Source organism: bacterium (genome assembly GCA_037143175.1).
Classification (GTDB): domain Bacteria; phylum Verrucomicrobiota; class Kiritimatiellia; order CAIKKV01; family CAITUY01; genus JAABPW01.
On sequence record JBAWZF010000013.1, the window covers coordinates 1 to 57,243 of the forward strand.

The window sequence follows — 57,243 nt, forward strand, 5'->3', positions numbered from 1 at the left end:
GCTTGACTGCGTATCAGTCCTGGTAGATAATTAATAAAAATTTTGAAAGTAGTAATAGGGTCAAAATGGAGGTCTAAATATGAAGAAGTTAATGGCGAGCATTTTGGTGGCGGGAATGGCTTTGGTTCCAATTCTTGGGAAGGCTGCGGAGGCGCCTGTGCCGACATCTGTCGACCGCGCAACTAAAGCTGCAGCAAACGTTGAGATGATTTATCAGCAGGCCAAGGATCTTCTGGCCAAGGCTCTGAAGGAAGTCGATCTGACCGCTGCGAATGAGGCCAAGGCAAGCGCGGATTTGAAAATTGCAACGGAGAGCGGTGATAAGGCAAAGATCAAGGCGGCGGGTGAGGCTCTTGAAAAGGCCAAACGTGCGGCTCAGCAAGCGGTGCGTATTGCCCGTGAACTTGCCAATCAGGTTGAGCGCCTGAAAGTGCTCTCCGATAAGGTTAAGCTTGCAGTCATTGCTGCCGGTTCGACTGATCTGAAGGTAGCGGCAAAGGGTGCGGAGGACGCGGAGAGTTTGTCGGCAAGAGCGGTTCGGATTGAAAAGACCATCGAACAGATCTTGAAGCCTCGTCCCCATCAGGAGATCATCGGGGTCACAATTCCGAGCACAACCACCAGCACAACGCAACCTTCCCCGACTCCTGTTGGGAAACGCGGCTAACTATGATGTAAATATTGGATTCAAGAAGGCCCCTCCATGAAGGACGGGGCTTTCTTTTTTCAGGACTATGAAGGTTTACGACCGTATACGTGTGGATCAGTTGTTTTTGGCGACTATGGGCGTGCTGTTATTCGGCCTTTCGTTAGCAGGCCTCTTTCATGGTATGAACGCTTCGTTGGCGGCGCATTGGGCCTGGAAAGCTGAATACGGGACTTCTGCGCCAGAGGTGGAGCAAGTGACGGATAGCTGTCGACGTGCCTTTGGGCTTTATCCTTGGAACTATTATTTCAGTATTTTTGCTTCAGAGTTAGCATATTACAATGCGGATGAGGTGACGGGGGCGCAGCGGGAGGAACGGCTGCACCAGTCCAAGCTATGGTGTGAGCGCGGCTTGATGCAAAATCGATACCGGAGCCAGTTGCGGCGGCTGAAGACCAGGTTCCTGTGGGATGACTCCCCCTCCGAGGCCATTGCGTATTGGGAGGGGCATACGAATTGGCAATACTGGGAACCCTATAATCACGAAACCCTTGCCGGGTTATATACGAAATATGGCGAATTTGACAAAGCCGCCCGTGAGCTTAAATTACTTGTCAACTTTCCCGCTTATGAAACAACGCGGGCGTTAATTGAAAGTGAGAAAAAAATCTGGGCTGAATAAAACTTGGAATAACAGGAATGGGGCGAATGACGGGGCTCGAACCCGCGACATTCAGAATCACAATCTGACGCTCTAACCAACTGAGCTACATTCGCCATAACGTTTGCAAGTGCGAATCATCCACACACACGGCCATGGAATCAAGCAAAAACATAATGAAAATATTGGCACTCGAACTTTCAACCCAAACAGGATCCCTGGCCATGCTGGATGGGGAGACTGTAATTTTCGAAAAAGAATGGGTGGCTGAAGGCCGTCAACTTCGCCCGATATTTCCGGATATCCATGCGCTGGCCTCGGTCGGGAGTTGGTGTTGGGCGGATATCGATAGGTTCGCCGTGGGGGTCGGTCCCGGTGCATTTTCAGGACTTCGGATGGCGGTGTCCGGGATACGGGGTTTAGCAATTCCGGATCACAAGCCGGTGATGGCCGTTTCGAGTGCGAGTGCTTTGGCTTGGGCAATCCTGAATGAGACGGGCGTGGAACAAGTGGTCGTCCTGGGAGATGCCCGACGGAACGAATTGTGGGCGGGTTGTTTTGGGTGGGATCATGGCATCGTGTCGCGCCATGGCGATTGGATTGTGGCAGGCGCAGATCAAATGCCGGAGTATTTGAAAAAGAGCGGCTCTGTTTGGGTTAGTTCCGATTGGGAGCGGATTCAGGCGTCCTTAAAGGCCATCTGCCCTGCCGGGGTTGTGATGGTCGAGGAGGCTCGTATTCCAAGAGCGGAGATGGTGGCCAGGGTCGTGGCGCAAAGAGTTGTTGCAGGCCTTGAAGGGGAGGCTTTGTCTCCAATTTATGTTCATCCCGCTGTGTCGGTGGCACCGCGATTTTAGAGAGAGGAAAAACCATGAAAATTAGAGTAAATGGACAGACCATTTCCGAAAAAGCAGTTTTGGCAGAATTAAAACGGCTGATGGATTTTTATAGTCAGCACATGCCTCGTGAGGAACTCGGGCGCCATACGGAAGAGTTGCTGAAGCGGGCGCGTGAACATGCCGTTGGCACACAGTTGCTCATTGAAGAGGTCAAGCGTCGCAAGATTGAGATCCCGGAATCCGAAGTCGATGTCGCCATGGCCGGAATGGCTGCGAAAGTTGGGGGCGTGCCGAAATTGAAGGAGTTACTCGCCCAGCAGGGGCTCTCCCTGGAGCAATTCCAGGCGAGTATTCGTGTGGGAAAACAACTGGACTCTTTGGTGGCAAGAGTGACATCAGGCGTCCCGGAGTGTGAGGAGTCTGAACTACGAAAATATTATGAAGAACATGCAGAGCGTTATGTGGCGCCCGACCAGGCTCAAGTCCGTCATATCCTGATCCGTCCCGATTCTGAAAGCGAGGCGGATCGAGCAACGACCCGCTCCAAGCTGATGGGGCTGAAGCAGAAGATCCTTGAAGGGGATGACTTTGCGGAGCTTGCTGCCGTGCATTCCGAATGTCCTAGCGGGAAGGAGTCCGGCGGGAGTCTCGGGATGCTGGTCCGCGGGACTATTGTTCCGGAACTAAATCAGGCGATATTTGACGATATGGAACTGGGTGAGATCAGTGATGTGGTAGCGACCCCGCTGGGTTTTCATATCCTTGAGTTGCAGGACAAAGAGCTGGGCGAACCGCTATCGTTTGAAGAGGCGAAGGCGAGTATCCAGGAACTCCTGCATCATGAGCGGAAAGGGAAAGCCCTGACCAAGTTTGTTGATCAACTTCGCGAGAAGGCTGTGATTGAAGATGATGGGGTAGATGATGCCCATTGGGAAAAGTTATTTGATTCGTTTCTTGACGGCCAAAAGGGTAGCTGATAACTTCCCCAACTGTTTCATTTATCGGGCCGTAGCGCAGACTGGTAGCGCGTTTGCTTGGGGTGCAAAAGGTCAGGGGTTCAAATCCCCTCGGCCCGACCATTTTTAACCAGAAAAACACGCGTATTTCCTAGGAAATATGCGGGTTTTATTGTTCCTTAATGAAAACAGATCAATGTCGCATGATCCTCGTCCCATACCTTGAGGCCGATGGCTTTCAGGCTCTGGCGGTAGGCCAATCGACGTTTCATGGGTTCTCTTGTCCCAAAATGGAGCGAAGTTGAGTTAATGTGGAGTTGTAGGGATGCGGCATGCGGGTTGACAGGTATTGAAGTTTTTTATAATATTTTCGCCGTTTTGTAACACTAAATAGGAGAAGACCCATGTCGTATGTTATATCAGACAAATGCACAAAGTGTGGCAGTTGCGCCCCGGTGTGCCCTCAGGAAGCGATTGCGGAAGGCCCCAAGCAGTTCGTGATTGATGCCGACAAGTGCGTGGATTGTGGCCTCTGCGCAGGCGAATGCCCGGTTGAGGCGATTTCCCCTGCATGATGACTGGTGGATATCGTTTTCTGTTCGGCCCAGTACGCTCACGGCGACTGGGCCGTTCTCTTGGTGTTGATCTTGTTCCGTTGAAGGTGTGCACCTACGATTGCCCGTATTGTCAGGTCGGGAAGACTACTGATAAAACCATCGTGCGTCGGGAATATGTGCCGGTGGAAGGGGTTTTGGCGGAGTTTGACGATTGGATGGCCCATGACGGACAGGCCGACTGTGTGACCTTGGCAGGGGGAGGGGAGCCTACCCTGCATTCCCGCTTTGGTGAAATCATTGATGCCATCGGAACGCGTTGCAAGTTACGTCGTATCCTGCTGAGCAATGGATCTCTGTTTTCACAGCCCGACGCGAGATCGGCGGCAACCAAAGCCGAAGTTGTGAAGGCGACCCTCAGTGCGTGGGATCAGACTTCATTTGAGGCGGTTCATCATCCCCATGCCTCGTTAAAGTTTGATGTGTTTCTGGATGGTTTGAAAGCCTTTCGCCGGGAGTTTTCCAGAGAGTATTGGCTGGAAGTTTTTGTTGTCCCCGGTGTAAATGATGAGACGGCGCAAATGCTGCGCATTGCTGATTTGGCAGAACAAATCAAGCCGGATCGAATTCATCTCAATACGGCAGTACGGCCCGCTCAGGACAGCACCGTGAAACCCGTTGCGAGTTCCCGGATGGATGAATTGGCCCGCCTGTTTAGACCGGTCGCTGAAGTGATTGGCGTCGTGGTGGCGAACGCGTCTGCTGCGTCGCCTGCCATGACAGCTGACGAGTTGGCCGAACGTACCTTAAGCCTGATTCAACGGCATCCCGTGACAACAACCGATCTATGTGCGACTCTAGGGGTGGGGTTGTCCGAGGTGGAATCGGCGATAACCATTTTGATGGTGCGTGGTGTGATAAGGATTGAAGGCGGTTATTATGTCAGAGCGATTGATATCTGATGGATTGAATAAGCCGGATAAAGACCTGGACGTACGGTTAAGGCCGACTCGTTTCAAGGATTTTGTTGGCCAGCCGAAAGCCGGTGAGCGACTTGAGTTGTTTACCCAGGCAGCGAAAAAACGTGGCGATGTGATGGAGCATATCCTCTTATCGGGGCCCCCGGGGTTGGGGAAGACAACTTTGGCCTACATTCTCGCGGCGGAAATGGGTGTGAATGTCAAGTCCACCTCCGGTCCGGTGATTGATAAGCCTGGAGATCTTGCCGGTCTACTGACAGGGTTGGAACGTGGCGATGTATTGTTCATCGACGAAATTCACCGGATGCAACGCTCAGTGGAAGAGTATCTCTATTCGGCTATGGAAGATTTCGTTATTGATATCATGATTGATCAGGGCGCGAATGCTCGGTCAGTGCGGCTGAATCTCCAGCAATTCACCCTGATCGGGGCGACCACGCGGAGTGGGCTGTTGACCGCCCCGTTTCGCGCACGGTTCGGATTGCCGATCCGGTTGGATTACTACAAGGCGTCGGATCTGGAACATATCGTCAAGCGCTCTGCGCTAATTCTTGATGTGGACGTGGATGACGGTGGAGCACGTGAAATTGCGCGTCGGTCCCGGGGAACTCCGCGTATTTGTAATAATCTACTGCGGCGGGTGCGTGATTTTGCCCAGGTGAAAGCTGATGGTAAAATCACCGAGGTGGTTGCGGCCGCAGCTTTGACCATGTTGGATATCGATGAAGATGGCCTTGATGAGATGGATAAACGAATTCTGGAGACCATCATGCACCGGTTTTCCGGTGGCCCCGTCGGGTTGAGCTCGCTGGCCGTATCCGTTGGGGAAGAAGCCGATACCATTGAGGAAGTTTATGAGCCGTTTCTGATTCAGGAAGGGTTCCTAAAGCGCACGCCTCAAGGCCGTGTGGCGACAGATCTCTGCTATCGGCGCTTCGGGGTTAAGCCTAGTGAAGGCCAGGGGCGGTTGCTCTGAACGCTCAACTGTCCCCCAAATCCTCGCCTAAGGATGATTGACCGCACCGATTTGGCGGCGTAGTAATCCGGAGGCGTGGGGGGAGGGCGTGAAATCGTGTGTTTACTTACAATTAATGACGTTCTATTATTGTTTTACATGGTAATGAGACATTCCATATGGCCAGTGAGATTGAGCCGTGCATTCAGGTTCCGGTCTGGTCAGGCGATGGTGGAGTATGTTGTGATTACGGGAACATTACTTGCCTGTTTGACGATTCTTTATCTTTTTCTGGGAACTTTTAAAGAGTTTGGGTCGAGGGTGTTAAATCTGATTGGGTCTGAATATCCGTAGGAGAGTGCAATGAAGAAAAACAGCAAAAGTGGTCAGGGAATGGTTGAGTACATCATCATTGTAGCGGTCATCGCTTTGGCGGCTATCGTCATTTTTGGTATTTTCGGAGACACAATACGGGAAAAAATGGGTGGGGCCGTGTCGGCATTGGGTGGAACTGAAAAAGACTCTTCGACCAAGTCTGCCGATTATCTTAAAGGTTTAAAATAGACCTTTCGATGGAGGTCTCATGTGAACGCACTCCCTAGGAGGCGGGTAGGGTGGCGCCATAAGCGCGGGCAGGCTCTTATTGAGTCCTGCTTGGTTATTGCCATTGTCTGCCTGATCTTCTTCGGAGTGTTTCAGATTTCCCAACTGTTTGCCGCCCAGGAGGTGCTAGATTACGCGTCCGGACGGGGGGCGCGCGCCATTACGGTGGGGTTTAACAGGTTCATGGTGGACAAGACTGTTCGGGTTGGGGTGATTGCCAACGCCGGGCGTATGACCAATCCCTCTTACCAGGGTGGGCCTGCTGCGGAAAATGCCATTGAATCTGCCCGGATCCCTTTGTATCTCGGGGCGGAGTATCAGGGGCAGTTACATGCCATATTGGATTATGCCAATTGGGACAATATTCAATATGGGTCAGCGGCATCCATGGGGGATGGGACATTCCGATATGCTGTAGGACAAGAGATCTCCCTGACCAATAATCCTTTCGCAAAAGCCTTCTCCACGTCAGACTCTGTGAAACTGAACGGTGAAACCTATCTGGATGAACATTACACTCTTTATTTGGATGACGCTGGATGGTGATATCTCTGAATAGATCGCGTGAGTCGCGCTCAGGGCAGGCAATGATTTTCATTGTCATGATTGTGATTATTCTTGCCGCATTCGCCTTATGGAATTTCGATCTTCATAAAGTCATCTACATCAAGAATATCAGTCAGAATGCCGGAGATTCTGCCGCGCTGGCAGGGGCGCGCTGGCAGGCGATTTCCCTAAATTTGATCGGTGATCTCAATGTCATGCAGGCGGTGGCCCTGACCCGGGGTGAGACAAATGAGGTGGCGGCAATCAATGATCTGCAGGCTCGATTATGTTATGTCGGGCCTATGATAGGCCTTGTGGCCGCTCAGCAGGCGGCAAAAAATAACGGGATATTCAACAATGAGCGATTTGCCGACCGGCTTCGGGAGCATGCGGTCGAGGTCCTTCAATACAGTGATTTGGGTGGGGACGGCCAGATGGTTTTCGCGGAGCCTTATTCCAATGCCTGGGCAGAATACTCAACGATGATTCAGTCGGTCGCAGACGGTGGCGTCGCGGTGGGGCCGGACAATGCCCGGTTGTATTCAGATTACAGCGGTGGCCATATGTTACTCATGCCTGAGTTTTATGATGCTGTGGCCGGGGCTGACTGGTGCTGGTTTTTCTACAACGCCAACGACCTGTTGAATAGTTATCAAAGCTATCAATCCTGGTCTCCGTTGCCCGAAATCATTCTTAACCCGAATCCAATCAACTCGGAGTATTTTGGTCTGGGCTTAAGGCTCCAGGCGATGGTTACCGGTGATCGTGTGGTAGCCAAAATGAATGAGGTGCGTGTAGAGCGAAATTTATCCGATGGGACTATTGATACGAACATTAACCGGATGGTTTCTCAATGGTATTGCTATGACCCCGACGTGTGGGGAACGTGGGATGCCATCTCACCATCGGGCGAGAACCAATTTCCAGCTACGGGGCCTGTAAAATCGCAATATGATTATGCGGGCGCAGATGCCGTAACACGGGTGCTAGCCAGTTCGCCACGGTTGACGCCCCATGCGGGAACGAATCAGATTACCTGGTCGGCAGCTGCGAAACCTTTTGGTTATTTGATGGCCAACGGAAAGGAGATACGTCCCAATGAGTACGGGCTTGTACTTCCTGCTTTTCATGATGTGCGTTTGATTCCCATTGATGCCTCGTCGGCCCCTGCTGGAGGGGCTTTTAATCTCGACTGGCGTGATCATATTGAACGGCATCTACCGGGCTATAAGGATGCTTCCGGAGCTTATCACCCAGGGTATATGGCGGCAGGCGAAACTTTTCCTGGCTGCTGGTATTGTATGCAGCTGGTGGTGTGGGAAAATGCGATATTCCGGCAGACGGGAATCGACTGGTTGAAAGATAACAGTGACTCCTGTAACACCTATGGTGGGACACATCACGGTGGTGGCAGCAGGAGGGGTCATTAATGAATAATGGGCCAGAAAGTAGAGCAGGACAAGCCATTGTAGAACTTGTGGTGGCGCTGGTGGTGATTCTCGTGCTAGTTGCCGGGACGATCCAAATTTGTTCGATGGGAGTGAGTCATTCGCAACTTATGATGACCGCCCGCAGGGAAGCTGGCCAGAAGGCCATGCAGGAGGCCTCGTCCTTTTCCGGGCCCAAATTCATTGCAGCTTGTACGACGGGGAATGATGGGATTCCCTTTTCCCGTGATGACAGTACGACGGCGGGTGATTCAGCCCTATTGCAGATCGGCATCGCCAGCTATGCTCATCCCGCCGAACTTAATCTGCGGCGTTTGGATAATCCTGTCTCTGTCCTTGCCAAGAGCCCGTTTCCTCAAGATCTTTTTGGATTGGTGGAGGGGGAAGCTACGGCGAGTGTTGAGCTTATGCCTGTTGTTCGTGAACTGCTCTATCAGAGTGATTCGGTTGAACTTCAGGGCAAGGCCTGGATGACTTGGACAAAAGGGATCTACTGAATATGCGGCGGAACCTGCTATGGCTTTTGATTATTGCCGGGGGATGTTTATTCGCTTCTCTCCTTCACGCCCGTGTATTTTCTACCGGGAGCATCGATCTGTTCAATCCCTCCTCATTCGGCAAACTCATTTATAAAACCCTGATGGAAATCAACGGGGAAAAGGCCGATGTTAGTGTGGTGGCCTGTGAAAATGGGCTGACTTCACTTAAGGCGGTCTTGAAGGTTCACCATGATCCGACGCTTCGCGTGGTGGCACTGAGTACTGGCGAAGAAAAGCCGGTTTTATTGGTTACCGTGGCTCAGGCACTTGCGGAGAAAGAGGCTTCACAAGCCCGGCATCGTCTGGCGGATGTGCCAGTTCCATCGGATGGGGTTGTGCTTGGCACGATGAGAAGTGCGGACACCCGGACAACATTCGAACGGCTTGCCTACCGGATGGGAAAAGAAGAAGCGATCCGATTTTATGAACAGTCCATGGAACGGACAGGTTGGTCGAAGTTGATGGGAGCGGGTGAGGGCGGCGGCTTCCTGTTCTATGTCAAAGGGGCTGATATTTGTGTGGTTTTGGTTGCCATTCAAGAATCCAATGGCGAAACAGGTATAACCCTGTTACATAAGCAGGGTGCCGTCAATTGAGGGACAGGAGAAGAAACGCATGAAGCAACGCATGGTGTTGATAATATCGGTGGTGGTGGGCTTGTTGGCGTTCGGAATGACGCAAAGTTATTTCCATAAACGGATGGCAGACCTGGATAAAGAGCGGGCACAGCTGATTTCCAGTGAAAAACGGGTTGAAGTCATTGCCGCAGGGCGAGATCTGCCCGCAGGCACTGTCTTGATCAAGAAGGATTTATTGTCCAAAAGTATTGCCGGGCGCGATGTGACAAAGAACACTGTTCTGGTAGCGGATCAGGATCGTATCTTTGGAAAAAAACTCAAATACAGCATGGATAAAGAGGAAACACTGATGTGGTCCTATGTTGACGTGCCATTCCGTCCGGGCTCCGGGTTGGCGCCCGTGATTTCCAAGGGGATGCGAGCTATATCCATTTCGATCAGTGGAGCGGCCGGGGTGAGCGGCCTGGTTCAGCCAAACGACCGTGTGGATGTGATGGGCTCCTTTACACTGCCCTCCCGCAAAGATCCCGAAAAAACAGAATGGGTTACCTTGACGGTCCTGCAGGATGTGTCGGTGCTGGCGACAGGCCAGACGCTGGGGAAATCGGAGTTGGGGGATCGAACACGCGCAAGTGCCGGCTATAGCTCGGTTACGGTGGAGGTTACCCCGCGTGAAGCCGAGTTGCTGGTGTTTGTTGAGAATATGAGAGGCCACTTGACGCTGTCTCTGCGCAATCCCGAGGATGTCAGCTACGAGAAGAACCTTCCCGAAATCAATTTCAGCATGCTCGAAGAGGAAATGCCCGTTTTGAACACCTATCGTCAGCAGATTATCCGGCATAAAAGTGGCCAGTAAGTGAATGGCCGGTCATCGGACGGGAAACATCTCAATGTATCTTGAAATTCAAAAACCTGATGGAACTAAAAAGCTCATTGAGCTTTCCCCAGGGTTCTATTCGATCGGGTCGGATGAAGAAAATAAAATCGCACTCAATGGAACAGGGGTATCGGGACGGCATATGATCGTCAGCCTCCGTGATGGGGCCTGCTGGGTTGAAGATCTGACTTTCGGGGATACGTTGATTGATGGGGCTGTAGTCCATGGTCGTGCGGAAGTGATGGATGGGCAGGTATTACAGGTGGGGGTGTTCAAGCTGAAGTTTTTTTCTTCGCGACCGGTCCCCATACGGGTTGAAGCACCAGCGTTAACCCCGCCACCCGTATCGACCGTTCCTACTCCTGCCGTGACGCCGGTGGCGAGCGTTCCGGCTCCTGGTGTACCCGGTGAAGAACGTGACGAACAACTGGTCGCCAGGCGCCAGGCCGTGAAACAACAAATCCACAAAGAACTTCTGGAGCGGATGGACATCAAGCGTCTTACCGCCACCCACATCAACGAGGGGGATCTCAATCGGCGTGTCCTGGCGACGGTTGAAGGGATTGTCAAGGACGTGGCGCAGCGTTTACCCGCGGATATTTCTGCCTCATCATTGATCAAAGAGGTTTACGATGAAGCGGTCGGGTTGGGAGCGATTGAAGATCTTCTGGCGGATCCTGATGTGACCGAAATCATGGTGAATGGTCCTCACCATATATACGTGGAACGGCGTGGACGCATAGAGCTTACGGATCGCACGTTTCTCGATGAAAAGTCTGTCTTGGCGGTTATCGAGCGTATTGTTGCCCCCCTGGGCCGGCGTATTGATGAAAGCCAGCCCTATGTGGATGCCCGATTGCGGGATGGCTCCCGGGTTAATGCCATCATTCACCCTCTTTCGCTGATTGGGCCTTGCCTCACCATCCGGAAGTTTTCCAAGATTCCCATGACGGACGATGATCTGATCCGGTATGGAACGTGGACGTCTGAAGTAAGGGACTTTTTAAAAGCCTGCATTGAGGCCCGTAAGAACATTATCGTTGCGGGCGGAACCGGTTCTGGGAAAACGACCCTGTTAAATGTTCTGAGTAGTTTTCTACCTGCCCATGAGCGCATTCTGACGATTGAGGATGCGGCGGAACTTCAACTGAAGCAGACTCATGTGGTATCACTGGAGTCGAGGCCGCCCAATATCGAAGGGAAAGGGGCAGTAACGATTCGTGACCTTGTAAGGAATGCGTTGCGTATGCGTCCGGATCGAATTGTGGTCGGGGAATGCCGGGGCGGTGAAGCATTGGACATGTTACAGGCAATGAACACCGGGCACGATGGGTCCTTGACGACGATTCATGCCAATACCCCGCGGGACGTGATTTCACGTATGGAGACACTGGTCTTGATGTCAGGGATGGATCTGCCTATCCGCGCCATTCGGGAACAGATTACCTCTGCGGTAGATCTGATTGTTCATGAATCGCGCATGAGTGATGGATCGCGGAAGGTGGTCAATGTGACGGAGGTCGTCGGGAGCGAGGGTGAACGGACCACGATGCAGGATATCTTTGTGTTTGAACAGACAGGGCTCGGTGCCGAAGGTAAGGTCCTTGGACGAATCGTACCCACGGGTGCTATTCCCACTTTTCTGGACGATCTTAAGGCCCGCGGGGTGATGGTAGATCTGGCCATATTTAATCCCCATAGGAATGGCTAGTTTCGAAAGGGTAGTGAATGGATTCGATTTTAATATTATGGCTGGTTCCAGGCTTATACCTGCTTTGTCTTGCCGGACTCACCTACTTTATACTCGATTCCTTCCACTCGGCCGCGGCTGAGTACGCCGCGGCTTATTCCGAGAATGCATCACGCCAGATGGAGGATATGTTTTTGTTCATTCCGCCCCGGCGGATTCTGGAGTTGGCCGCCGTCTCTGCAGCGGTTTGTTTTCTGCTTGGATTTTTGCTGTTTGGAGGTGTTGACGGGCCGTCATTTATTGTCGGGCTGGTGGCGGGTGGGTGCCTGGCAGCATTGGGGTGGACTATCCCAAAACGTGTTCTGGTGGTATTGAAGCACCGTAGACTTCAGCGCTTTAATCTTCAACTTGTGGATAGTCTGGTCAATATGAGCAATGCACTGAAGGCCGGATTCAGTGTTCAGCAGGCAATTGAATTGGTGGTGCGGGAAGGGCAGAATCCGATTTCTCAGGAATTTGGTATGTATCTTCATCAGATGCGTGTTGGTATGCGGATGGAAGAGGCCTTGGCGAGTTTGCAAAAGCGGGTCGGTAGCGAGGATCTGGCGCTGATGATTTCCGCATTTGAAACAGCGCGCCAAACGGGGGGCAATTTGACGGAGGTATTTGAGAAAATCGCGCACACTATCCGTGAACGTCTAAGAATCGAACTCCGTATCAGAACTCTGACCGCGCAGGGGCGTTTACAGGGCGTCATTGTCGGTGCGATGCCGGTATTGCTGGGCTCGGCCATGTTTTTTCTGGATCCAACAATGATGCTGGCATTCCTGCACTCAAGTTTCGGGGTGGTCACTCTTGTGGTGGTGGTCATTTTGGAAGTGCTGGGCGCGCTGTTGATCCGCAAAATAATCAATATCGATATCTGATTATGTCAACTATCTTGGAATATGGATTGAGTTTGATCTGGGCGATCTTTGCCGGATTATCCACCTGGCAATGTGCCGAGGTGTTGCGGCAAGTGACCTATGTGACGCTGGCCGATGGGCGCCGTCAGGAACGGCGTATTCCGTTTGTCTTCCGGCTCCTGTTTCCGCTGGCCCCAAATCTGGTACCAGTGTTCCGCCGTCCGTCATTTGAAAAAACGAATGTTATGGTGACCCGGAAACTGGTGGCGGCAGGGTTTGGCGGTATGCTGACTTCTGAGGAATTTCTTACCATGAAGCTCCTGCTGCCCGGTATCCTGGGCGTATTGCTATCGGCCATGCTTTTAGCGTTGATAGCGCTTGTTCCCGGCCGGGTTGGATATGCGCTCCAGAGCCATGGAATCGCATTCATCATGATGATTCTTCTGGGATTCTATGCGTATCCGGCACTCTGGTTGCGAGCTGTTCTGGCTGACCGGCAGCGCAGAATTCAGAAATCACTACCCTTTGTGATGGATCTATTGACCCTTTCAGTCGAGGCCGGTCTGGATTTTATGAGTGCCATGCAGCGGATTGTCTCCAAGGGGAAAGTCGACGCCCTTGAGGAGGAACTGCTACGGGTTTTGCGCGAGATCCAGCTTGGCAAGACGCGGCGTAATGCCCTCCGTGACCTATCGGAGCGGGTGGATCAGTCGGATTTGCGTTCGGTGTTGAATTCGTTGATTCAGGCAGATGAATTGGGCGTGGGGATTGCCTCCATTCTGCGGATTCAATCTGATCAGATACGGCAACGGCGGTTCGAGCGGGCAGAAAAAATGGCAAATGAGGCGCCCGTGAAAATGTTATTCCCGCTGGTTGCCTTTATTTTTCCGGCGGTATTTCTGGTGTTGTTGGGGCCGATTGTGCTTCAGATTTTCCGGCAGATGTAGTGTGTGTTGACACTCGCAGTGGGTGAGCGTAGTTTAATTTTTCAATAAACGTCATGGAAACAGTCATACATTTACTAATTACAGATGGACCAAGTAAGGGCCGTGAGATTCATGTCCCCCGCGATGGCGTTCGGATCGGGCGTTCATCCCGCAATGATATCTCCATTCCGGATGAGGCCATGTCCCGGTTTCAGTGCCGGTTTTTTATCCAGGAGGAGAGTGGCCTCTGGGTTTCCGATCTGGGTAGCGCCAATGGGACGATGGTAAACGGAAAATTGGTACAGGAGCAGCAGCTTCATATCCAGGATGAGATTCTGGCAGGGGATACCCGTATCCGGGTCATACATGACGGAACCCGTGTAGCCATGCCGGAAAAGAGCGAAAATGCTGCTGAATCCCCTGAAAGTCCCGAGGCTTCAGTGGATCTCGGACTTCTTAAAAGGCGTCAGGCGCCGGGCTCTACCTCGGCGAATGCGATGCGCCGAAATCTGCTGTGGCTCCTTGCTTTTATGGTGGTTCTCGTGCTGGCCATCGGGATGTTTAAAAACCTCCCGGTGATGTCTTTTTTTGAACCACCCCGGCCAGTGGTGATTCAGCCCCAGGCTGACTTACCGATCCTTGAGTTGATGTTTGAGCGGGTGGAGGGGTCTGTGTCGAATGTCTTTAGATATTCACTTGAATTAAAGAAGGATTTACTGCGTGTTCAGGTCGACGATCTGCAGAACGATCGACATGTGCGGCGTGACAAAAAAGTGGCGCCGGAACTCCAGCGGGATCTTGCACGTTCTATTGAGGCAACAGGGGTTTTGGATTTGCGGGAAGAACTGATCGGACTTGAGCCCGGGCTTTATAACCTGAGCACCCTCTCTGTGACCATTGGGGCGGTGACCCGGCGGATCAAGGTTTTAAATCAGGATGAACCTGAAATTTTCGCAACCACCCGTGCCATGATTGAGGCATTTGGAAAAAATGAACTGGGTCTCGCCGCCTTGGCGGTGGATCCCGCTACGTTAGTCGAGAAGGCTAAATTGGCGTTGTTGCAGGGGAAGAAAATGTGGGACGAACGCGAAGTGCGGAACGAGAACTTATACAATGCCATCCAGGCTTACAAAGAGTGCGAGTGGTATCTTGAAACCATTCAACCCAAGCCCGCTTTTTATGCGGAAGCCACCAGTGCCAAGGCGGATTGCACCCGGGAACTACAGCGGCGCTTTGAAGATTTGTGGTTTCTGGCGGAGCGCTCGGTCAAGTTGCGGGAGTGGAAGGAAGCTGACCGGCAATTGAAGGTTATTTGCGAAATGATTCCCGACCGTTCTGATGAACGTAATCGTAACGCCAGTAAAAATCTGGTGGAAGTGGAACGTCACCTGACAACGGAAAAATAGTATGGCAAATCTGATAACAAGATTAGTGATGGTTACGCTGGTAGGGTTCATTACTCTCGCTTGTTTTGCTCAGACCGAGGGGGCGAAAATTGCGGTCTCCACAAGTCCTGATCAAGCCACAGTTTTTTGCGATGGTATTGAGCGGGGGGCATCTCCCTCATCTGTCTCCGGGCTTCCCGCGGGGGCACATCTCATAGCGGTCGACAAAGATGGATATCTCCCGGTTCAGCGAACGGTAACGGTGTCGGCGGAAGGGAAATCCGTGGTGGACATCAAACTTGAAAAGCCTACCGGCCTTGTGTTGCTCCGCTCCACACCAGTGGGTGCTGATATTGAGATTAACGGGGCTCATCGGGGGAAGACACCGCTTCTCCTCACCGACCTGCCTTTTGGAAAGTACCGTATCAAGGCGTCATCCCTGGGTTATCTCAGTCGAGATGTGGAGTTTGAAATTGAGAACCGATCCCCTCAATTGGTATCCGTATCGCTCACTTCGGATTCGGCCGTGCTGACAGTAAAGACTGAGCCATCAGGAGCCTCGGTTAAGGTCAATGGATTGTCAAAAGGGGTTACCCCTTGTACCATTGATCGTTTACCCGCAGGGGAAAACGAACTAAATATTTCATTGCCAGATTATGTGGTATATCGTTCCAAAATTAAACTTCTGGCCAATCAGGCGGAAAGTTTGGACATCACCCTGAAGCCCGTTCCGGGGGTGTTGTCTGTAATTTCCATACCTACTGGGGCTAAATTATATATTGATGAAAAATTATGTGGTCAGACGCCGTTGACGTTGGATGCCATGGACGCCGGAAGCCATGTTATCCGAGCGGAGTTGGATGGATTTGCACCGGAAACGCGAACCATTGACTTTCAGCAAGGCGAGAAAAAAGTTGAAGAATTGCGACTGGAACGGAATATGGGCATCATTGAAGTGATGGCGAAACCGGACGGCGTCAAGGTATTCGTGGACGGGAGCGAGCAAGGCATGGTGATGCTGGGCCAGGACAATCCGGTTGCCCGGTTCAGTCAGGATGTTGCGGTCGGAGATCACGTTGTGTCCCTTCGCCTGAAAGGTTACGGAACGGTTGAACGCCGGGTCACCATTGAAAAGGGGAAATCCGTTACTTTGAAGGAAGTCCTTAAACGAGTGTTCAATGCCGACACCCGAATTACCTTGCGTAATGGGGATGTGATGACTGGCATTCTCGAGCAAAAGTTGCCCAACGGCGATATCAAGCTGGAAACTCAAATCGGGATCTACAAGACCATAGCCGAACTGGACATCGCGACCATCGAAGCCATCAAGAAATAGTTCAGCTGGATGCGCCTGCGAGACGTTGCTGTTGGCGGGTGAACAAAAGCCAGGCAGCAAGCGTTTTGGAATCTTCAATCATGCCCCCGGTAAGCAACGATTCAAATTCTTCGGCAGTCAGATATTCCACCGTGATGCGTTCATCATGATCTCCGTTTTGAAGGGACGCGGATGCGGAGAGTTCGGCGAAGAAAAGGTGAATAAGCTCATCAAGGTAACCGGGGGTGGGATAGATAATTCCCAATGAGTGTAGCGCGACCACATCATAGCCGGTTTCTTCCTTGATTTCACGAGCCGCGCAGGCCTCGGGACTTTCGTTGGCTTCTTTGCGCCCGGCAATGATCTCTAGTAGTTCACGGTCAATGGGCTTACGAAATTGACGGACAAAGACAAATCGGCCGTCGGGAATTCGTGCTACGGCCGCAATGGCGCCGGGATGTCGAATAATCTCCCGGTAAGCACGTACACCGGGTTCAAGTTCCACCTGCTGGGTTTCCACTTTGAGAAGACGCCCAGTGAAGACCGGCGTAATCGAGATCGTTTTTTCGTACATGGTCAAGCCCCTGGAATATTAGTGGCACTGTTCGTCGCGCCAGTTGTACATCTTATCAAAGGCTTTCAAGTACTCGCCGCTACGAATGCGTTCCCACCAGACTTGATTTTTCACGTACCAATGGACCGTGGTTTTAAGGGCGTCCTGGAATTGATAAGCAGGCTCCCATCCCAACTCGGTTTTGGCACGGGTGTTGTCCATGGCATAGCGCCGGTCATGACCTGGTCGGTCTTTGACGTAGGTGATGAGGCTTTCCGGCTTGCCGAGGATACTCAGGATGCCCTTAACGATCTGAATATTCGGCACATCGTAGTTACCGCCCAGGTTATAGACTTCGCCAGATTTTCCCTTACGGAGGACGGTATCGATGCCGGAACAGTGGTCCATGACATAAATCCAATCACGGACATGCATTCCATCGCCATAAACCGGGAGCGGCTTATCGGCAAGCGCGTTCGCGATCATCAATGGAATGAGTTTTTCAGGGAACTGATAAGGCCCGAAATTATTTGAACAACGGGTAATGACCGTATCCAGACCGTGAGAGTGCTGGGCGGCCCGAACCATGAAATCGGCACCTGCCTTGGTGGCGGAATAGGGGTTATTGGGTTGGATCGGAGTCATTTCGGTGAAGGCGCCTGTCGGGCCAAGACTTCCGTAAACCTCATCTGTGGAAACTTGGAGGTAGCGCTGGATTTTGAATTTTCTGGCGGCATCAAGCAGAACCTGAGTGCCCATAATGTTTGTTTTGATGAAGGCACGGGGACCCATGTGCAGGCTACGGTCTACATGGCTTTCGGCTGCGAAATTTACCACGACATCAATTTTGTGATTTCTGAAGGCCTTGTTCACGTCCCGGATGGAGGTGATATCCCCATGGATAAAGGTATGGCGGGGATTTTCAGCGATGTCGCTCAGATTCTCGACATTCCCTGCATAGGTTAGCGCGTCAAAATTGACGACCTCATCCTCGGGATGTGAGGCAAGGAGATAATGGATGAAATTGCTTCCGATAAAACCGGCACCGCCTGTAACAAGTATTTTCATTAAGATGTCCTCCTGAACTTTTTATTCTATAGGGCACCCTCCGGTGCTGTCCAGCACTCTCTGCTTGAAAGCAAAGGAGGGTTCCCGTATTCTTTAACCGTTTTCCATTTGTCGCCGGTTGGCGACTGAACAGCAAGTAAGGAGTATCTAAAGTTATGTCATTGATTGAAAGTATTGTGGCGCGCGAGATTCTTGATTCCCGTGGTAATCCGACTGTCGAGGTGGATATTACCCTTGAGGGCGGTATTGTGGGTCGTGCAGCGGTTCCCTCGGGTGCCTCTACCGGCGAGCATGAGGCTGTGGAGTTGCGCGATGGGGATGCCAAGCGTTATCTTGGAAAAGGGGTCCGTAAAGCGGTTGCCAACGTGAATGTCAAGATTGCGCCCAAATTGATCGGGTGGGATTGCCGCGATCAGGTTGGGATTGACAACATGATGATTGAGCTGGATGGGACCGAGACGAAGGGTAAGTTGGGCGCGAATGCCATTCTGGCCATTTCGTTGGCCAATGCCAAAGCGGCGGCAGAATATTGCGGTCTGCCCCTGTTCAGATATATTGGTGGCGCCAATGCCAAGGTGACCCCGGTCCCCATGATGAATATCATGAATGGTGGCGCGCATTCCGATGCTCCGATCGACATTCAAGAGTTCATGATTATGCCCAAGGGTGCCAAGTCTTTCGCCGAAGCCCTGCGGATGGGTGCGGAAGTCTTTCATGCGTTGAAGAGCGTGTTGAAGGGCTTGAAATTGAGCACAGCTGTGGGTGATGAAGGTGGTTTCGCACCGAAATTGACCAGCAATACCCACGCGTTGGATGTGATCATTGAGGCAATCAAAAAGGCCGGATACAAACCGGGCAAGGATATCTTCCTAGCTCTGGATGTTGCGGCCAGCGAATTCTATGATGCCACCAAGAAGCGTTACATCTTCAAGAAGAGTGATGGCTCCGTTCATACGGCCGACGAAATGGTTGAGTTCTATGCCAAGCTTTGCGAAAAGTATCCTATCATCAGCATCGAAGACGGGATGTCCGAGAATGACTGGGAGGGCTGGAAGAAGCTGAGCGACAGACTTGGCGACAAGATTCAACTGGTCGGCGACGATCTGTTTGTGACCAACACCAAGTTCCTGAAGAAGGGGATTGATCTGGGTATTGCTAATTCCATTCTGGTCAAAGTGAACCAGATTGGGACCCTTACCGAGACCCTGGATGCCATCCGTATGGCCACTCAGGCCGGTTACACGGCGGTGATCAGTCATCGTTCCGGTGAGACCGAAGATGCGACGATCGCGGATATCGCGGTGGCCACTAATGCCGGGCAGATTAAGACCGGTTCACTGTGTCGCACGGATCGCGTTTGCAAATATAACCAACTGCTTCGTATTGAAGAGATGTTGGGGCAGTACGCGATTTATGGCGGCGTGATCTGAGGCTGATAGACGTCATCAAATAAATCAGGGTATTCATCGGTGGACGGTAAACGTCCGCCGATGAACCCGTTTTTTAACGGACGGATATGAATTTCTGGGTATTGGTATATCGATTGGCGTGGATGGTGGTAATTGCCTCCGGGGTGGTTGCCATTGTGTGTATTTTTCTGCCCAAAACCCATAATTACCAAACTTTGCAAAATCGCAAAGAAACGCTGGAGCAGGGAAATGCTGCCATGGAGGCTCGCATCCGGCAGTTTGAGCAGAATCAAAAACGGTTTCGGAGTGACCCTGAGTTTGTTGAACGAAGTGCGCGCGAGCAGGGAATGGCCAAACCGGGTGAAACCATTTTTCGCTTTCCGACAACCAATTCACCCATCCGGAGTGTGCGCCCATGAAAACTTGCTTCCGCTCGATTTTGTTTTGTTTGGCTCTGGCGGCAAGTGTTCTTTTGTCTGGTTCTGGATGTGTTAAAATTGATGCGACGGTTATTATTGACCGAGAGGGCGCTGGCACTTTACGTGCCGTATATGGCATGCCCTCCTACATCATAAAACAGGCGGACTTAGCCCGGGAGTTATCCAGATCCCTGGATCTCGCTGCCGGGAAAACGAATGCTGTGCCTCAGTCGTTGGACATTCCATACCTTTATGACGAGGCGTTGCTAAAGGCTAAATTTGCGGCCATGGCGAAAGAGGGAATCACTGTTGAAGCGCTGAAGCTGCGTGAACAGGGCGGGTGGAAATATGTTGATTTCACTCTCAAGTTCCTGACTTTGGAATCTCTTTTCAAGCAATCATTTTTCAATGATTGTGGAGTGTCTTTAAAGCGGCTGGACGATAAAACATGCAAATTGATCATCACTCTTCCCCCAGTCGGAAATACGCCGGAGGCGGCAAGTGTGTTCACTCAGGAGAGTCTTAATAAACTCACCCCGTTTTTTAATGGATTTCGAGTGGTTACTCGCATGATATTTCCCGGCGAAATTCGTAATAGCAACTCCTTGATAAGTGACACCCGGCGGGTTACCTGGGAGTGGGATTTCGATAAGGATTCACAAGTGCTGGCCCGGTTGGCTCAGAGTAAACTGATCGTAGTATTTGATGCCGCGGAAGCTCGAATTATGGATTTCGAGAAGCCGGTGGCCGTTAGTCCTGGTGATAAAAAATAATCAGGAAATGCAAGTAATGCTTGCGTCGGCAAAAAAATGCCGCTAGATTCTTCCGCTCTTGCTCGGGTGGTGAAATGGCAGACACATCAGTTTGAGGGGCTGATGACCGCAAGGTCGTGTGGGTTCAAGTCCCACCCCGAGCACCACGCTTTGCGCGCAGCGTAACAAGCGCGAACATAACTCCCATGAATTTACTTATCGCCACCGGCAATCGTCATAAATTTACCGAGATTTCCGCCATCCTGGCGGCACCACACCTGGTCTTTCTGAGTTTGAAGCAACTGATTGGCTGTCCCCAGGTGGTTGAGGATGGCGATACCTTTGAAGCTAATGCCATTAAAAAAGCAGTGGTATTGGCTCATTTTAGCGGCATGTGGACACTGGCGGATGACTCAGGGTTGGAGGTCGATGCCTTGCACGGAGCTCCTGGCGTTTATTCTGCACGGTACGCTGGCGAGCCTGCTGATGACCATGCAAACAACGTGAAAATAATCGGGGCAATGGCTGGCGTATCTGATCGGCGGGCCCGGTTCCGTTGCGTTATTGCCTTATCTGACCCCCAGGGGATTACCCGCACTGTCTCAGGCGCTTGCGAGGGGACACTTTTGACCGCCATTCATGGTACGGGTGGGTTTGGGTATGACCCCTTGTTTGCTCCCAATGGGTACGAAAAAACTTTTGCTGAACTTCCTGCAGGAATTAAAAACACTATTTCACATCGGGCAGTTGCCTTGAAAGCGGCAATTGAAGCCTGGCATGATTGTTTTGCGCGCGAGTTGCCCTCCTGGCCGAATTAACAGGAAATTGCCAATGTGACGTATTTTCCGTTAAGTCTGTTGAAATTCGGATTTAATTCCTCTACTATGCGTCGAAATTCAGAACATGATGATCGTGAATGAGGGAGATTAGCAAGGATTGAGGTGGCGCTATGTTTGAACTGAAATACAACCCGGGATATAATACTTTCGATTCAGATTCGTACACGGTACATCTTGAGAATCCGAAGGAGCCAGAGCTGTTTCGACATACTTTTCCGTATGATGAGGTGCCGCGGATTGGCTTCAATCACCGTTTAGTGCCGATGCGGATGCCCAAGGATATTTGGGTCACAGATACAACGTTTCGTGATGGACAGCAGGCGATGCCCCCTTATACCGTCAAACAGGTGGTTGATATCTATAAAATGATGCACCGCCTGGGCGGCCCCAAAGGCTTGATCCGGCAAACTGAATTTTTCCTCTACACCAAAAAAGATCAGCAGGCCGTCGAAGAGATTCAGGCACTCGGCTACAATTTTCCAGAAGTGACGGGGTGGGTGCGAGCCCGGCGCAAGGATCTTGAACTGGCTAAGAAAATGGGTCTCAAGGAAACTGGGATTTTAACCTCCTGTTCGGACTATCACATCTACCTCAAGCTTAAGATGAATCGGCGTGAGGCGATGAAGGAGTACTTGAAGGTTGTCCAGGAGGCTTTGGACGTTGGCATTACTCCCCGTTGTCATTTCGAGGACGCCACTCGTGCTGATTATTATGGGTTTGTCGTTCCGTTCGCTTCAGAATTAATGAAATTGGCGGAGGAATCCAAGAAGGTCATTAAGATCCGCATCTGTGACACCATGGGCCTGGGCGTCCCGTATCCTGGGGCAGCCATGCCACGCTCGGTGCCGGGCTTGATTTATGGCCTGCAATATTATGCCGGGTTCCCGAGTGAATGGCTTGAGTGGCATGGCCATAACGATCTCTATATGGTGAGCGCCAATGCGGTCACAGCATGGCTCTATGGCTGTTCTGCTGCCAATGGCACCCTTCTTGGCATTGGAGAACGGACCGGGAATCCACCTGTGGAGGGTATGGTCATTAATTATCTGCAGTTGCGCGGAAATGACTGCAAGGTAGATACCACGGTTATTACAGAAATTGCGGAATATTTTGAACATGAACTCAAGGTTCAGCTTCCGGTGAATCAACCGTTGGTGGGTAAAAGCTTTAATGTGACCCGTGCCGGCATCCATGCCGATGGACTGCTGAAGAATGAGGAAATTTATAACGTTTTCAATACCGAGAAACTTTTGAATCGGCCTGTTGAACTCGCGGTATCGGATGTCAGCGGCCTAGCAGGAATCGCGCTCTGGACGAAAAAATATTTCCGGAAGGCCAAGACGCATGTCACCAAGAGTGATCCCGGCGTGCAGAAAATCTATGAATGGATGATGACCCAGTATGATGCCGGGCGTACAACGGCGATCACGGATGATGAACTTTTGGAGCAAACCAAGATTCATCTTTCTGACTGGATGAAAGAAAACGGATATGAGTTTTGAAATTGTCACCTTCGGCGATCCCATTCTGAGAGTTGTAGCCGAACCCATTGCCCGTGTGACAGTTGAGTATAAGCGGCTGGTGGACGGCATGATGGAGACCATGCATATGGCCGAAGGGGTCGGGCTTGCCGCTCAGCAGGTTGGCCGGGCCGTTTCGGTTTGTGTGGTGGATATCCCCGTTGAACTGGATGTAGAAGAAGAGGGGGGGGGGCGATTGAATCCAGAGGTCGAAATGCCTCTGGTGATGTTCAACCCCAAGATTATGGATCGTGGCGGCGAACTGGAACGTCGCGATGAGGGGTGCCTGAGTTTTCCGGGCATTCACACCGGCGTACAGCGTGCCGCTGAGGTCGACGTGACGTTTGTGGATTGGAAGGGCGTGGTTCGCAACTTGCATTGTCGTGGACTGTTGGCCCGTGCCGTTCAACACGAGTTGGATCACCTGGCTGGAGTGCTGTTGGTGGACCGGATGTCTCCCGTCAAAAAAATCAGCCTGGCGGGCAAGTTGAAGCGTCTACGGGCGGAGACGGCGGAGCGGATGCAGGGGAAGAAGGCACTGGCTCAGGCAACGTCACGGATATAGCTTCTTCTTTTTTTTGTTTCAAAAATTCTTTTGCCAATGCCCGGTAAGCTTCGGCGCCGCTTGATTTTTCATCATATAGAATAATGGGCTTTCCGTGGCTGGGGGCTTCACTGATCCGGATGTTGCGGGGAATGGCCGCGTGGTACACCTTGTCGCCAAAATGTTTCCGGACTTCCTCAACTACCTGCTGTGCGAGATTCGTGCGGCCGTCATACATGGTCAGAACGATTCCCTCAATGTCCAAAGTCGGATTGGCTCCTGAATCCCGGATCTGGCTGATGAGACGGGTGATGACGCTAAGCCCCTCCAAAGCATAATATTCGCACTGAAGCGGAATAATTACGGATTGGACCGCGGTCAGGGCGTTCATGGTTAGAATTCCGAGAGACGGAGGACAATCCACCAGCACCACATCAAAAGTAGTTGTGGCCAGCAAGGGATCAAGCGCTTCTTTAAACCGGTGGAGATAGCGGTCCAGTCTGGCGATATCTACTTCGGCTCCAGCAAGGTCCACCTCGGAAGGGATGAGGAAGAGGTGCTCCATTGCCGTAGGTTGAACTTTATCTGCTAATTTGCCATGCCCGAGAAGCGCTTCGTATACGCTGCATCCTGGGCTGGGTTGCAGCCCGAGTCCGCTGGTGCTGTTGGCCTGCGGGTCAAGATCAATCAAAAGCACGCGCTGCCGTCGTTCTGCGAGGCAGGCGGCCAGATTGATGGCCGTGGTGGTTTTGCCCACGCCACCTTTCTGGTTCGCCAAAGCTATGATGTGGCACGGCATAAATTATTTGATGATTCCCGCTTTTCGAGCGTAGGGGAAAATTCCGCCCGCTTCAACTACGGGCGCCACAGCGCCCAGATCCTTTAGCGAGTAGCTTTTCCCTGATGGCACATGGATGAGCTTTGAATTTTCTACCTGGATTTCCATCTCATCCCCCGTCTTAAAAAGATCGCAGAGACGGAGAGAGGACTCAAAGGGATACAACTCGCCTGTGGCAATCGCATTACGGAAAAAGATCCGTGCATAAGATTCGGCCACCACGGCCTTGACCCCTGCCGCCCCAAGGCATACGGGTGCGTGTTCTCGGGAGGAACCGCATCCAAAATTGCGTCCGGCAATGATGACCGGGTATTCGGCCTTCATGGCTCCCGGCTTTACAAAAGGAGGATAACTTGCGGGTAGTCCGCATAATGCATACGATCCGAGCTTCGCGTATTCCTCAGGGATCGTGGGGACAAGATTGAGAAATTCAGCGGGGATGATTTGATCCGTATCAATATCATCGCCTAATACGTAAACTGTACCTCGAATTACTTTCATTTTGATTCCTGTGCTTACATGAATTCTCTTGGATCGGTGATACGCCCTCGAATGGCTGAAGCCGCCACGGTTAATGGCGAGGCCAGATAAATCTGGGACAGTTTTGAGCCCATCCGTCCGGGGAAATTCCGGTTGGTGGTACTGATCACCACTTCTTTTCCTGCGGTTCGCCCGTAGGTGTCTGCCGGGCCACCCAGGCATGCCGCACAAGAGGGCGGGGCAATATCCCCGCATCCCGCCGCTGCAAAAATCTCCACGAGCGAAACTCCGTCAATTTGCAGTTTGATCAGTGCTTCCGCCACCTCGACCGTCGCCGGCACCAGAAATGTCGGGATTGTGACTTGCTGACCTTTGAGGATGCGTGCCGCCGCCAAAAAGTCGGTGATCTTCCCGCCCGTGCAGGAGCCAATATAGGCCCGATCCAGTTTGACGTGAGTTCGCTCACGGGCGAGCGCGTAATTGCTTGGGACATGAGGTTCGGCCACGCAAGGCTCCATGGTGGAGGTATCGTAGGTACGGTCGCTGTCATAGCTTGCAGCCGGGTCGCTGTAGACGGCCTCAAACGACTTATTTGTGCGGGCGCGAACATATTCAAATGTTTTCTCGTCTGGCTCAATGATTCCGTTTTTAGCGCCGGCCTCAATGGCCATGTTACAGATCGTCATCCGTTCTTCGACAGACAGTTGCCGGATGGCATCCCCGGTGAATTCCATGGCGCAATAGCTGGCGCCATCGAAGCCGATATCCCCGATAATCTTTAGGATGATATCTTTGCCCATGATATAGGGCGGGACGGTGCCATTAACTTGAAAACGCATGGATTTCGGCACTTTGATCAGGAGCTTACCCGCGCCCATGATGAAGCCGGCATCCGTATTGCCAATGCCGGTGGCAAATGCGCCTAACGCCCCATGCGTACAGGTATGCGAATCCGTGCCAAAGATCACTTCGCCGGGCCGAACATGGCCCTCTTCCGGAAGTGCCACGTGACAGACCCCTTTGTATCTCGCCGTGCTCGGATCATAAAAGTAGGGTATCGACTGTTCATTGACAAAGGTTCGCAGTGTATCCACATTCCGATGCGCTTTTTGATCAGCGGTAAAGATGTAATGGTCGGGGATAATGACTACTTTTGATTTGTCCCAGACTTTCGCGGTGGCTCCGAATTCACGCTGAAACACGCCAATGGTGCCCGGTCCGCAAACGTCGTGGGTAAGCAATATATCCACTTCGACCCAGACATTATCGCCGGGGCCGATGACGCGTTTGCCTGCGGCACGCGCCAGAATTTTCTCTGTTATTGTCATGCCCATGGTATTTACCTCTTTAATTACTTCCGTGCCTGTTTGGCCTTGATGAGCGCAAAAAAACGATCTTCATACTCCGAAAAAAGCCCATGCTTTTGCAACTTAGTTCCAAGCGCATTGATGCGGGCCGGTTGGCGGTTTGCCAGTTGGAAATCAGTTTCAATCTCAAAGCGGATGCCGGCATTGGGGCTAAACATCCGATGGCTTTCCATCTCCTTGACATTGGCCTGGAATGAATTGTTGCTCACCTCAAACATCATTTTCAGGAGCGATACCTCCCACGGTGAGTCAACCCCTGCTACCACGGCGGAGAGGGGTTCGTCTTTTTGACGTACAGCGGTAGCGACACGATCCAGGACCGCATCAAAAGTATCCGTGATGATTTCGTCGTTGATTTCCTCTTTCCGGATCAAAAAGCCGTATTGCAACATCCGGAACTCTTGTGAATGCTCTCTGATCCAATCCAGATAACGCTCCGCCTCGGAACCAAAACCTTCGAGCATGTTCCCGGTAATGGAGGTTGGGGTGATGATCTGAGGCCGTTGGGCCACGATACGCCCCTCTCTGACTCTGATTTTATCGACGAAGTCCATCACTTCACTAACCAGATGGTAGTGAATTATGGTAGCACCAAACGTTTCTAAACGCTGAACTGGAGCCACGACAACACGGGTGTTGTTGATGGCATACCAGAAATCAAATTGACTGGGTGTATTCATAAAGCGGGTCATTATATCAGATTGATGACGGATGGCAAGATTAGCGGGAATCAGGCAACAACTCCACATTAACTCAACTTCGCTCCATTTTGGACAAGAGGATCCATGAAGCTCTGAGCGGCGGATGATAAGGACGAGCCGAAACGCCCTGCCTACGTAAATGCGGGTTTGGCTATGGCTTGTCCGGGCTGGAGCACACATGCCGCAACAATTTCTCCATCCGCGAATCGGAGCTGAAAAGCTGGCAGAGTGGTAGCCGGGGGCGGGCAGATCATCAGAGCTGCGGCGAGCAAATCGCACAAGGACGTGTCAGTAAGTTTACGGCAGGCATCACCCGCCTGAGCCATCCTTTGCAGAGAACCTGCCAAAGGAAATGGGCAAGTTGCATGAGCAAGTGATAGTTGGCGGCCGTGTAGAGACAGTTCCCGGAATCGCGCTGGTCGGGAAGGCTGTCGAACATCGCATTCAGAAACGGAAACCGCTGATTAACCAAGGAAATCAGTTTTGCAGGGAGGGTTTGATAGTCCGGCGCGGGTGCGGGGAGACGCATTTTTTCTTCTTAGCTCTTCCCGTGCCAGGTTCGATAGAGCCTGAAGCATTTCCTTGGCTTGCATCCAGTTGGCTGTCCATTGGCGAACCTTCTCCACCCGCTCTGCGGGCACGTAGAGAGTTCGTGTCTTGCCGGAAGGGCGGTCAGTCAGCTGCCAGCGAATACTCTCGCCACGCCGAACCTGACATAAGCTTTCCTCGACTAGAGGCCCGAGGCTGGCAAGAGTGCGCAGCAATATTCAGTGCGAAGAATTGATAATGTGGAGTTGTTGTGTCTAAAATTACTCGACGGTTACACTTTTGGCCAGATTACGAGGCTGATCAATGGGGCAGTTCCGTATTCTTGCCATGTGGTACGCGAATAACTGGAGGGCCACAACCGTAACAATGGGTGCGGTCAGGTGTGAACATTTCGGGACATGAATGATGGCGTCGACAGGGGCGGAATCGGAGCTGCCATCTGTGACAATTCCAATGACCGGTGCGTGGCGTGCCCGGCATTCCTGAACATTGCTGCTCATCTTCTCCCTGCCGGCAATATCGTTCAACATGGCTATTACGGGAACTGACTCGTCGAGCAGCGCGATAGGGCCATGCTTGAGTTCGGCGGCATGATATCCCTCGGCGTGGATGTAGCTGATTTCCTTGAGCTTCAGGGCGCCTTCCATGGCGACAGGATAAAGACAGCCGCGTCCCAGAAAGAAGAAATCCTTAACCTGGGCATAGCTTTCAGCCGCAGCGATTATTTCATTGTTTCTTGTCAGAACATCCTTGATCAATTCAGGGATCTGGTGGATTTCCTCACAGATTTCCAAGCCCTGTTGGCGCGACAGTCGGCGACAACGCCCGATCTTAAGTGCCAACATCAGCAGCACCGTCAACTGGCAGGTGAACGCCTTGGTGGAGGCGACGCTGATTTCCGGCCCGGCATGCAGGTAGACGCCCCGTCCGGTCTCGCGGGCAATGGTGGAGCCCACCACGTTACAGAGGCCCACAACCAGTGCTCCTTTTTGTTTTGCTTCGCGCACCGCTGCCAGTGTATCGGCGGTCTCTCCGGACTGGCTGATGGCGATGACCAGGTCATGCGGGCGGATGATGGGATTGCGGTAGCGGTATTCGGCGGCTTGTTCGACGTCAGTGGGGAGATCCGCTAATTCTTCAAAGTAATATTTGCCGACCATTCCCGCGTTCAGCGAGGTTCCGCAGCCTAAAATCACCACCCGTTCAATACTTGAGAGTTCCCGTGGCGTGAGCGCCAGGCCCGATAAAATGGCCGTCGCCATCGAATCATCCAGACGACCGCGAATTGTGTTTCTGATGGAGTCCGGTTGCTCATTGATTTCCTTGAGCATGAAATGCTCGTAGCCGCTCTTCTCCGCGGTGCCTGCATCCCAATCAATTTTCGCGATTTCGCGTGAGACCGGCACATTATTTATGTTCCGGATTTCAGCACCCGAGGCCCGGATGATGGCTACATCATTGTCGTCAAGGTAGATGACCTGGCGCGTATAGGCGATGATGGCGGCGACATCGCTGGCGACAATGGTCTCGCCATCACCCACCCCGATGACGAGGGGACTGCCTTTGCGGGCCACTACAATCTGGTCGGGGGTGTCTGATGAAACCACGGCAATTCCGTAGGTGCCTTCAACATGCTTAAGCGCTGCGCATACGGCTTCAAATAGATTTCCCTGGTATAATTCGCCGATCAGGTGAATCAGCACTTCGGTATCGGTTTGCGATTTAAAGGTATGCCCCTTGGCCGCCAACTGATTACGCAGGGCAAGATAATTTTCGATAATGCCATTGTGAACCAGGGCCAGACGGCCGGTTTGGTCGGTATGAGGATGGGCATTTTCTGCCGTCGGGCTGCCATGGGTGGCCCAACGGGTGTGGGCAATGCCGGTGTGTGCCGATTTGAGGAACGTTTCATCCCACTGGGCATGAACTGCCTTTTCGACATTCACGACTTTACCTTTGTCTTTGCGGACGTGGAGCGTATGGTCTGCAATCAACGCGATGCCCGCCGAATCGTAGCCGCGATATTCAAGTCGTTTCAGACCATTGATCAAAACATCGATTGCGCCCTTATTACCAACATAGCCAACAATTCCGCACATGAATACCTCGTAACGTGTTACTGACGTTATTATGTTTATTTTACGACATCTTTACTGACGACGGCACCAGGTAAAGTGCAAATATCCGGCCACAATTTCCGGCCCGGGTAAATGCTGGTGTGAATACCGGTGTGGACTCGATCGCCCATGACGCAACCGAATTTTCTCCGCTTGGTATCCACCAGGCGGCCCTCAATGATGGACTTATGGGTGAGCCCATCATGCCTGAAATTGGAGGTGATCGTGCCGGCCCCGAAATTCACTGCTTCGGCGATGATGGAATCCCCGCAATAACTCAGGTGACCCATGCTGGACCGATCCATGATGATGGAGTTTTTTACTTCCACCGCTTGTCCGACGTGGCAGTTGTCCCCGATGCTTGTGTTCCCCCGGATATAACAATTCGGGCCGATCTTGCAATTTTTACCAATGATCACTGTGCCCTCAATATAAACACCCGGCAGGAGCCGCGACCCTTCGCCCAGCAGAAGCGTCCCGTCATTATGCACGCCAGGAGAGACCCGTGCGCCATTGTTCAGCGTGAGAGCGGTTGTGATGGGGCCGGAAGGGACCGCTTCGCCGCTGAGGCGATACTCTGCGATATGGCTCAGAACCAGTTCATTGATTCGCAGGATATCCCACGGGTAGGCGATCAAAAATGTGTTTTCATCAGTGGGAATGGAGGGCGCTTTCAAAACCGCGTTGGCCGATTCGCCTGTCCAAGCGAGGATAATGCCTCGAGTATTGCGAACCGCCACCGTGCCTTCGGCTTCCAGGAGTGCGGCGAGGAGATCGCGGGAGAGCCACACATCTCCCCGTATGAAGAGCGTGCGATCATCCGAGTCGTTCATGCTGCCGTAACCGGCATCCCTAAGGGTTTCCTGCTGAAGTTCCCCCAAGGGGCGGTTACCCACGCGGCAGGCTGCCAAGGTGCGGGTCGAGGTCAGTGGGTAACAGGTTTCAGGACTTTCGGCATCTAGGAGAATAGCTCTCATGTGACCAGTTCCTTTCGCACGACTGCGCTCAGCACTTCAATCCAGCGCGAGACCTGATCGGCCTGGCGCGCTTCAATCAAAATACGAAGTTTGGGTTCCGTGCCGGAATAACGCACGATCAGTCGACCATCCACTCCCAGATCGCTGGTGCAGGCCTCCATGGCTTCGACCAAATCCGGGATCGCTTCAATCGGTTTGCGCTGCTTGACCTTGATGCTCACCAGTTGCTGGGGGTATTCCTGCATGCATTCTGCCAATTGGGCGAGGGTGGCTCCCTGACGCCGCATCAGACGGAGTATCTGGAGCGCGGTAATAATGCCGTCACCGGTGGTGGCATAATCCATCAGAATGACATGCCCGCTTTTCTCGCCGCCGACATTGGCACCTGTTATCCGCATGCGGTCGATGACGAGTCGGTCCCCCACGTCGGTGATGTCCAACTGAATGCCTGCATTTTTCATGGCCTCATGCAGGCCCATGTTACTCATGGTGGTGGTAACCAGTGTATTGTTTTTCAGCACCCCGCGAGCTTTGAAATCGAGGGCGCACATGGCCAGAATCCGGTCGCCATCCACGACAGTTCCCTGAGCATCGCAGAAAATCACACGGTCTGCATCCCCGTCAAAGGCGATGCCGATATCTGATTGGGTGCTGAGAACGGTTTTGGCAACGACTTCGGGGTGTGTGGCACCGCAAAGGTTGTTAATATTGTAGCCATCCGGCTCCACAAAGGTTTTGGTCACTTTGGCGCCCAGTTCCTTCAGGATCAATGGGGCAATGTGATAAGCGGCCCCGTTGGCGCAATCGACAACGATTTTAAGGCCCTCGAAATTTTCACTTTTGATCGTGCTTTTGGCAAACTCGATGTAACGCCCGCGTGCATCTTCAATGCGGTACGCCTTGCCCATCTGGTCACTGCGGATATGTTCACAACTCAATTCACCGGAGGCAATGTGATTGGTGATGTCGGCCTCAATGGTGTCGGATATCTTAAAGCCGTCGTTGCCGAATATTTTGATCCCATTGTCGTCAAATGGGTTGTGTGAAGCCGTGAGCATGATGCCGACGTCTGCAGCCATTGAACGGGTGAGGTGGGCGACGGCTGGGGTGGGGACTGGGCCCACGAGCATGACGTCCACGCCCATGGCCACCAGGCCGCTGGTGAGGGCGGTTTCGAGCATGTAGCCGGAAAGTCGGGTGTCTTTGCCAATGACAGCCTTGCAGGAGCCATGACCGGAGGCGCCCAGAGTATGACCGAGGGCCTTGCCGATTTGCATCGCAACTTCTGGAGTCACTGGGTAGCGGTTAGCCTGGCCGCGGATGCCATCAGTTCCAAATAAACGTTCCATTGTAAACCCTTTTTCCGTTATTCCGATTCAACCGGAGCTCAAGTAAATGCTGCTCGAAAATACACCGTCTATCGATTTCTTGCAAGCCGGTTAAGAATCCATTTCTCCAGGCTGATAATGGGCAGGATCACAGCGGCAACGAGGGTGGCAAGAATCCAAGCCCTGAGATCCAGGCTGGTGCTATGGAACAGGGTATTCATGAAGGGGAGATAGGTGAAGGCGACCTGCAATAAAAGCAGCCCCCCGATTCCAATCCAGATGGTGGGATTGCTGAACCAGCCCATGCTAGAGAGACTATCCCTCATGCTGCGGCAATGGAGCAGATAAAAAATCTGAAACAGAGTGATGGTGGTGACGGCCATGGTCTGGGCTTCTGCCAATGCCTGTGTGTGAAGTGTGGCATCAATTACCCCATCAAGCCCTCCAACGCGTCGCATATAATCCCAAAGAAAGAGGCCGCAGGTTCCGGACGCCATCACAATTGCAACGATGGCTGTTCTCATGATGATGAAGGTGGAGAATACCGGGGTGTCTTTCGGGCGGGGTTTGCGACGCATGGCAGAGGGCTCCAGAACTTCAAAGGCGATCGGGGCGGAGAGCGCAATGCTGGCAACCAGGTTAATCCACAGAATTTGACTGGGTGCCATGGGAAGGAGTAATTCGGTTCCCAGTTGCGCCACCATGACCGCCGGAAAAAAGAACATCGCGCTGGCCAAGGTCAGTGCGAGACTTAGATTGGTGGGCAGAATGAATGCAAGCGCTTTGATCAGGTTGTCATAAACCCGCCGCCCTTCTTCCACCGCAGCGGCAATTGAGGCAAAATTATCATCGGCCAGTACCACCTTGGAGGCATCTTTGGCGACCGCAGTTCCCGTGATGCCCATGGCGATGCCGATATCGGAACGCTTCAGAGCGGGGGCGTCATTCACGCCGTCACCGGTCATGGCCACCACGTTGCCGTCGGCTTGTAAGGCCTGGACCAGTTTGATTTTATGCTCGGGAGCCACGCGTGCAAAGACATGGCAGCGTCGGGCGGTGGCTATTAGTTCCTCATCCGACAGGGCGTCAAGATCCACACCACGCATCGCCTGATCACCGGGCTTCAAGATTCCCAGTTCACGACCGATAGCGGTGGCGGTGATATGATGGTCGCCGGTGATCATTTTGACAGTAATTCCCGCCCGGTGGCAGACAGCAATGGCGTTGATGGCTTCCTGGCGGGGTGGATCAATCATGCCCATCAGTCCTAGGAGGGAAAAGCCTGATTCGGCCCATTCCGGGGTCAGTTGGGTCATACCCGGGGAAGGGGATCGTCTGGCAAAGGCCAGCACCCGCATGCCTTGTTCGGCCAGCGCTTGATTTGCGGCCTTGATTTCTTGGGTTTCGGCGGCGGAGAGTCCACAGCGTTCAACCACCATTTCCGGTGCCCCTTTGAGGTAGACGGCGTCAATGCCGTTACCCCGGTTGAGTGTGGCCATGTACTTGGTGTCGGACTCAAAGGGGAGGACATCCAGTCGGGGATGGTGCTGGCGCAGATCATTGGCCAGCAAGTCCAGTTTTTGTCCTGCCACGACCAGAGCCGCTTCGGTGGGATCTCCGGTGATGGTCCATTGTTCATCTTCCTGCCGCAAGTCGGAATCGTTACATAATACGCCGGATAGTAGGAGTTCGCGCAAGGTGGCGGGTAGTTCAGTGATAGTTTGGCCATTACACTCCAACGAACCGTTTGGGATATAGCCGATTCCCGAGAGGCGATATTCCTTCCTTTCGCACCACAGGGCCTGAACCGTCATTTCGTTTCGGGTCAGTGTGCCGGTTTTGTCAGAACAGATGACACTCGTGGAACCGAGGGTTTCCACGGCAGGCAAATGCCGGACAACGGCTTGTCGGGCTGCCATGCGGCGTACCCCGATCGCCAGGGCAATGGTAATGATGGCGGGCAGGCCTTCCGGGATCGCGGCGACCGCAAGGGTGATGGCCGTCAGCAGGGCTTCATCGAACTTTGCATGTTTCACGAACACGCCATAGCCAAGTATGATCAGGGATAGGCCCACTACGGCGATGGTGATCCATTTGGTGACTTGGGCCAGTTGTCTGGTTAACGGGGTTTCCAACTGAGTCGTTTGGTTGAGCAAGGCGTTGATACGGCCAAGTTCGGTTTGATTCCCTGTGGCCACCACCACACCGGTGGCGGTACCTTGAGTGACCACGGTGCCGCCGTAGGTCATGCAAAAACGATCTCCCAAGACGGACGCTTTTGTGACAGGGTTCTGATTTTTGAGGGTGGGTACGGATTCGCCGGTAAGGGCCGACTCGTCGACGCGCAGGTTTTTGACCTGCAAGAGGCGCATATCGGCGGGAACACGGTCACCTCCCGTCAGTTGAACTACATCGCCCGGCACCAGGCCAGAGGCCGGCAAGGTATTCAGTCTTTCATCACGCCACACCGTGGTATTTTCCGGGACCATGGCCGAGAGGGCGGCGATGGCTTTTCCTGCGCGATATTCCTGAATAAAACCAATGATCGCGTTAATGACAACCGCGCCAAAGACGACCCCGGAATCGGTATATTTTCGCAGCAACACAGCGATGATGCCGGCGCCGATCAGCAGCCAGGAAATGGGATTATTGATCTGGCGCCAGATCAGCGTCAGTGGGCCATCCACTTTGGCTTGAGCCAGCACGTTGGGTCCATATTGCTCAAGGCGTTTTGCGGCATCGGATGCGCTTAACCCTTGTGACTTACTGGTCAGTGCGTTTAAAGAGTCCTCTCCGCTTTGGGCATGCCAGTCAGGCGGAAGAGCTGTGGATGGCAGATTTTGACTGGGGATCAATGGTGCTAACGTGACTTGTTTCATCGGGTCAATCTATCCTGTGATCAAAGGGACGAAAAGTCTTTTCTTAATCGAGTGACAGAGTAGGGTTAGACCCCATCGATTTGTGTGCTCTGGGTAACTACAATAATCGCATTAAATCATCGTATACATACGTCTTACAGGCATTTGGAGTGAAGATGCCTGAACAGTTATTCATGTACCTTGTGCTTGCGGTTGCGAGCTTGGTTCCGATCGGGACGCTCGAGGCGGCCGGTTCTGCGCCAGTTGTTTTGGGGTCGGTTACCAGTTTTTCGATGCTAGCCGATCGTGCAATCAGCTCAACAGGTGGCGGGATCATTGATGGGAATGTCGGACTGTGTCCTGGTACAGGGGCAAGCATCACTGGTTTGCTGACAAATCAAGTCAACGGAATAATCTATACGGTTGATGGCACTGGACCGCCGGGTTCGGTTGCCAATCCTGGGCTATTAAGCACAGCCAGGGTTGATATGACAACAGCCTACAATGATGCTGCAGGCCGCTTTGCAGATCGAATCACGAAGGCGGGGAATATCGGAGGGGAAACACTCACTCCTGGTCTCTATTGGTCCGCAAGCTCTCTTCAGATAACAGGTGATCTCACTCTTGATGCGGGTGGCGATCCGAATGCTGTTTGGATCTTCCAGATGGGTTCCACGTTGATCACGGCAGCAGGGGCGGGAAACAGCCGGGTTATCCTGACCAATGGTGCGCTTGCCAGAAATGTTTATTGGCAGGTGGGCTCTTCGGTAACAATAGGAACGTTCTCCGAGTTCAAGGGAACCCTGATGGCTGCTGTAGACATTACATTGGATACAAGTTGTACAGTGGAAGGTCGAGCCTTGGCGGGCAGGGATCTTGTATTCAACGGCCAGAGCATCAGTGTGATTGATGTGGATACAGATACTGACCACGACGGAATGCCAGACTGGTGGGAGGTTCAGTATGGACTGAACCGCAACGACGCAACTGATGCAACCACTGACCCGGACGGTGACGAAGTCAATAACCGGGACGAATACGTGAGCGGTACGGCACCGAACGACGCGACTTCTTACCTGCGAATTATGGACGTTCGGCGGAGCGGTACAAATGACGTCGCAGTGTATGTATATTTAGGTAGCAACCGGACTTATCGAATCCTCGGGGCGGAAGCCTCCGCTGCTGTCCGGACTACCTTGGCCACGTTCACCAATAACGAGTCAGGCGTCCAGGTGTGGACGGATCTGAGGGTCGTCGCGACGGCAACGCAGCGCTTCTACCGGATTACAGCGTCCTACGGCACGAACAGCTATACGAATACGGTCAACCCGGACTTTGCGATGATCGTCCCAAATACGCTGCTTGCATGTACGTGGAGTCTCCTGGGTGTGCCCGTGGATCTGGTGCCGCCGGAGAACAATCTGAACGGGGAACTTGGCAGACAACTGGCGGTGGGGTTGGATGCCGCGCTGGATTTTTCCGATTGTTCCGATAGGGTTTACATACCGAATTTGGATGGCACATGGAAGGAATGCCTCCTGGTGATCTTGCCGGACGGAAGTACTAATTGGTGGGACGTAGGGGCGGATACGAATGCGAACGTGATTATCAATCCGGCAGAATCCTTCTGGATCAAACGTTGTTCGCCTACGGCCACTTCGGTCATGACCGTTTGGATTGGCCGCTCGTATACCAACGCACCGCCGATCTTTCTGACGAATGGCTGGACACTGTTCAGTTGGCCTTTGGGCTCACCGGGGTATCATCACAATCTGGGCGCCGCCACCCCGCCCGATCAACTTGGTTTTCTGGCGGCCGGCGCGAAGGGCGGCAAGTCGGGAGCCTACGGGATGGCTGATGGTGATGAACTGTGGGCTTGGAGCGGTACCCGCTGGAATCAGTACTGGCTCATCAGTATCGGTGATACGAACTACGATGGCCGGTGGTGGGACAGCGCTCAGAACCAGTTCGCCGAGTTCTCGCTTGAAACCGGGAAAGGGTACTTTTACAGGCATCGGGGAACTAACGGGTTTTTCTGGACTCCCCTGGAGGCACCGGCACCATGAGCGTCCATTACACACGAGCAATGGCTCTGCTGGCGGCGGGGGTTATGTTTGGCGCAACCGCATTCGCTGGATCAGTCTCGATCAATCAGTCCGGCGTTATCTCTATTTCGTTCAATCCGCAGTATGGCGCGCCCATGCCCGAGTCCGTGGCGGTGGTGGGTGTCACAAATTCGCCAGCGGCAGCTCCAGATGGGCGCAGTCCGGTCTCTTATGTTGTGTTCTCATTTCTGGCTCTCGACTGCGTTCCCGGCAATCTTCAACTCCGTCTGAATTGTCAGAGCGGGAGGCAGTGGATCCGGACGTTACCCTTGCCGACCGTAGGGATCTGGAGGCAGTACATCGTGGAGGTTGACTACTTGGAAGGTTGGACGATTGGGCACTGGAAGACGGAAGCGCTTTTTCAAAGCGACAGCTTGAATATTATTTCGGTAGGTCTCGCCGTGGATCGTGGTGGCAGTACTACGGCCCAGCTTTACATGGCCGTCGATTTCGCTGTGGAGGGGGCTGACTGGGGTACGGCTGATACGGACGGCGACCGGGCCAGTAATGCAGCGGAGGTTATTGCTGGTACCGATCCGTTCGATAAAGCTGATGTTCTGGCGTTAAGGATGTTGGAGAATCCAATTCATAATCAGGGATTTGATGTTGTCTGGGATTCGGCGCCAGACCGTGTCTACACGATATGGCGTGGTACGAACTTAGCGAATGCCTGGGTATCGCAGCAATCGGGTATCCAGGCCAGCGTACCCCGGAATTACTATTGGGATTCCGGGGCCACTGGTTCCGGCCCCTATTTCTATCGCGTTACGGTTGATAACGCGGCGTGGTAAGTGAAGGATTCAATGTGAAAAGAAAGCGAACAAGGGTGATGCTAAGACTTATGCCACGGTTGGTCGCCGCCATGGCAGCAATCGCTGTCCTGAATGCTTACGAGTTATGTGCGAGTCCCATCGTGTTTGAGGGGTGGGATCAGACGGGCAATGTGAGCGGTTGGGTCAATACGATGCCGGACGGTGCCATACTCGTTAATAATTCCGATTACCTCACTATCTCGTTCGCGGAGGTGACCGTTCCATTACCGAACCAGGACGATATCATACGAACCGCTCCCGGGGCTGCCGCCGGGTTCACCGGTGATTATGTAGCCGCGGGCATTCAGTTGCTCACTTTTGAATTTCGAGCGCAGGACTATGCCCCGGATAGTCTTGCCCTATACTTTGCGTCGACATCACGTGTCTGGTCTCTGGCGTTGAGTCCGCCTACAGTTTCCGTCTGGACCAGTTACTCTGTGAGTTTTGATTATGCCGCCGGGTGGACAGGCGGGCCCGGTGCGGATGAGGCCGATTTCATGAGTGATCTAACGGCAGTTGACTGGATCGGTGTCTACATAGGACGTACCTATGCCGGGTGCGATCTTCCCCCGGCCCAACACTACGGTCTCGACTCGTTCTCTGCCCAGATAACGGGGGTTCCTGAGCCTGAGGCCTACGCACTTCTTGTGGTCGCGTTACTTTCCCTGCTGATTGTGTTCCGCGGCGAATTCGAGCGACGGTGTAGGGCCATTATCGTATTTGTGCGGCGTAAAGAAGACTGAGCAGGCCATCTAAAACTTCATGAACGGATTGGTGCGTTTCTCCCGGCCGATGGTGGTTTCAGGACCATGGCCGGGATAGACCGCTGTGTCATCAGGCAGTTTTGCCAGGCGGGCCAGGGATTTCTTCATCAGTTTTTCATCACTCCCATCCAGATCCGTGCGTCCGATGGTGCCCAGGAAGAGGGTGTCGCCTGTGAATATGACTTTCTCATCCGGAAAATAAAAACAGACTCCGCCGGGAGAGTGACCCGGGGTAGCGATGATTTCATAGCGAAGTTCTGCATCCTCGTAATGCTGTCCGTCAGCTAGGAGCCGTTCAATTTTTGTCGGGCGCTCGGGGCTGTCGTAGTAGGGAAGTGCCTGATTCAGATGGCTGAACGCCCAGGATTCATCCAGCGGATGAATTGAAACAGGGGCGGGGAATGTCCGGGTCATTTCAGCCAGTCCCGAGACATGATCCATGTGCCCATGGGTAATCAGATAACCCGCCACCGTGAGTTTATTCTGCCGCACGGTGACCGCGATGATTCCTGCGTCGTCACCGGGGTCGATGACGAGTGCCTGATTGCTTTTTGAAACTGCCAGATAGCAGTTGACCTGAAAAGTGCCGACACTGATGGGAATCACTTTCATGATTTCACCAGGCTTGCAATGGTCACTTCTGCTTCAGTGCGGTCCGTCAGGGTTTTGATCCTGACAGTACCTTTGGTGATATCATCCGGTCCGATAAAAATACCGCGTCGGAAGCCGACCTTGCCGGTACGACTGAAAAAGTGCTTGGGCTTCTCGGCATGTAGCGAAACATCCACATTGGTGCCACCTGCTCTCAAGGAGCGGGCAATTTGGATCGCGGTATCACGCTGGGCCTCTTCCATGTAGGACAGGGCCAGATCTTTTCCGGCACCAGAGTGGGGGGCTTTCCCTTTATCGGCCAGTAATTCGGCAATGACGACATCGCCGAAGCCGAGGCCAACCGCCGTCATGGGTTTCCCTCCTAAATCACCCAGGAGATTGTCGTAACGTCCTCCCCCGAAGATGGCTCGAAGACTCTTCCCCGTATCAAAGCCTTCAAATACAATTCCCGTGTAATAGCTAAGACCGCGGATGACGGAGATATCAAACTTCACCATGTCGCTTGCACCGTAGAGCTTCATGATATCGAAAAAGCTCAGAAAATGTTCCAGTGCGGGGGTTCGTTCGCCCAGTGCTGCAATGACGCTTTCGAGGGTATTGAGTCCGAGGACGCGGAAGGCTGCCTCAATGCTGCCTTCTGAAAGTCCGTTTTCACGCAGGAGTTTGGCGATCTCTTCGTCAGGTATTTTGCCCCGTTTGTCCAGCGCGAGGAAGAGGGCGGAGTGATGTTCACGGGGAATACCGGAATTGGCGAGAATGTCCGACAGCAAGGCTCGACTATTGACGTGAACACAGACATCGTTGTTGTCGAGTCCGAGCAGCTTTAAGGCTTCGATGGCGGCCATCACGACTTCTGCCTCGGCCACCACGGAGGGCTCGCCGACGACATCCATGTTCCACTGATAATGCTCACGCTTGCGGCCACGGGTCATGCGCTCATACCGGAAGCACTGGGCGATAGTAAACCACTTGATCGGAAAGGCCAGTTCGTTTTGTTTGGCGACAATCATCCGGGAGAGGGTGGGGGTCATCTCAGCGCGGAGGGCCAGTTCCCGGTCGCTCTTGTCCTTGAACCAGTAAATCTGATCCTGGATTTCCTCGCCACCTTTACGTTTGAGAAGTTCCAGACTTTCCACAACGCAAGCGTCGTATTGATCAAATCCGAACCGTCGCGCGGCGGTGGTCCAAGCCTCGAAGATGGCACAACGAACCGCCATGTCTTCGGGATAAAAGTCCCGCATGCCGCGGGGAGGGGCAAAACTTATGGGATCCGCCATGGTATTACTGCTTTAAAACGACGGCTTTCATCTGTTTGCCCGGCTTGAACTTAACCACCCGGCGCTCTGGAATGATAACCGTGTTTTCCGGTTTATTCGGATTACGGCCGATGCGTGGCTTTCGGACTTTGATCTCAAAGACCCCGAAATCACGGAATTCAATATTTTCGCCTTTGGCCAAGCTTTCGGTAATGTAGTCTAAGGTTTTCTGGATTACTGAAAAAACCTGTTGTTGAGGGATGCCGACTTCACCGGCAATACGTACGACGAGTTCGCGCTTTGTCATTTGAGTTCTCCTTGAATGGCTTTTTCTATGAAAGATACGGTTTCACTAACAGGGATCATTTGTTTCTCTTTATCGGTCCGGCGTTTCACTTCCACTTTCCCCTCTGTCAATGAACGTTCGCTGATGACGGCCCGGATGGGCAGTCCAATCAAGTCGGCATCCTTGAACTTGACGCCCGGACGTTCGTCCCGGTCATCAAACAAGACCTCGATGCCTTTTGATTCCAGTGTTTTGATGAGTTCTTCTGCAACTCGCATGCTTTCCGCATGGCCGGTATTGGGAACCACCACGCAGACTTTATAGGGGGCCACGGACATGGGCCAGATGATGCCATCGGCGTCGTAGCTCTGTTCAATGATGGCTTGCAAGGTGCGGGTGACGCCGATGCCGTAGCAGCCCATGACACTGATCTGATGATTCCCTTCGGCATCCAGAAAGCCAGCATTGAAGAGTTTGCTGTATTTGGTGCCTAATTTAAATACATGCCCGACCTCAATGCCGCGTTTTCCCCTCATGCGGGTGCCGCAGCGGGGACACTTGTCACCCTCCTTGGCGATGACAAGATCGTGGAAAGCGGTTACCGTGAAGTCACGATCGACCAGGACATTGATGAGATGGCTGTCGGCAATATTAGCACCGGTGGCTGCCACGCGAGGCGTTTGAAGTTCGACATCGGCATAAATGGGGATTTTGAGTCCCACAGGACCAGCATAGCCCACCGGAGCGCCGGTGACTTTGGCGATCGTCTCGTCGTCGGCCAATTGGAGATTGGTGAGCTTGAGAATACGCGTGAGCTTATGTTCGTTAAGTTCACGGTTGCCGGCAACCAGTACCGCAATGGGCTGGCCATCAGCGATATAGATCAACGTTTTGATCAGATCCCAAGGTTTAATTTTAAGGAAGGTCGAGACCTCCTCAATCGTGCGCATGCCCGGGGTTGCCACAACGGACGGGGATTGGTCGGTGGTGGACGTTTTTACGGCCGGCATTTTCCGCTCCGCACGTTCCAGATTTGCCGCATAGGAGCAGGCTTCGCATTCGACGATGCCGTCTTCACCCGAGTCGGCAAGCACCATGAATTCGTGGGAGAAATCCCCGCCGATGGCGCCGGTATCGGCCTCCACCACCTTGGTGCGAAGTCCGCAACGACTGAAGATGCGGACGTAGGCGTCATACATGGCCTGATAGCTGATATCCGCAGCTTCCCAGCTCGCGTCGAAGCTATAAGCGTCCTTCATGATGAATTCCTTGGCGCGCATCAGGCCGAAGCGGGGACGGATCTCGTCCCGGAATTTCGTCTGAACCTGATAGAACGTTTTGGGGAGTTGGCGATAGGAGTTGATCTGCCGGGCGGCGAGATCGGTGATAACCTCCTCATGGGTCGGGCCCAACACCATGTCGCGTTGTTGCCGGTCTTTGATCTTAAACATGGCGTCGCGGAGAACTTCATAGCGACCGGAGGTTTCCCAGATCTCACGGGGCTGAAGCGCTGGCATGAGCACTTCCAAAGCACCGGCGCGATCCATTTCTTCGCGGACAATCCGCTCCACGTTTCGAAGTGCCTTCAGGCCTAGAGGAAGAAAGGTATAGAGCCCGCCGCCGAGTTTCATAATCAAACCCGCCCTCATCATAAGTTTGTGGCTCGGAATTTCAGCATCCTGAGGGGCATCCCGCAGGGTCGGTATCAAAGACTGTGTCCAACGCATAAAATAACTTCCTTTTTGACGAATGAAACGGGCGCATTTGACACAAAGAGAACGAGTTATGCAAGGAAATTGCGAAGTGCTTCTGCCGGATCCATGGTTTCTATGGCGAGATTGAAATTGACTACTCATTATGGAACTGCGATTCATTTAACAATGAAACAAGCGATGAGACAAATGATCTTTCGGGTAGTCCTTCCCTATGTCTTATTTGCCGGGTTGTGGATCATTTTGTCCGACCGTTTCCTGTCCGCCATTTTCACCGATCCCGCGGCGATCTTGTACTGGTCCACTTTCAAGGGATTGGCCTTTGTTGTTGTCACGGCCGTACTGTTGTCTGCCTTGTTGCGAGTAGAAGTCTGGGCCCGTGAACGGGGAAAAGTTGCGATGCAGGCGGTCGAACAACGCCTTGTGGATGTAATCGAGTTTTTACCCGACGCTACCTTTGTGGTGGATCAGGACAAAAAGGTCATTGCCTGGAACCATGCCTGCGAAGTGATGACTGGCGTGAAGAAAGGGGCGTTACTGGGTAAGGGGGATTACGTGTATGCCGAACCGTTTCATGGCGAACGGCACCCGACGTTGATTGATCTCCTGGATCGGCCCTCGATGGAACTGGAGTCCACTTATAAATATGTCCAGCGGAAGGGTGATATGATTTATGCCGAGTTTTTCCTGCCGCATTTGCGAGACGGGGAGGGGGCCCATCTCTGGGGCGTGGCGTCACCTTTGTTTGATCGGAACGGTCGTCGATGCGGGGCGATTGAGGTTGTGCGGGACATCACCGAGCGCAAGCGCGCGGAGGAATCGCGTGATGCGCTGCAGGCTCAACTCATCCAGGCGCAGAAATTGGAATCCATTGGTACCCTCGCCAGTGGGGTGGCACATGAGATCAACAATCCCATCATGGGCATTAAAGGCTACGCCCAGATGATTCTTGAGACGGTGGATGCCGGAAGTTCCGCGGCTGAATTTGCGGAGGGAATCATCAAGGCGTCAGAACGTGTGACCACGATTGTGAAGAATCTGCTGTCCTTTTCCGGATTCGATAAACAGACGCACCAACCGGCACGTCTGGTAGATATTGTTGATGGGACTTTGTCGCTGATTCGAACGGTTCTACGGCATGATCAGATTACATTGGAGGTGAAGGTCCCCGAGGATTTGCCCAAGATCGAATGCCGTAGCCAGCAGATTCAGCAAGTGATTATGAATCTGCTGACCAACGCGCGTGACGCACTGAATGAGAAGTATCCCGAGTATGATGAAAATAAAAAGGTCCTCATCACGGCGAGGGAACTCAGTGCTGTCGAATGCGGAACGATAAAGGTGGAGGGCCCTGTGCCGCGTTCGTGGGTGCGGCTAACGGTTGAGGACCATGGCGCGGGGATTCCTGAATCCGTGCGTGATCGTATTATCGATCCGTTTTTCACCACCAAACCGCGTGAGAAGGGGACCGGACTGGGCCTGTCCATAAGCCACGGGATCATCAAGGATCACGGCGGGGTGTTGGGGTTCGAGAGCGAAGTTGGCCAGGGAACCAAGTTCCATGTTGATTTGCCCGTGGTGTAATTGTTTGTCTGCCGCTGAGGTGCCGCTCGTGTTGACTCAGGCCTTTGGGTGATGTAGATTGCCTGCCTGTCTCCGCCGCACGCGGAGGGCTGGAGGACTACTAATGGCAACAACAATTCATGTTAAACTGGCGGAACGTTCCTATCCCATCCATATCGGCAGGGGGTTGTCTTTTGCTTCTGTCATAGGCGATAAATCGACTGCCCGTGCACTGGTCGTTTCTGACACCAATGTAGAGGCCATGCATGGTGAGTCTGTCCGTAAGCAGCTGGAATCCAAGGGGATAGCTTGTGTGCGCGCGGTTGTGCCTGCCGGGGAGGAAACGAAATCCCTGAAGTGGGTTGAATTTTTGTATGAGCAGGCGGCTTCAGCCGGGCTGGACCGGAATTCCATCATCATCGCGCTAGGTGGTGGTATGGTTGGCGACCTGGCCGGGTTTGTGGCGGCAACTTATCTGAGGGGCGTGCGGTTTGTGCAAATTCCCACCTCTCTGCTGGCCCTGGTTGACAGTTCGGTGGGAGGGAAGACCGGTGTGAACCTGACGCAAGGCAAAAATTTGGTGGGCGCCTTCTATCAACCCATTGAGGTGGATGCCGATTTGGATCTGCTCAAAACGCTCCCGCAACGTGAATATGTGTCCGGGCTGGCAGAAGTTGTTAAGTATGGCGTGATTTGGGATGCGTCCTTTTTCCATCTGTTGGAAAAAAATACCAATGAATTGCTGAGGCGTGATCCGGGGTTATTGGAGTCAGTCATTGCGCGGTGTTGCGAAATTAAGGCGGAGGTGGTGGCCATGGATGAACGGGAGATCGGGCCGCGCGCCATCCTCAACTTTGGACATACGCTTGGACATGCTCTCGAGAAGGTTGGCGGGTATGGCCGCTGGTTGCACGGTGAGGCCGTGGCGATGGGGATGCATTATGCCGCTCATCTTTCCTCCAGAGTGGAAGGGTTTCCCAGTGCCGATGCCGTTCGTGTTTCGAAATTACTCCAGGCGCTCGGGTTGCCGACCCGTCTTGAGAAGGATGCCATCATGGCTTGGCCGACTCTGCGGGACGCCATGTTGTCCGATAAGAAGACCTTGAAAAACCGTCCGCGTTTTGTCTTGTCACAAAAATTAGGTGCGGCAGTGGTGGGCTGTGAGGTCGAGGATCCCCTCCTCGAGGAGGTTTGGAATGTCTGCTGTAAATGAACAGATCGTCAGGGAATATTTTGAGCACCTGGGGTTTCTGGTTAACCAGCCCTGTAAGTATGTTTCTGTGGGGAGGAATAAACGGGTCGAAGAAGAACTCGACCTGCTGGTGAGCCATCCTCAAGTCCTTGAGCATGTGATTCCCACTGAGATGATCTGGACGAGTGCCCATTTGAAAACCATTCACCGGGCCGTGGTGGGGGTGCGGGGCGGACATTCTGAACGATTCTATTCCGGCTCGTATGAACAGGCTCCTGAAATTCTGCGATATGCCGAGCGCTCCGCTCGTCTTGCGGGAGCAGCCCGTTTGGGTGGGGAACCTCTCGCCGTGATTCTTTGCATCCCCGAGCTGCCCGTTTCCGAGGAGCTTCAAGCGAAAACGCTGGCAGGATTACGGGAACGGGGTGTGGATGGCGTGATCTCCTTCCGCACCATGTTGTTGGAGCTGGTGTCATCCGTGCGGGTAAATCGGAACTACGAGAAATCCGATCTACTTCAAATTCTGCGCATTCTCAAGGCGTATAATATTGTGAAAGATCCTCAACTTGAGTTTTTTGATAAACGCGGGCGAAAAGCTAAAGCGAAAGCTGAAGTATGATTAAGTCATTCGTGTTCAATCAATCCCAGGGACGGCTGATCAGTCAGGATCTCTCCCTGGATCTGCTCAAGGTGGTTCTGCAGGATGATGGTGTCCAATTCTGGGTGGATATCGGGGAGTGCGCTGATGAGGAAGCCAAAACCGTGCTTGAAGGCGTTTTTCAATTCCATCCCCTGGCCATTGAGGATTGTTTTACCCCCAGTGACCGGGCCAAGGTTGAAGAATACGATGGCTATCTCTTTCTGGTTGTCCATGCGGTGACTTATGTGAATGGTGAGCTTAAGTCCAATGAGCTGGATATGTTCATCGGGAAAAACTTTTTAGTAACGTATCACCACGCTCCTCTTAAGTGTGTAAATGCCACGATGGAGCGGGTGCTTAAAAATGCACCTGCAGTGGCCCGTGCCCCTGATCGACTGACCTATACCATTCTCGATTTCCTGCTCGAGGGCTATGCACCCGCCTTGGAGGAGATTTCTGTTGAAATCTCCAATTTGGAGAAATCCATCATGGTCAATCAGTCCAAGGATACTCTTGCTGATGTCATGAAGCTCAAAGGGGAGGTTCAGCGATTGCGCCAGGTCGCCTGGCCGCAACGGGAAACAATCGCCCGATTGGCTCACGGAGAGTTTAAGATCGTTCGGAGTCATATGGTGCCTTATTACCGTGACTTGCTGGATCAGCTGGTGCGCATCAGTTCCTTGGCCGAAAACGCCCGGGACTCGTTGACGGGCGTCTTGCAGGTTCACCTCAATTTGCAGCAGATGCAGGTGAATCACGTGATCAAGGTGCTGACCGTGATGGCCACCCTATGTATGCCTGCCCTGGTTCTGACGAGTTATTACGGAATGAATATCAATCATTGGCCCAGCCTTGACGACCCTCATGGGTGGGTATGGGTCTGGTTGATCACGGCGTTGACGACCGGGGTGCTCTATTTCTACCTTAAGCGCCGGGGTTGGTGGTGAGGGGAGTTGCGGGGCGATGAAAACCGAATTGTTAGCCCCTGCGGGTGATCTGGATGCCGCTTATGCCGCCTTCCATTATGGGGCGGATGCAGTGTATCTTGGGCTTCAGCGTTTTTCTGCCCGTGCCGAGGCGGCCAATTTTTCGCCTGAAGACCTCAGTGAAATTGTGGGATTTGCTCATTCAACCTCCCCGCGGCGTTCTGTTTTTGTGGCCTTCAATACCTTGATTCAGGATCAGGAACAGGATGAAGCCATTGAAACCCTGGAGTTCCTTGATGCCACCGGCGTGGATGCGGTGATTGTTCAGGATCTCGGGATTGCCCGATTGGCTCGAACATATTTCCCCCAGTTGGAATTGCATGCCAGTACACAACTGGTCATCCATAATGTTGCCGGCGCAATTGCCGCCCGTGAACTGGGCTTCAAACGGGTTACACTGGCACGGGAGTTGACGCTGAAAGAGATGGCGGACATTGTGCGTGAAGGCGGGGTGGATGTTGAGGTTTTTATCCATGGGGCGCTCTGTTACTCCTATAGTGGCCTTTGTCTTTATTCGTCCATGTTGCGTGGACGAAGCGGGAATCGGGGGCGTTGCGCTTATCCCTGTCGGGATACCTTCGGTCAGGCGAAGGTCTATCCCTTTTCTATGAAAGATCTGGCGTTGACCGGGGATGTGCTGAAGTTGCGTGAGGCCGGTGTGTTCAGTTTTAAAATTGAGGGGCGGAAGAAAAGCGCCCTCTATGTTGCGGCGGTGACTCAATATTACCGGAAGCTTTTAGCGGGCAGTCTTACTGTGATCGAGAAACGGACCGCTGAGGAGGAGATTAAAACCATCTTCAGCCGTCCCTGGACAGAGCTTTATTTGAATTCCTCCCGTAATCGGGAGGTGACTGATGTTGAGGTGGTTGGCCACCGGGGGGCGCCGATTGGCATCGTGGAGAAAGTGATCCAACGGGGTGGAGGCAAGTGGGTTCAATTCAAAACACAGCGGCGCCTTGAGCGGCATGATGGAATCCAAACTGATGTGCCGGGACGGGGACGCCCTTTTGGTTTTCCGGTTGATCATTTGCGAAAGCTTAGCGAGCGGTGGAAACCGTTAGAGGAAGTTTTTGAAGTTCACGCAAACTGCTTTGTAGAGGTGGGCCTGCCGCAGGAGCATCCTGAAATCAAAACTGGAGCACCGCTCTATTGCTCCTCATCCCAGACGGTTAAACAACAGTACCGCTTTCCCCGTCCGAAACCAGGCCTTCATCGTGTTAGAATCGCAATGCATGTTGTGATCAATGCCTCAGCTGATGAACTCGAGGTTATTGCTACGCTTGCCGCTTGTGCCGGGTTGTCAGCCAAAGCCTCCATGCCGGGGCCTTTTGTAACCAGTCGTGATGCGGATATGGTGACAAAAGCCGTCCAGGCAGCATTTAGCAAATTGGGCAATACGCAGTTTGAATTGGGAGATTTGGCCGTCAACAACCCCGATAGTCTCTTTATTCCTGTCTCCGTTCTAAACCGGCTTCGGCGTGAGGTGGCTTCCCAATTATCTGAATCTGTGGCATCTCGCCGAGGGCAGGCTGTTCAGACCGTGCAAGTCGCTGAAAAGCCTGTGAACGTCCAGGCCCCTACGAAGGGGGCGGCTCTGCGCTGGTCGCTCAAGTCGGATCGCATCGCGCATCTTTCTGAGTTGGAGGAAGCGGACTGGCAGGGATTGGATGAGGTGGTGATCGAGATTCAGCGTGATCCTCTACCGGAGCTACGGGCCGGTTTGGTGCAGTGGCGTGAGCGGGTGGGTGCCAATCGAATCCGGCTGGCATTGCCGGTCTTGATGCGTGAGTGGGAACGGTCTGATCTTGAGGCGAAAATCAAGGTGTTGAAGGCCGAAGGGTGGGCTCGATGGGAGGCTGCCGCGCTGTTTGCCTGGCCTCTGCTGGGCAAGTCCTGTTCAGGCGCGCCCGATTCTGCCGACGGCGAGCTACTCACAACCGACTGGTCGGTTTATGTTTCCAACCGGTCGGCCGCGCGACAGGTGCTGGCCATGGGCGCCAGTCGCTTCACGCTCTCTCCTGAAGACGGTAATGAAAATATGCATTTGTTGCTGAAACAGTATGGGGAGTATGCGACGGTGATTGTATATCAAGATACGCCGTTGTTTATTTCAGAGAACTGCGCCTTGGCCGCACAGGCGGCGCGTTGTCCGGCGAGCCCTGATTGTCGCTCGTCAGAGCGCGAATGGGAGTCCGGAAGCGGGGAGGCTGTCCGGATGATTCAGCATGGCTGTCGAACGCTGGCGATTAATGAGGTTCCCTTTTCTTTGGCTGGGCGGCTGAGGGAACTCCAGAAGGCGGGCGCCCGGTACGTTCGGGCCGACTTTATCAACCGTCGCTATGAGCCGGCCAAAGTGTGTGAGGTATGGCGCACCTTGAGACAGGATCATCGCGTGGCGGGCTATGAGGGAAACTATTCACGGGGGGTAAAATGAAACGACACCAGCCTAAGGGACTAACCATTCTTTATGAAGATAGGGACATCGTGGTGGTCGATAAAGTAGCAGGGTTGCTGACGATTGCTACGGATGACGAGCGAACGCGAACAGCGTATCACTTGATGACCGATTATGTTCGCAAGGGATGTGGGAAATCACGGGAACGGGTTTTTATTGTCCATCGACTCGATCGGGAAACCTCCGGGATCCTGGTCTTTGCCAGAACCGAAGAAGCCAAACGGACGCTTCAGGCAAATTGGGACAAGACTGAAAAACACTACCTTGCAGTGGTTCACGGGATTTTGGCCAAAAAAGAGGGGACGATAACATCATATCTTACTGAAAATGCCGCATTCCGGGTCTATTCCACACAAAATCAGGCGCAAGGCTTGTTGTCGCACACCGCCTATCAGGTCCTGCAGGAGGCGCGGACATTCAGTTTGTTGGATGTGACTCTGCTGACAGGACGTAAGAATCAGATCCGGGTGCATTTTGCAGAGCAGGGGTATCCGATCGTGGGGGACAGAAAGTACGGTAATAAAAACGATCCCCATCGGGTGTTGGCGTTGCATGCCCGGTCTCTGTCTATTCACCATCCTTTTAATGGCAAGCGTATGTCGTTTGAAGCCGAGGTGCCGGCCCATTTTGATCGCCTGGTTCCGCCTGCCGTGAAATAATGGATGAAAGTGTTGTTGAGTTGCTAAGTTGTCAGGGTGCTAAGGGAGCTGAATACTATGAAACATGTCGGTAAATTGTTTTTGATGGTGATCATGATGTTGAGTTGGGCGCTTCAGGGGTCGGTGGCGGGGACGGTAACTAATGTTACGCCGCAAGCGGTGGCATTGCTTAAGAAGGCCTATGTGGCGGTTGTGGAGGCGGAACTGGCGAGATCTGAAAATCAGAACACCGAGGCCGCGAAGTCCTATCGGGCTGCCCTTGAGTGCTACGAGAAACTTAAGACTGATTACCCCGGTTGGCAGGCGTTCATGATCAGTGGGCGTATGACGGAATGTGAGAATGCCTTGGCTGCGCTGGAAATGCCGCGGGAGCCGGAAGCAGTCCTGGGTAAGAATCTGGAGGCGGAAGCAGAATCGTCAAATGACGTTGTGAGGCTCCAGGTCTTGTTGAAAGAGTTACAAAGTGTGAAGGAGGCCCTTGCCTCCGCGAAGACAACAGGCGATGAATCAAATTCAAAGCAAATGGCCGCAGAGGTGGATAGACTTAAAGACGAATTGAATGACGCGGCGAAAGACAAGCAAATCCTGCAACGCAAGATATTGAAGTTGGACGCCAAACTCAATAAGACCAGTGCAGGGAGCGGAACAAATTCCCCTTGCAAGGCGGTGGTGTCTGCGGTGAAGTCCGAAGCGAACCGTTTGATGAAGGCGAATGGAATGGTCCCTGCGATTGCCTTGTTGATCGAGGCTACCGAATTGATGCCGGAGGAAACCGATCTGGTTGTGCTGCTCGCGGTGGCAAATTGCAGGGATGGCCGGTTTGGTGATGCGGTCAAGTTAATGGCGCCATTTGATGTGTGGCGGGCCAAAAATGCGGATGCGCTGCTGACCCTTGGTACAGCCTATATGGGGCTTGGCGAGGTTGGCAAAGCTCGTGACGCCATTGAGAAGACGCTGTCCATAAAGCCTGAATCCGCCGAAGCCCATTATAATATGGCGCAGATTTTGATCACCATATTCCCGCCCGATGTGCCCGGTGCCCAGGAACATTATCAGCAGGCACTGGAGTTGGGTTCACCTGTGGATCCGGAGTTTGAGAATGCCTTAAGGACGGCCATGATTATCACGCGTATGAAGAAAAAGTCGGGAAGTGACAGGCGGACCACTACCCGTTCAATCAATACCGAGGTCAGGAATCCTGGGGCGAAGACCGATACTCCTTAAGTTTGCGCTGAAGGGTGCGGCGGCTGATGCCTAGCTGTTCAGCCGCGAGGGTGCGATTCCCGTCGTTTTTCTTGAGTGCCGCATAGATCATCATGCGCTCTCCTTCAGCCATGGAGGCAGGTTCGGAGCGCTGTGAATCGTTTGTGGTTCCAAGCGCCAGTCGGGTGGTTTCGCCATGGACTGCGTTTTTGATGGACAGGGGGAGATCCCGTACGCTCAGCCGGTTTGATCGGGCAAGCACCACCATGCGCTCAATGACATTGCGGAACTCACGAACATTTCCTGGCCAGGAATAAGCTGTGAGCATTTCCACCGCCTCCGGAGTGATGTCCTCAATTTGTTTATTATTCCGGGTGTTAAATTCCTTGAGAAAGTGGGTAAAGAGCAGGGGAATATCTTCCGCACGATCACGGAGTGGCGGCAAGATAATGGAGACGACATCCAGTCGGAAGAATAGATCATTTCTGAATGTTTTGGCCTTTACCATAGCTCCGAGATCTGCGTTTGTGGCAGCGATCAGGCGTATGTCGACATCGAGAGTCTGGTGTCCCCCAACACGCTCAAACTGACGTTCTTCAAGGACGCGAAGCAATTTGACCTGGATGGAAGGATCAATTTCAGAAATTTCGTCGAGAAACAAGGTACCCCCATCGGCCATCTCAAACCGGCCACTACGTCGGTCCGTGGCACCGGTGAACGCCCCCTTTTCATGCCCGAACAATTCACTCTCCAACAGGGTGGGGTTGAGCGCAGCACAATGGACGGGGATGAAGGGGCCTTTGGATCTGGTACTTAGTTGATGAATGGCGTGCGCCACCAATTCTTTGCCGGTTCCGCTTTCGCCCTGAATGAGGATGGTGGCCTGCGAAGGGGCTGCCTGTTTGATGGTGTCAAAGACCTCCTGAATCTTCGCGGATTGGCCCACAATGTTGCTAAGTCCGAAATGGCTATCGAGTTGGGCTCTAAGATTCAGGTTTTCGGTCTCCACTTCACTGGAGTGGAGGGCACGTTTAATGAGAAGATCAAGATGGTCCAGATTGACTGGTTTGGTTAGGAAGTCGTAAGCCCCCCGCTTGATTGCTTCAACAGCGGTCTCCACGTTGCCGTAGGCGGTGAGCATGATGACGATGGGCGGATTGCTTCGGGCCGAGATGCGCTGAAGGAGTGTCATGCCGTCCATGCCCGACATACGAATGTCGCTTAAGACAATGTCAACGGTGCGCTCATCCAGAATGGATAGCGCTTTTTCGGCGCTGTCAGCCATGATGACCTCGTATTGTCCCAGAAGTGCCCGCTTGAGGCCTTCGCGAGTGTTTTTATCATCATCAACAATCAATACGGTGCGACGCACAATCATGGGCTCTCCTCGGGCGGCGATTTTGAACGGTTATTGTAAGGCTTTAGGAGATGGACGCGACGTTCATCCAGCGGCAGGAACATGGTGAAGGTGGTTCCGACCCCTGGTTCGCTGTTGACATCCATACGGCCACCATGATCTTGAATGATTCGCTGAACGATCATTAGCCCAATACCGGATCCATCCGATTTGGTGGTGTAGTAGGGTTCGAAAATGTGGCTGATGTCTTCCGGGGAAATTCCCGAACCATTGTCCCGGAAGGCAACTGCCAGAAAACGATCGGAAGCCGCGGCTGTAATTCGGAGCAGTCCGCCATCCGGCATAGCCTGCAGGGCGTTTTTAATGATATTGAAGAATGCTTGCTTGATCTGATCCTTGTCTAATCGAATGGCTGGCAGATCGGAGGGGAATTCCAGTTCGACATGAGCCCCGCGGTTTTCGATTTCCTGCTTCAGAAGGGTCAGGGTATCTTTAACGATGATCGCCACCTGGTTTTTCACAAGGTTTGGCTTTGAAGGCCGGATCGCTTTCAGAAACTGGGTGATGATCAGATCTAAACGGGTGACTTCGGTGCGGGCCACCTCAACTAATTCAAGGAGATCCGGACGGTTGTTATGATTACTTTTTTTGAGTTCACGGTCGAGCAGTTGGAGGTGGATATTCAGGGCATTCAGGGGATTGCCAATCTCATGGGCGACCCCGGCGGCGAGCAGGCGTACCGCATTCAGACGTTCTGATTCCACTAACGAGGCTTCCTGCGCGCGGTCACGTGTCACATCCCGTAGGATGATGACGGCGCCCTTTTCGGTATTCTCCACAGCGGAGAGGGGCACGACGTAGAAATTGAGAACGCGAGTTTCAGGGTAGCGGACTTCGATTTGGTGGCTGCTCAATTTGGTCCATTCCCCTGTATCCAGATTTAATATCCGATTCCAGTCGATTTCTCTGAGGAACTTGCTCATGGGCTTACCAATGGCTGTCACATGATTAAACCCGATTAATTCGCCTGCCGCCCGGTTGGTGTAAGTGATGGTTCCTTTTCCATCAAGAACCACAACCCCTTCCTGAATGGACTGAAAAATCGTTTCCAATAGCCCTTTTTCCTTGGCTAAACGCAGGAAATGCGTCTGAACGCTTTCAGGGTCGAGGCGATCGAGTCGTGAAATAAGTTTTTCTAAGAATCCAGCTTTCATGGTCTAATCTGTCGCAGTGTCAATCTGACGCATAAGCTATCAAATCCTCATCATAATCGTAATCTTAATCTTAATCTTAATCTTAATCTTAATCTCTGCGTGGATTTTCGCAATTTATCCTGATCGCCGAGGGGCGGAGAATATGATTACGATTACAATTATGATTTGGGGCCGGGGATGGGGACCGAGTTCTTGTAACAGTGCAGTCTTGTGTATTGTGAAAACTTTGATACATATACAAGCCGCAATCCGCCCGGGTGGCGAAATGGCAGACGCAAGGGACTTAAAATCCCTTATCCGCAAGGGTGTGTGGGTTCGAGTCCCACCCCGGGCAATCATTATTTCTCGACCTGTCTGTGAAGCCTCGTTTGAGGTTCAAGACAGGTCATCTGCGGGAGGTAAGTGACAGATTCCTCTTTATTTGGCTGCCGGGGCCGCTGGTTTATCGGCTTTCACCTTCACGTCGGTAGCCGTCATCGTGTACTCAATTGTCACTTTAGCACCAACCTTAAGGTCACCACCAACTTTCGTGTCTGCAGTACGGGCTATTTCCCATTGCTCCTTGCCTTTTTCCACCACAATTTTGGTGTCGGTCAACTGCATCACCGGGCCTGTCACTTGATACGTTTTTCCTGCGCCAGCCATTACCGAAGTCGCCGCTAACGCCATTCCCATAACCATCGTACCCATCATAAGATTCTTGAACATGGTTAATCTCCTTTTTAAGTTAGCGTAATTATGAACACGTTGGATCGAAGTTCAAGAGCAAATTCCCTGAATAATAGCATCGGTTTGAGTATCTTGAGCACCAGCCTGTTTGTTATAGACGTCTTTCAAACCTGTTATGAAGTTTCGCAGGAACTGGTCACCGCATGGTTTAAAGTTTTTGCTGTCTTTCTGTCTGAACAACGCTCCGAGTTCGGAGCGAGTGATGTCGGCACCCGCCTTTTTCATAATGGCAATCACATCGTCTTCCTTTAACTCAAGGGCGATACGCAGTTTTTTTAGGATATCGTTGTTGCTCAGGATGAATTCCGGATCGAACCGGGGAGGAGGAGTGGGGGGATGATCTCGCCGCCCTCTGCGTTTGATAATGAAACCGTCGAGGAAAGCCGAGAGGATCGCGTCAGAACAATCGATAAACCCTTCCTCTCCATTTTTTTTGAGCATGTTTTGAATCACGTCTCTTTCGAGGGGGAATTGGCTGAGCCGGAAGATTTCAACAAGCTTATTATCGTTCAGATTCAGGTTGTAACGGAGTCGTTTAAGAGTGTCATTGTTCGAGAGCGGCATTCTGGCCCTCCTTTTTTTGATTTGAGACAATAGTGTATTGCCGTTCCATAGCTGGCAAGGTAGTCTCTTTCGCATGCAGAGATCAACACAAAGAGGTTGCTGAGCGTGGATATTCTGGCACATGCGTTATATGGAGCGACGTTTTTCAGTTGCACCGGGTTGGCTGGTAGTCGCCAGAATATGAGTGTGCCACGCGGCACCTATGTGCAAGATTGGACGGTCTGGGTGGCGGTCCTATTTGGCACGCTGCCGGACTTAACCTCAATCGGCGCGACTTTTATCCAAATGCTGATCAGAGGAGAACCGATATCTTTTCATAGCCTGCCTCCTTACGTTTTCATTTTATATCACAGCACTCATAGTCTGTTGACCGCCAGTCTCGTACTGTGCGTGATTTATTGGCTCGCCCGCCCGCTTTTTGTCCCAGCCCTTTCGTGGCCACTCCACATCCTGATGGACAGCTTCTCTCACGATTCGGGGCGGTGGCATACGCTCATGTTCTACCCTGTTTCAGATTGGTATTACTATGGGATAAACTGGTGGCAATATCCGGGATTTATGATGCTCTACTGGGGTATTCTTCCCGTATTGTGGATCGGCATCCACTTCTTGCGGCAAAGAACGGCCATTAGTCCGTGAATTCCGGTGTGGTATCCGGACGATACTTTTGGAGGACATTGGGCTTGGCATTTTCGTTCCGGCCTGGATCAGCCTCGTGATCATCGGCCTACTGGCTTGGGCTTGTGTCGCGTCCCATCGATTAATCAAGAAACGTTGGTTGATGGTGGCGTTTACTCACTCAGTCCCGGTGCAACTCGGCTCGGCGTGTTACGCGCATGACTTCCTCGATGCTGGTGTCGCCCCGGAGCATGCATTTCCAAGCATCCTTGCGCAGCGTGATAAATCCGTCGGCCTCGGCCTGGTGCCGGATTTCATTAGAAGGCCGTTGTTTGACGATCATGGACCGTAAGGCATCATTAAGCACCATGACCTCAAAAATGGCCAATCGTCCGCGATAGCCAGTAAAACTGCACTCTGGGCAACCTCGCCCTTTACAGAACACGGCGCCTTCCAGGGCACCGGGCATGGTCTGGCGGATTTCCTCAAGCACGCTTTCGTCCGGTATGATCGTTTCCTTGCAGGAAGCACAGATACGGCGCACAAGGCGTTGGGCAATGACCCCCTCCAGGCAGGATGACACCAGGTAAGGTTCTACGCCCATATCTGACAGACGTGTAATCGCGCTGGGGGCATCGTTTGTGTGAAGGGTACTGAAGACCAAGTGGCCGGTGAGGGAGGCCCTCACCGCAATATCAGCTGTTTCCGCGTCACGGATTTCGCCGATCAGAACTATATCCGGGTCATGCCTCAGGATGGATCGCAGAATGCTGGCGAAGGTGAGGCCGATTTTAGCGTGGACCTGAATCTGGTTGATCCCTTCCATCTGATATTCAATCGGATCTTCAACGGTGATGATTTTTACTGCCGGGGTGTTCATCCGTGAAAGGGTGGCGTAGAGCGTGGTGGTTTTACCACTACCGGTCGGTCCGGTAATCAGAATGACCCCGTGAGGCAAGGACGAAAGGGCTTCAATCGCCGGACGTTGAGCTTCGCCGAGGCCGAGGTGCTGGAGGTCAATGAACATCGATTTGCGATTCAGAATTCGCATGTTGACGGTCTCCCCGAAACGGGTAGGGAGGATGGAGACGCGCAGATCGAATTCCTCGTCGCCGGAACGAACCTTGATGCGGCCGTCATGTGGCTTGCGGTGTTCGGCGATATCGAGTTCTGCCATGATCTTGACACAGGATGCTACGGCTTTTCTGAATTTCTGGATTCCTTTCGGGAGGGGAATATCTTGCAGGATCCCGTCGATACGGTAACGCAAGCGGAGATGGGTTTCAAAGGGCTCAAGATGAATATCCGTGGCATTGCGCCGGATGGCCTCAGAGATGATCTGGTTTACGAACCGGATCATGCCAGCGTCTGCCGCATCCGTGCCTTTGGTGACATTTGTTTCGCGAACATTTTCTTCTGTCCCTAGAGCGGTATCAGAGATGCTGTCCACGGTCTCTGCACCCAGTCCATAGAAGTGCTGCAGGGTGCGGGACACCTCCATTTCGGCGCAAAGCACCCAGTCCACCGCAAGGTTGAGCATCATACGCAGGTTGTCGCTGATGGCGAGGGATGGAACATGACTGATACCGAGGGTGATGACACTGCCTTTGACTTCGAGCGGGATGACGTGGTAGTTGAGAGCCACCTTTGGGGGGAGCCGGCTGACTTCCTCGTGGGTGATCCGGAAATCTGCGACGGGCCTGTGGGGGATGTGGGTCAGGGAGGAAAGGGTATCCAGGACTACCGACTCCGGTACGAAGCGATCTTTGATGAGAAGGGAATCGAGTCGATCAC

Annotated in this window: 55 protein-coding genes and 4 tRNA genes (1 of these 59 only partly in view); 38 read left to right on the plus strand and 21 right to left on the minus strand. The window is 52.8% G+C overall.

Going from position 1 to position 57,243, the window contains the following annotated elements:
* The first annotated feature begins 79 nt into the window (after nt 1–79).
* Together WCI03_06325 and WCI03_06330 are read left to right on the plus strand one after the other, a co-directional pair.
* Nucleotides 80–667, plus strand: a complete 588-nt coding sequence (locus WCI03_06325; protein ID MEI8139468.1) for a hypothetical protein — start codon at nt 80–82, stop codon at nt 665–667.
* 67 nt (nt 668–734) lie between these two features.
* Nucleotides 735–1,328: a hypothetical protein gene (locus WCI03_06330; protein MEI8139469.1), complete on the plus strand. Its 594-nt coding sequence runs from the start codon at nt 735–737 to the stop codon at nt 1,326–1,328.
* 18 nt (nt 1,329–1,346) lie between these two features.
* Here the strand turns inward: WCI03_06330 and WCI03_06335 are convergent.
* A tRNA-His gene (locus tag WCI03_06335) sits at nt 1,347–1,423 on the minus strand.
* A gap of 60 nt (nt 1,424–1,483) precedes the next feature.
* On the opposite strand from WCI03_06335, the gene tsaB reads away from it, so the two are divergent.
* From tsaB to WCI03_06420, 17 genes are all read left to right on the plus strand, one after another.
* Nucleotides 1,484–2,164, plus strand: coding sequence for a tRNA (adenosine(37)-N6)-threonylcarbamoyltransferase complex dimerization subunit type 1 TsaB (tsaB, locus tag WCI03_06340; protein ID MEI8139470.1), 681 nt, complete (start codon nt 1,484–1,486; stop codon nt 2,162–2,164).
* A 14-nt stretch (nt 2,165–2,178) separates the two neighbouring features.
* Nucleotides 2,179–3,123 carry a peptidylprolyl isomerase gene (locus tag WCI03_06345; GenBank protein ID MEI8139471.1) on the plus strand — a complete coding sequence of 315 codons (945 nt, stop codon included), beginning with the start codon at nt 2,179–2,181 and terminating at the stop codon, nt 3,121–3,123.
* A 25-nt stretch (nt 3,124–3,148) separates the two neighbouring features.
* A tRNA-Pro gene (locus WCI03_06350) sits at nt 3,149–3,225 on the plus strand.
* Nucleotides 3,226–3,506: 281 nt separating this feature from the next.
* Nucleotides 3,507–3,677, plus strand: a complete 171-nt coding sequence (locus WCI03_06355; protein ID MEI8139472.1) for a 4Fe-4S binding protein — start codon at nt 3,507–3,509, stop codon at nt 3,675–3,677.
* Nucleotides 3,674–4,618 (plus strand): radical SAM protein, encoded by a 945-nt coding sequence (locus tag WCI03_06360; protein MEI8139473.1) that lies wholly within the window; start codon nt 3,674–3,676, stop codon nt 4,616–4,618. The genes WCI03_06355 and WCI03_06360 overlap by 4 nt, the downstream gene beginning before the upstream one ends.
* Entirely contained in the window at nt 4,596–5,612 is a 1,017-nt protein-coding gene (gene ruvB, locus WCI03_06365) for a Holliday junction branch migration DNA helicase RuvB (protein MEI8139474.1), read from the plus strand. Before WCI03_06360 ends, ruvB begins: the two co-directional genes overlap by 23 nt.
* Before the next feature lie 342 nt (nt 5,613–5,954).
* Nucleotides 5,955–6,155, plus strand: a complete 201-nt coding sequence (locus WCI03_06370) for a hypothetical protein (GenBank protein ID MEI8139475.1) — start codon at nt 5,955–5,957, stop codon at nt 6,153–6,155.
* Nucleotides 6,156–6,176: 21 nt separating this feature from the next.
* Entirely contained in the window at nt 6,177–6,740 is a 564-nt protein-coding gene (locus tag WCI03_06375; protein ID MEI8139476.1) for a TadE family protein, read from the plus strand.
* A 41-nt stretch (nt 6,741–6,781) separates the two neighbouring features.
* Entirely contained in the window at nt 6,782–8,170 is a 1,389-nt protein-coding gene (locus WCI03_06380; protein ID MEI8139477.1) for a hypothetical protein, read from the plus strand.
* The gene (locus WCI03_06385) at nt 8,170–8,685 is read left to right on the plus strand and encodes a TadE/TadG family type IV pilus assembly protein (protein ID MEI8139478.1); all 516 of its coding nucleotides are present in this window, start codon (nt 8,170–8,172) and stop codon (nt 8,683–8,685) included. The genes WCI03_06380 and WCI03_06385 overlap by 1 nt, the downstream gene beginning before the upstream one ends.
* Before the next feature lie 2 nt (nt 8,686–8,687).
* A complete protein-coding gene (locus WCI03_06390; GenBank protein MEI8139479.1) occupies nt 8,688–9,323 on the plus strand; it encodes a hypothetical protein in 636 nt (211 codons plus the stop codon).
* 19 nt (nt 9,324–9,342) lie between these two features.
* Complete coding sequence (gene cpaB, locus WCI03_06395; GenBank protein ID MEI8139480.1) at nt 9,343–10,161, plus strand: Flp pilus assembly protein CpaB; 819 nt, start codon at nt 9,343–9,345, stop codon at nt 10,159–10,161.
* Between the two features lie 34 nt (nt 10,162–10,195).
* A complete protein-coding gene (locus WCI03_06400; protein MEI8139481.1) occupies nt 10,196–11,893 on the plus strand; it encodes an ATPase, T2SS/T4P/T4SS family in 1,698 nt (565 codons plus the stop codon).
* A gap of 17 nt (nt 11,894–11,910) precedes the next feature.
* Nucleotides 11,911–12,798 (plus strand): type II secretion system F family protein, encoded by an 888-nt coding sequence (locus WCI03_06405; protein MEI8139482.1) that lies wholly within the window; start codon nt 11,911–11,913, stop codon nt 12,796–12,798.
* A gap of 2 nt (nt 12,799–12,800) precedes the next feature.
* Nucleotides 12,801–13,724, plus strand: coding sequence for a type II secretion system F family protein (locus tag WCI03_06410; GenBank protein ID MEI8139483.1), 924 nt, complete (start codon nt 12,801–12,803; stop codon nt 13,722–13,724).
* A gap of 53 nt (nt 13,725–13,777) precedes the next feature.
* Nucleotides 13,778–15,109, plus strand: a complete 1,332-nt coding sequence (locus WCI03_06415; protein ID MEI8139484.1) for an FHA domain-containing protein — start codon at nt 13,778–13,780, stop codon at nt 15,107–15,109.
* A 1-nt stretch (nt 15,110) separates the two neighbouring features.
* Nucleotides 15,111–16,424: a PEGA domain-containing protein gene (locus WCI03_06420; protein MEI8139485.1), complete on the plus strand. Its 1,314-nt coding sequence runs from the start codon at nt 15,111–15,113 to the stop codon at nt 16,422–16,424.
* A gap of 1 nt (nt 16,425) precedes the next feature.
* Here the strand turns inward: WCI03_06420 and WCI03_06425 are convergent, their stop codons facing one another.
* Together WCI03_06425 and rfbB are read right to left on the minus strand one after the other, a co-directional pair.
* Nucleotides 16,426–16,977 carry an NUDIX hydrolase gene (locus WCI03_06425; protein MEI8139486.1) on the minus strand — a complete coding sequence of 184 codons (552 nt, stop codon included), beginning with the start codon at nt 16,975–16,977 and terminating at the stop codon, nt 16,426–16,428.
* 18 nt (nt 16,978–16,995) lie between these two features.
* The gene (gene rfbB / locus WCI03_06430; protein ID MEI8139487.1) at nt 16,996–18,024 is read right to left on the minus strand and encodes a dTDP-glucose 4,6-dehydratase; all 1,029 of its coding nucleotides are present in this window, start codon (nt 18,022–18,024) and stop codon (nt 16,996–16,998) included.
* 155 nt (nt 18,025–18,179) lie between these two features.
* Between rfbB and eno the strand changes: the two genes are divergently transcribed.
* The 7 genes from eno to def all read left to right on the plus strand — a co-directional run bounded on the left by eno (nt 18,180) and on the right by def (nt 23,528).
* The gene (gene eno / locus WCI03_06435) at nt 18,180–19,454 is read left to right on the plus strand and encodes a phosphopyruvate hydratase (GenBank protein MEI8139488.1); all 1,275 of its coding nucleotides are present in this window, start codon (nt 18,180–18,182) and stop codon (nt 19,452–19,454) included.
* 86 nt (nt 19,455–19,540) lie between these two features.
* Nucleotides 19,541–19,852, plus strand: a complete 312-nt coding sequence (locus tag WCI03_06440; protein ID MEI8139489.1) for a septum formation initiator family protein — start codon at nt 19,541–19,543, stop codon at nt 19,850–19,852.
* Nucleotides 19,849–20,625, plus strand: coding sequence for a hypothetical protein (locus WCI03_06445; protein ID MEI8139490.1), 777 nt, complete (start codon nt 19,849–19,851; stop codon nt 20,623–20,625). Before WCI03_06440 ends, WCI03_06445 begins: the two co-directional genes overlap by 4 nt.
* 60 nt (nt 20,626–20,685) lie before the next feature.
* Nucleotides 20,686–20,771: transfer RNA gene (locus tag WCI03_06450), tRNA-Leu, on the plus strand.
* 39 nt (nt 20,772–20,810) lie between these two features.
* Nucleotides 20,811–21,422 carry an RdgB/HAM1 family non-canonical purine NTP pyrophosphatase gene (rdgB, locus tag WCI03_06455; protein ID MEI8139491.1) on the plus strand — a complete coding sequence of 204 codons (612 nt, stop codon included), beginning with the start codon at nt 20,811–20,813 and terminating at the stop codon, nt 21,420–21,422.
* Nucleotides 21,423–21,553: 131 nt separating this feature from the next.
* Complete coding sequence (locus tag WCI03_06460; protein ID MEI8139492.1) at nt 21,554–22,945, plus strand: 2-isopropylmalate synthase; 1,392 nt, start codon at nt 21,554–21,556, stop codon at nt 22,943–22,945.
* Complete coding sequence (def, locus tag WCI03_06465) at nt 22,935–23,528, plus strand: peptide deformylase (protein ID MEI8139493.1); 594 nt, start codon at nt 22,935–22,937, stop codon at nt 23,526–23,528. The genes WCI03_06460 and def overlap by 11 nt, the downstream gene beginning before the upstream one ends.
* Here the strand turns inward: def and WCI03_06470 are convergent.
* The 9 genes from WCI03_06470 to WCI03_06510 form a co-directional block, all read right to left on the minus strand.
* Complete coding sequence (locus WCI03_06470; GenBank protein MEI8139494.1) at nt 23,434–24,306, minus strand: ParA family protein; 873 nt, start codon at nt 24,304–24,306, stop codon at nt 23,434–23,436. The genes def and WCI03_06470 overlap by 95 nt on opposite strands.
* A 3-nt stretch (nt 24,307–24,309) precedes the next feature.
* A complete protein-coding gene (locus WCI03_06475) occupies nt 24,310–24,846 on the minus strand; it encodes a 3-isopropylmalate dehydratase (GenBank protein ID MEI8139495.1) in 537 nt (178 codons plus the stop codon).
* Between the two features lie 14 nt (nt 24,847–24,860).
* The gene (locus WCI03_06480) at nt 24,861–26,159 is read right to left on the minus strand and encodes an aconitase/3-isopropylmalate dehydratase large subunit family protein (GenBank protein MEI8139496.1); all 1,299 of its coding nucleotides are present in this window, start codon (nt 26,157–26,159) and stop codon (nt 24,861–24,863) included.
* Nucleotides 26,160–26,176: 17 nt separating this feature from the next.
* On the minus strand, nt 26,177–26,872 hold the full coding sequence (locus tag WCI03_06485; protein MEI8139497.1) for a hypothetical protein: 696 nt from the start codon (nt 26,870–26,872) through the stop codon (nt 26,177–26,179).
* Nucleotides 26,873–27,146: 274 nt separating this feature from the next.
* Complete coding sequence (locus tag WCI03_06490; protein ID MEI8139498.1) at nt 27,147–27,422, minus strand: hypothetical protein; 276 nt, start codon at nt 27,420–27,422, stop codon at nt 27,147–27,149.
* Nucleotides 27,423–27,702: 280 nt separating this feature from the next.
* Nucleotides 27,703–29,541 carry a glutamine--fructose-6-phosphate transaminase (isomerizing) gene (gene glmS, locus WCI03_06495; GenBank protein ID MEI8139499.1) on the minus strand — a complete coding sequence of 613 codons (1,839 nt, stop codon included), beginning with the start codon at nt 29,539–29,541 and terminating at the stop codon, nt 27,703–27,705.
* Between the two features lie 35 nt (nt 29,542–29,576).
* Nucleotides 29,577–30,536, minus strand: a complete 960-nt coding sequence (locus WCI03_06500) for a DapH/DapD/GlmU-related protein (protein MEI8139500.1) — start codon at nt 30,534–30,536, stop codon at nt 29,577–29,579.
* Nucleotides 30,533–31,885: a phosphoglucosamine mutase gene (gene glmM, locus WCI03_06505; protein ID MEI8139501.1), complete on the minus strand. Its 1,353-nt coding sequence runs from the start codon at nt 31,883–31,885 to the stop codon at nt 30,533–30,535. The genes WCI03_06500 and glmM overlap by 4 nt, the downstream gene beginning before the upstream one ends.
* A gap of 68 nt (nt 31,886–31,953) precedes the next feature.
* Complete coding sequence (locus WCI03_06510; protein ID MEI8139502.1) at nt 31,954–34,743, minus strand: HAD-IC family P-type ATPase; 2,790 nt, start codon at nt 34,741–34,743, stop codon at nt 31,954–31,956.
* Nucleotides 34,744–34,898: 155 nt separating this feature from the next.
* Here WCI03_06510 and WCI03_06515 point away from each other — a divergent pair, with 155 nt between their 5' ends.
* Genes WCI03_06515 through WCI03_06525 form a run of 3 tightly spaced genes read left to right on the plus strand, consistent with a single transcriptional unit; the run spans nt 34,899 to nt 38,382 of the window.
* On the plus strand, nt 34,899–36,788 hold the full coding sequence (locus WCI03_06515) for an ice-binding family protein (GenBank protein ID MEI8139503.1): 1,890 nt from the start codon (nt 34,899–34,901) through the stop codon (nt 36,786–36,788).
* Nucleotides 36,785–37,618, plus strand: coding sequence for a thrombospondin type 3 repeat-containing protein (locus WCI03_06520; protein ID MEI8139504.1), 834 nt, complete (start codon nt 36,785–36,787; stop codon nt 37,616–37,618). Before WCI03_06515 ends, WCI03_06520 begins: the two co-directional genes overlap by 4 nt.
* A 14-nt stretch (nt 37,619–37,632) precedes the next feature.
* Complete coding sequence (locus WCI03_06525) at nt 37,633–38,382, plus strand: hypothetical protein (GenBank protein MEI8139505.1); 750 nt, start codon at nt 37,633–37,635, stop codon at nt 38,380–38,382.
* A 9-nt stretch (nt 38,383–38,391) separates the two neighbouring features.
* Here the strand turns inward: WCI03_06525 and WCI03_06530 are convergent, their stop codons facing one another.
* The 4 genes from WCI03_06530 to WCI03_06545 are packed head-to-tail and all read right to left on the minus strand — an operon-like array spanning nt 38,392 to nt 42,284.
* Nucleotides 38,392–39,015 (minus strand): MBL fold metallo-hydrolase, encoded by a 624-nt coding sequence (locus WCI03_06530; protein MEI8139506.1) that lies wholly within the window; start codon nt 39,013–39,015, stop codon nt 38,392–38,394.
* Nucleotides 39,012–40,292 carry a histidine--tRNA ligase gene (gene hisS / locus WCI03_06535; GenBank protein ID MEI8139507.1) on the minus strand — a complete coding sequence of 427 codons (1,281 nt, stop codon included), beginning with the start codon at nt 40,290–40,292 and terminating at the stop codon, nt 39,012–39,014. Before hisS ends, WCI03_06530 begins: the two co-directional genes overlap by 4 nt.
* A 4-nt stretch (nt 40,293–40,296) precedes the next feature.
* Nucleotides 40,297–40,578 (minus strand): HU family DNA-binding protein, encoded by a 282-nt coding sequence (locus WCI03_06540; protein ID MEI8139508.1) that lies wholly within the window; start codon nt 40,576–40,578, stop codon nt 40,297–40,299.
* Nucleotides 40,575–42,284 carry a proline--tRNA ligase gene (locus tag WCI03_06545; GenBank protein MEI8139509.1) on the minus strand — a complete coding sequence of 570 codons (1,710 nt, stop codon included), beginning with the start codon at nt 42,282–42,284 and terminating at the stop codon, nt 40,575–40,577. The genes WCI03_06540 and WCI03_06545 overlap by 4 nt, the downstream gene beginning before the upstream one ends.
* Before the next feature lie 153 nt (nt 42,285–42,437).
* Here WCI03_06545 and WCI03_06550 point away from each other — a divergent pair, with 153 nt between their 5' ends.
* From WCI03_06550 to WCI03_06580, 7 genes are all read left to right on the plus strand, one after another.
* On the plus strand, nt 42,438–43,853 hold the full coding sequence (locus WCI03_06550; protein MEI8139510.1) for an ATP-binding protein: 1,416 nt from the start codon (nt 42,438–42,440) through the stop codon (nt 43,851–43,853).
* 103 nt (nt 43,854–43,956) lie between these two features.
* Complete coding sequence (gene aroB / locus WCI03_06555; protein MEI8139511.1) at nt 43,957–45,045, plus strand: 3-dehydroquinate synthase; 1,089 nt, start codon at nt 43,957–43,959, stop codon at nt 45,043–45,045.
* On the plus strand, nt 45,029–45,643 hold the full coding sequence (locus tag WCI03_06560; GenBank protein ID MEI8139512.1) for a hypothetical protein: 615 nt from the start codon (nt 45,029–45,031) through the stop codon (nt 45,641–45,643). Before aroB ends, WCI03_06560 begins: the two co-directional genes overlap by 17 nt.
* Nucleotides 45,640–46,611 (plus strand): magnesium/cobalt transporter CorA, encoded by a 972-nt coding sequence (gene corA / locus WCI03_06565; protein MEI8139513.1) that lies wholly within the window; start codon nt 45,640–45,642, stop codon nt 46,609–46,611. Before WCI03_06560 ends, corA begins: the two co-directional genes overlap by 4 nt.
* Nucleotides 46,612–46,627: 16 nt before the next feature.
* Nucleotides 46,628–49,084, plus strand: a complete 2,457-nt coding sequence (locus WCI03_06570; protein MEI8139514.1) for a U32 family peptidase — start codon at nt 46,628–46,630, stop codon at nt 49,082–49,084.
* On the plus strand, nt 49,081–49,764 hold the full coding sequence (locus WCI03_06575) for an RNA pseudouridine synthase (protein ID MEI8139515.1): 684 nt from the start codon (nt 49,081–49,083) through the stop codon (nt 49,762–49,764). Before WCI03_06570 ends, WCI03_06575 begins: the two co-directional genes overlap by 4 nt.
* A 57-nt stretch (nt 49,765–49,821) precedes the next feature.
* Complete coding sequence (locus WCI03_06580; GenBank protein ID MEI8139516.1) at nt 49,822–50,988, plus strand: hypothetical protein; 1,167 nt, start codon at nt 49,822–49,824, stop codon at nt 50,986–50,988.
* Here WCI03_06580 and WCI03_06585 read toward each other — a convergent pair.
* Both WCI03_06585 and WCI03_06590 read right to left on the minus strand, forming a co-directional pair.
* Nucleotides 50,954–52,345, minus strand: coding sequence for a sigma-54 dependent transcriptional regulator (locus WCI03_06585; protein ID MEI8139517.1), 1,392 nt, complete (start codon nt 52,343–52,345; stop codon nt 50,954–50,956). The two genes, WCI03_06580 and WCI03_06585, sit on opposite strands and share 35 nt — an antisense overlap.
* Nucleotides 52,342–53,538, minus strand: a complete 1,197-nt coding sequence (locus WCI03_06590; GenBank protein MEI8139518.1) for an ATP-binding protein — start codon at nt 53,536–53,538, stop codon at nt 52,342–52,344. Before WCI03_06590 ends, WCI03_06585 begins: the two co-directional genes overlap by 4 nt.
* Before the next feature lie 251 nt (nt 53,539–53,789).
* Between WCI03_06590 and WCI03_06595 the strand changes: the two genes are divergently transcribed.
* A tRNA-Leu gene (locus WCI03_06595) sits at nt 53,790–53,872 on the plus strand.
* 83 nt (nt 53,873–53,955) lie between these two features.
* Here the strand turns inward: WCI03_06595 and WCI03_06600 are convergent.
* On the minus strand, nt 53,956–54,231 hold the full coding sequence (locus tag WCI03_06600) for a hypothetical protein (GenBank protein MEI8139519.1): 276 nt from the start codon (nt 54,229–54,231) through the stop codon (nt 53,956–53,958).
* Between the two features lie 66 nt (nt 54,232–54,297).
* Nucleotides 54,298–54,954, minus strand: a complete 657-nt coding sequence (locus tag WCI03_06605; protein ID MEI8139520.1) for a DUF1456 family protein — start codon at nt 54,952–54,954, stop codon at nt 54,298–54,300.
* On the opposite strand from WCI03_06605, the gene WCI03_06610 reads away from it, so the two are divergent.
* Entirely contained in the window at nt 54,937–55,470 is a 534-nt protein-coding gene (locus tag WCI03_06610; GenBank protein MEI8139521.1) for a hypothetical protein, read from the plus strand. The two genes, WCI03_06605 and WCI03_06610, sit on opposite strands and share 18 nt — an antisense overlap.
* A gap of 160 nt (nt 55,471–55,630) precedes the next feature.
* Here WCI03_06610 and WCI03_06615 read toward each other — a convergent pair whose 3' ends face one another.
* Nucleotides 55,631–57,243: the 3' portion of a GspE/PulE family protein gene (locus WCI03_06615; GenBank protein MEI8139522.1), read on the minus strand. The gene runs 145 nt beyond the window's last position; the window shows 1,613 of its 1,758 coding nt (coding positions 146–1,758); its start codon lies beyond the right edge, outside the window — the gene reads right to left on this strand; it ends in the stop codon at nt 55,631–55,633.

Coding starts and splice junctions, on each gene's coding strand:
- WCI03_06400 (MEI8139481.1), top strand. CDS start 10,196: ATGTATCTTGAAATTCAAAAACCTGATGGAACTAAAAAGCTCATTGAG.
- rfbB (MEI8139487.1), bottom strand. CDS start 18,024: ATGAAAATACTTGTTACAGGCGGTGCCGGTTTTATCGGAAGCAATTTC.
- WCI03_06425 (MEI8139486.1), bottom strand. CDS start 16,977: ATGTACGAAAAAACGATCTCGATTACGCCGGTCTTCACTGGGCGTCTT.
- glmS (MEI8139499.1), bottom strand. CDS start 29,541: ATGTGCGGAATTGTTGGCTATGTTGGTAATAAGGGCGCAATCGATGTT.
- cpaB (MEI8139480.1), top strand. CDS start 9,343: ATGAAGCAACGCATGGTGTTGATAATATCGGTGGTGGTGGGCTTGTTG.
- WCI03_06475 (MEI8139495.1), bottom strand. CDS start 24,846: ATGAAAGTAATTCGAGGTACAGTTTACGTATTAGGCGATGATATTGAT.
- WCI03_06490 (MEI8139498.1), bottom strand. CDS start 27,422: ATGCGTCTCCCCGCACCCGCGCCGGACTATCAAACCCTCCCTGCAAAA.
- WCI03_06550 (MEI8139510.1), top strand. CDS start 42,438: ATGAAACAAGCGATGAGACAAATGATCTTTCGGGTAGTCCTTCCCTAT.
- hisS (MEI8139507.1), bottom strand. CDS start 40,292: ATGGCGGATCCCATAAGTTTTGCCCCTCCCCGCGGCATGCGGGACTTT.
- WCI03_06445 (MEI8139490.1), top strand. CDS start 19,849: ATGAAAACTTGCTTCCGCTCGATTTTGTTTTGTTTGGCTCTGGCGGCA.
- WCI03_06325 (MEI8139468.1), top strand. CDS start 80: ATGAAGAAGTTAATGGCGAGCATTTTGGTGGCGGGAATGGCTTTGGTT.
- WCI03_06415 (MEI8139484.1), top strand. CDS start 13,778: ATGGAAACAGTCATACATTTACTAATTACAGATGGACCAAGTAAGGGC.
- WCI03_06410 (MEI8139483.1), top strand. CDS start 12,801: ATGTCAACTATCTTGGAATATGGATTGAGTTTGATCTGGGCGATCTTT.
- WCI03_06480 (MEI8139496.1), bottom strand. CDS start 26,159: ATGGGCATGACAATAACAGAGAAAATTCTGGCGCGTGCCGCAGGCAAA.
- WCI03_06515 (MEI8139503.1), top strand. CDS start 34,899: ATGCCTGAACAGTTATTCATGTACCTTGTGCTTGCGGTTGCGAGCTTG.
- WCI03_06520 (MEI8139504.1), top strand. CDS start 36,785: ATGAGCGTCCATTACACACGAGCAATGGCTCTGCTGGCGGCGGGGGTT.
- WCI03_06500 (MEI8139500.1), bottom strand. CDS start 30,536: ATGAGAGCTATTCTCCTAGATGCCGAAAGTCCTGAAACCTGTTACCCA.
- rdgB (MEI8139491.1), top strand. CDS start 20,811: ATGAATTTACTTATCGCCACCGGCAATCGTCATAAATTTACCGAGATT.
- WCI03_06510 (MEI8139502.1), bottom strand. CDS start 34,743: ATGAAACAAGTCACGTTAGCACCATTGATCCCCAGTCAAAATCTGCCA.
- WCI03_06355 (MEI8139472.1), top strand. CDS start 3,507: ATGTCGTATGTTATATCAGACAAATGCACAAAGTGTGGCAGTTGCGCC.
- aroB (MEI8139511.1), top strand. CDS start 43,957: ATGGCAACAACAATTCATGTTAAACTGGCGGAACGTTCCTATCCCATC.
- WCI03_06585 (MEI8139517.1), bottom strand. CDS start 52,345: ATGATTGTGCGTCGCACCGTATTGATTGTTGATGATGATAAAAACACT.
- WCI03_06485 (MEI8139497.1), bottom strand. CDS start 26,872: ATGAATACACCCAGTCAATTTGATTTCTGGTATGCCATCAACAACACC.
- WCI03_06405 (MEI8139482.1), top strand. CDS start 11,911: ATGGATTCGATTTTAATATTATGGCTGGTTCCAGGCTTATACCTGCTT.
- corA (MEI8139513.1), top strand. CDS start 45,640: ATGATTAAGTCATTCGTGTTCAATCAATCCCAGGGACGGCTGATCAGT.
- WCI03_06530 (MEI8139506.1), bottom strand. CDS start 39,015: ATGAAAGTGATTCCCATCAGTGTCGGCACTTTTCAGGTCAACTGCTAT.
- WCI03_06545 (MEI8139509.1), bottom strand. CDS start 42,284: ATGCGTTGGACACAGTCTTTGATACCGACCCTGCGGGATGCCCCTCAG.
- WCI03_06575 (MEI8139515.1), top strand. CDS start 49,081: ATGAAACGACACCAGCCTAAGGGACTAACCATTCTTTATGAAGATAGG.
- ruvB (MEI8139474.1), top strand. CDS start 4,596: ATGTCAGAGCGATTGATATCTGATGGATTGAATAAGCCGGATAAAGAC.
- WCI03_06390 (MEI8139479.1), top strand. CDS start 8,688: ATGCGGCGGAACCTGCTATGGCTTTTGATTATTGCCGGGGGATGTTTA.
- WCI03_06440 (MEI8139489.1), top strand. CDS start 19,541: ATGAATTTCTGGGTATTGGTATATCGATTGGCGTGGATGGTGGTAATT.
- WCI03_06345 (MEI8139471.1), top strand. CDS start 2,179: ATGAAAATTAGAGTAAATGGACAGACCATTTCCGAAAAAGCAGTTTTG.
- WCI03_06380 (MEI8139477.1), top strand. CDS start 6,782: ATGATTTTCATTGTCATGATTGTGATTATTCTTGCCGCATTCGCCTTA.
- tsaB (MEI8139470.1), top strand. CDS start 1,484: ATGAAAATATTGGCACTCGAACTTTCAACCCAAACAGGATCCCTGGCC.
- WCI03_06360 (MEI8139473.1), top strand. CDS start 3,674: ATGATGACTGGTGGATATCGTTTTCTGTTCGGCCCAGTACGCTCACGG.
- WCI03_06470 (MEI8139494.1), bottom strand. CDS start 24,306: ATGCCGTGCCACATCATAGCTTTGGCGAACCAGAAAGGTGGCGTGGGC.
- WCI03_06570 (MEI8139514.1), top strand. CDS start 46,628: ATGAAAACCGAATTGTTAGCCCCTGCGGGTGATCTGGATGCCGCTTAT.
- eno (MEI8139488.1), top strand. CDS start 18,180: ATGTCATTGATTGAAAGTATTGTGGCGCGCGAGATTCTTGATTCCCGT.
- def (MEI8139493.1), top strand. CDS start 22,935: ATGAGTTTTGAAATTGTCACCTTCGGCGATCCCATTCTGAGAGTTGTA.
- WCI03_06330 (MEI8139469.1), top strand. CDS start 735: ATGAAGGTTTACGACCGTATACGTGTGGATCAGTTGTTTTTGGCGACT.
- WCI03_06420 (MEI8139485.1), top strand. CDS start 15,111: ATGGCAAATCTGATAACAAGATTAGTGATGGTTACGCTGGTAGGGTTC.
- WCI03_06600 (MEI8139519.1), bottom strand. CDS start 54,231: ATGATGGGTACGATGGTTATGGGAATGGCGTTAGCGGCGACTTCGGTA.
- WCI03_06385 (MEI8139478.1), top strand. CDS start 8,170: ATGAATAATGGGCCAGAAAGTAGAGCAGGACAAGCCATTGTAGAACTT.
- WCI03_06580 (MEI8139516.1), top strand. CDS start 49,822: ATGAAACATGTCGGTAAATTGTTTTTGATGGTGATCATGATGTTGAGT.
- WCI03_06540 (MEI8139508.1), bottom strand. CDS start 40,578: ATGACAAAGCGCGAACTCGTCGTACGTATTGCCGGTGAAGTCGGCATC.
- WCI03_06590 (MEI8139518.1), bottom strand. CDS start 53,538: ATGAAAGCTGGATTCTTAGAAAAACTTATTTCACGACTCGATCGCCTC.
- WCI03_06560 (MEI8139512.1), top strand. CDS start 45,029: ATGTCTGCTGTAAATGAACAGATCGTCAGGGAATATTTTGAGCACCTG.
- WCI03_06460 (MEI8139492.1), top strand. CDS start 21,554: ATGTTTGAACTGAAATACAACCCGGGATATAATACTTTCGATTCAGAT.
- WCI03_06605 (MEI8139520.1), bottom strand. CDS start 54,954: ATGTGCCAGAATATCCACGCTCAGCAACCTCTTTGTGTTGATCTCTGC.
- WCI03_06370 (MEI8139475.1), top strand. CDS start 5,955: ATGAAGAAAAACAGCAAAAGTGGTCAGGGAATGGTTGAGTACATCATC.
- glmM (MEI8139501.1), bottom strand. CDS start 31,885: ATGGAACGTTTATTTGGAACTGATGGCATCCGCGGCCAGGCTAACCGC.